The 57,671-nt window shown below is 32.7% G+C and carries 45 protein-coding genes and 1 tRNA gene (2 of these 46 running past the window's edge); 16 read left to right on the top strand and 30 right to left on the bottom strand.

Annotation, left to right across the window (positions count from 1 at the left end):
* The 3 genes in view from GOY07_RS02190 to GOY07_RS02180 are tightly spaced (each overlapping or abutting the next) and all read left to right on the top strand, a layout consistent with a single transcriptional unit that may run on beyond the window.
* Positions 1 to 537 carry the 3' end of a lipoprotein-releasing ABC transporter permease subunit gene (locus GOY07_RS02190; protein ID WP_175837887.1) on the top strand. 693 nt of this gene lie to the left of the window's left edge, so the window shows 537 of its 1,230 coding nt (coding positions 694–1,230); its start codon lies off the left edge, out of view; its stop codon occupies positions 535 to 537.
* Entirely contained in the window at positions 530 to 1,264 is a 735-nt protein-coding gene (locus GOY07_RS02185; RefSeq protein WP_175837885.1) for a hypothetical protein, read from the top strand. Before GOY07_RS02190 ends, GOY07_RS02185 begins: the two co-directional genes overlap by 8 nt.
* A complete protein-coding gene (locus GOY07_RS02180; RefSeq protein ID WP_175837883.1) occupies positions 1,261 to 2,478 on the top strand; it encodes a heme biosynthesis protein HemY in 1,218 nt (405 codons plus the stop codon). Before GOY07_RS02185 ends, GOY07_RS02180 begins: the two co-directional genes overlap by 4 nt.
* Positions 2,479 to 2,756: 278 nt before the next feature.
* Here the strand turns inward: GOY07_RS02180 and GOY07_RS02175 are convergent, their stop codons facing one another.
* On the bottom strand, positions 2,757 to 4,112 hold the full coding sequence (locus GOY07_RS02175) for a phosphomannomutase/phosphoglucomutase (RefSeq protein WP_175837881.1): 1,356 nt from the start codon (positions 4,110 to 4,112) through the stop codon (positions 2,757 to 2,759).
* Positions 4,113 to 4,504: 392 nt separating this feature from the next.
* Between GOY07_RS02175 and GOY07_RS02170 the strand changes: the two genes are divergently transcribed.
* Complete coding sequence (locus GOY07_RS02170) at positions 4,505 to 5,068, top strand: TRP75-related protein (protein ID WP_175837879.1); 564 nt, start codon at positions 4,505 to 4,507, stop codon at positions 5,066 to 5,068.
* A gap of 3 nt (positions 5,069 to 5,071) precedes the next feature.
* The gene (gene ispG, locus GOY07_RS02165) at positions 5,072 to 6,361 is read left to right on the top strand and encodes a flavodoxin-dependent (E)-4-hydroxy-3-methylbut-2-enyl-diphosphate synthase (protein WP_175837877.1); all 1,290 of its coding nucleotides are present in this window, start codon (positions 5,072 to 5,074) and stop codon (positions 6,359 to 6,361) included.
* A 223-nt stretch (positions 6,362 to 6,584) separates the two neighbouring features.
* On the opposite strand, the gene GOY07_RS02160 is transcribed toward ispG, so the two are convergent.
* The 5 genes from GOY07_RS02160 to GOY07_RS02140 form a co-directional block, all read right to left on the bottom strand.
* Positions 6,585 to 8,072: a Mur ligase family protein gene (locus GOY07_RS02160; protein ID WP_175837875.1), complete on the bottom strand. Its 1,488-nt coding sequence runs from the start codon at positions 8,070 to 8,072 to the stop codon at positions 6,585 to 6,587.
* A gap of 11 nt (positions 8,073 to 8,083) precedes the next feature.
* Positions 8,084 to 9,289: a cystathionine beta-lyase gene (metC, locus tag GOY07_RS02155; protein WP_175837874.1), complete on the bottom strand. Its 1,206-nt coding sequence runs from the start codon at positions 9,287 to 9,289 to the stop codon at positions 8,084 to 8,086.
* Positions 9,264 to 9,575 (bottom strand): BolA family protein, encoded by a 312-nt coding sequence (locus tag GOY07_RS02150; protein ID WP_175837872.1) that lies wholly within the window; start codon positions 9,573 to 9,575, stop codon positions 9,264 to 9,266. Before GOY07_RS02150 ends, metC begins: the two co-directional genes overlap by 26 nt.
* Positions 9,576 to 9,649: 74 nt before the next feature.
* Positions 9,650 to 11,557: a molecular chaperone DnaK gene (gene dnaK, locus GOY07_RS02145; RefSeq protein ID WP_175837870.1), complete on the bottom strand. Its 1,908-nt coding sequence runs from the start codon at positions 11,555 to 11,557 to the stop codon at positions 9,650 to 9,652.
* A gap of 90 nt (positions 11,558 to 11,647) precedes the next feature.
* Complete coding sequence (locus GOY07_RS02140; RefSeq protein ID WP_175837869.1) at positions 11,648 to 13,420, bottom strand: Rne/Rng family ribonuclease; 1,773 nt, start codon at positions 13,418 to 13,420, stop codon at positions 11,648 to 11,650.
* 162 nt (positions 13,421 to 13,582) lie between these two features.
* Between GOY07_RS02140 and rpmG the strand changes: the two genes are divergently transcribed.
* Together rpmG and GOY07_RS02130 are read left to right on the top strand one after the other, a co-directional pair.
* Positions 13,583 to 13,783 (top strand): 50S ribosomal protein L33, encoded by a 201-nt coding sequence (gene rpmG, locus GOY07_RS02135; RefSeq protein WP_175837867.1) that lies wholly within the window; start codon positions 13,583 to 13,585, stop codon positions 13,781 to 13,783.
* 25 nt (positions 13,784 to 13,808) lie between these two features.
* On the top strand, positions 13,809 to 14,084 hold the full coding sequence (locus GOY07_RS02130; RefSeq protein WP_175837865.1) for a helix-turn-helix domain-containing protein: 276 nt from the start codon (positions 13,809 to 13,811) through the stop codon (positions 14,082 to 14,084).
* Between the two features lie 353 nt (positions 14,085 to 14,437).
* Here the strand turns inward: GOY07_RS02130 and GOY07_RS02125 are convergent.
* The 10 genes from GOY07_RS02125 to clpB all read right to left on the bottom strand — a co-directional run bounded on the left by GOY07_RS02125 (position 14,438) and on the right by clpB (position 30,617).
* Positions 14,438 to 14,513 (bottom strand) — tRNA-Met (locus tag GOY07_RS02125).
* Positions 14,513 to 15,808 (bottom strand): adenylosuccinate lyase, encoded by a 1,296-nt coding sequence (gene purB, locus GOY07_RS02120; protein ID WP_175837864.1) that lies wholly within the window; start codon positions 15,806 to 15,808, stop codon positions 14,513 to 14,515. The genes GOY07_RS02125 and purB overlap by 1 nt, the downstream gene beginning before the upstream one ends.
* A gap of 189 nt (positions 15,809 to 15,997) precedes the next feature.
* Positions 15,998 to 16,477, bottom strand: a complete 480-nt coding sequence (gene rplI / locus GOY07_RS02115) for a 50S ribosomal protein L9 (protein ID WP_175837862.1) — start codon at positions 16,475 to 16,477, stop codon at positions 15,998 to 16,000.
* Positions 16,478 to 16,484: 7 nt separating this feature from the next.
* The gene (gene rpsR / locus GOY07_RS02110; RefSeq protein ID WP_175837860.1) at positions 16,485 to 16,760 is read right to left on the bottom strand and encodes a 30S ribosomal protein S18; all 276 of its coding nucleotides are present in this window, start codon (positions 16,758 to 16,760) and stop codon (positions 16,485 to 16,487) included.
* Positions 16,760 to 17,542, bottom strand: coding sequence for a 30S ribosomal protein S6 (rpsF, locus tag GOY07_RS04660; protein WP_175837858.1), 783 nt, complete (start codon positions 17,540 to 17,542; stop codon positions 16,760 to 16,762). The genes rpsR and rpsF overlap by 1 nt, the downstream gene beginning before the upstream one ends.
* Before the next feature lie 48 nt (positions 17,543 to 17,590).
* Complete coding sequence (gene dnaE / locus GOY07_RS02100) at positions 17,591 to 20,932, bottom strand: DNA polymerase III subunit alpha (RefSeq protein WP_175837856.1); 3,342 nt, start codon at positions 20,930 to 20,932, stop codon at positions 17,591 to 17,593.
* Between the two features lie 700 nt (positions 20,933 to 21,632).
* Positions 21,633 to 23,021, bottom strand: coding sequence for a PleD family two-component system response regulator (locus tag GOY07_RS02095; protein ID WP_175837854.1), 1,389 nt, complete (start codon positions 23,019 to 23,021; stop codon positions 21,633 to 21,635).
* A complete protein-coding gene (gene tatB / locus GOY07_RS02090) occupies positions 22,993 to 23,289 on the bottom strand; it encodes a Sec-independent protein translocase subunit TatB (protein ID WP_175837852.1) in 297 nt (98 codons plus the stop codon). Before tatB ends, GOY07_RS02095 begins: the two co-directional genes overlap by 29 nt.
* A gap of 5 nt (positions 23,290 to 23,294) precedes the next feature.
* Positions 23,295 to 28,028, bottom strand: coding sequence for an NAD-glutamate dehydrogenase (locus GOY07_RS02085; protein WP_175837850.1), 4,734 nt, complete (start codon positions 28,026 to 28,028; stop codon positions 23,295 to 23,297).
* A 27-nt stretch (positions 28,029 to 28,055) separates the two neighbouring features.
* Positions 28,056 to 30,617 carry an ATP-dependent chaperone ClpB gene (clpB, locus tag GOY07_RS02080; protein ID WP_175837848.1) on the bottom strand — a complete coding sequence of 854 codons (2,562 nt, stop codon included), beginning with the start codon at positions 30,615 to 30,617 and terminating at the stop codon, positions 28,056 to 28,058.
* A gap of 400 nt (positions 30,618 to 31,017) precedes the next feature.
* Between clpB and GOY07_RS02075 the strand changes: the two genes are divergently transcribed.
* Together GOY07_RS02075 and dxr are read left to right on the top strand one after the other, a co-directional pair.
* On the top strand, positions 31,018 to 31,515 hold the full coding sequence (locus GOY07_RS02075; protein ID WP_175837846.1) for a hypothetical protein: 498 nt from the start codon (positions 31,018 to 31,020) through the stop codon (positions 31,513 to 31,515).
* Positions 31,516 to 31,608: 93 nt separating this feature from the next.
* Complete coding sequence (dxr, locus tag GOY07_RS02070) at positions 31,609 to 32,778, top strand: 1-deoxy-D-xylulose-5-phosphate reductoisomerase (protein ID WP_175837844.1); 1,170 nt, start codon at positions 31,609 to 31,611, stop codon at positions 32,776 to 32,778.
* Positions 32,779 to 33,703: 925 nt separating this feature from the next.
* Here dxr and GOY07_RS02065 read toward each other — a convergent pair.
* The 6 genes from GOY07_RS02065 to GOY07_RS02040 form a co-directional block, all read right to left on the bottom strand.
* The gene (locus GOY07_RS02065) at positions 33,704 to 34,810 is read right to left on the bottom strand and encodes a D-alanyl-D-alanine carboxypeptidase family protein (protein ID WP_175838516.1); all 1,107 of its coding nucleotides are present in this window, start codon (positions 34,808 to 34,810) and stop codon (positions 33,704 to 33,706) included.
* 154 nt (positions 34,811 to 34,964) lie between these two features.
* The gene (gene holA, locus GOY07_RS02060) at positions 34,965 to 35,984 is read right to left on the bottom strand and encodes a DNA polymerase III subunit delta (RefSeq protein ID WP_175837842.1); all 1,020 of its coding nucleotides are present in this window, start codon (positions 35,982 to 35,984) and stop codon (positions 34,965 to 34,967) included.
* Between the two features lie 5 nt (positions 35,985 to 35,989).
* Positions 35,990 to 36,187, bottom strand: coding sequence for a hypothetical protein (locus GOY07_RS02055; RefSeq protein ID WP_175837840.1), 198 nt, complete (start codon positions 36,185 to 36,187; stop codon positions 35,990 to 35,992).
* Between the two features lie 130 nt (positions 36,188 to 36,317).
* On the bottom strand, positions 36,318 to 37,127 hold the full coding sequence (locus GOY07_RS02050; protein WP_175837838.1) for a metal ABC transporter permease: 810 nt from the start codon (positions 37,125 to 37,127) through the stop codon (positions 36,318 to 36,320).
* 1 nt (position 37,128) lies between these two features.
* Positions 37,129 to 37,494, bottom strand: coding sequence for an Mth938-like domain-containing protein (locus GOY07_RS02045; protein WP_175837836.1), 366 nt, complete (start codon positions 37,492 to 37,494; stop codon positions 37,129 to 37,131).
* A gap of 4 nt (positions 37,495 to 37,498) precedes the next feature.
* Positions 37,499 to 38,365 carry a 4-(cytidine 5'-diphospho)-2-C-methyl-D-erythritol kinase gene (locus tag GOY07_RS02040; protein ID WP_175837835.1) on the bottom strand — a complete coding sequence of 289 codons (867 nt, stop codon included), beginning with the start codon at positions 38,363 to 38,365 and terminating at the stop codon, positions 37,499 to 37,501.
* An 80-nt stretch (positions 38,366 to 38,445) separates the two neighbouring features.
* On the opposite strand from GOY07_RS02040, the gene GOY07_RS02035 reads away from it, so the two are divergent.
* From GOY07_RS02035 to GOY07_RS02020, 3 genes are all read left to right on the top strand, one after another.
* The gene (locus GOY07_RS02035; RefSeq protein ID WP_175837833.1) at positions 38,446 to 41,724 is read left to right on the top strand and encodes a UvrD-helicase domain-containing protein; all 3,279 of its coding nucleotides are present in this window, start codon (positions 38,446 to 38,448) and stop codon (positions 41,722 to 41,724) included.
* A 494-nt stretch (positions 41,725 to 42,218) separates the two neighbouring features.
* Positions 42,219 to 43,148 carry a class II fructose-bisphosphatase gene (gene glpX / locus GOY07_RS02025; RefSeq protein ID WP_175837831.1) on the top strand — a complete coding sequence of 310 codons (930 nt, stop codon included), beginning with the start codon at positions 42,219 to 42,221 and terminating at the stop codon, positions 43,146 to 43,148.
* 93 nt (positions 43,149 to 43,241) lie between these two features.
* Positions 43,242 to 44,309 (top strand): hypothetical protein, encoded by a 1,068-nt coding sequence (locus tag GOY07_RS02020; protein ID WP_175837829.1) that lies wholly within the window; start codon positions 43,242 to 43,244, stop codon positions 44,307 to 44,309.
* On the opposite strand, the gene ychF is transcribed toward GOY07_RS02020, so the two are convergent.
* On the bottom strand, positions 44,299 to 45,384 hold the full coding sequence (gene ychF / locus GOY07_RS02015) for a redox-regulated ATPase YchF (protein ID WP_175837827.1): 1,086 nt from the start codon (positions 45,382 to 45,384) through the stop codon (positions 44,299 to 44,301). The genes GOY07_RS02020 and ychF overlap by 11 nt on opposite strands.
* 791 nt (positions 45,385 to 46,175) lie before the next feature.
* Here ychF and GOY07_RS02010 point away from each other — a divergent pair.
* On the top strand, positions 46,176 to 47,351 hold the full coding sequence (locus GOY07_RS02010) for a CCA tRNA nucleotidyltransferase (protein WP_175838514.1): 1,176 nt from the start codon (positions 46,176 to 46,178) through the stop codon (positions 47,349 to 47,351).
* Positions 47,352 to 47,706: 355 nt separating this feature from the next.
* Here GOY07_RS02010 and pstB read toward each other — a convergent pair whose 3' ends face one another.
* The 3 genes from pstB to GOY07_RS04655 form a co-directional block, all read right to left on the bottom strand.
* Positions 47,707 to 48,465 carry a phosphate ABC transporter ATP-binding protein PstB gene (gene pstB, locus GOY07_RS02005; protein ID WP_175837825.1) on the bottom strand — a complete coding sequence of 253 codons (759 nt, stop codon included), beginning with the start codon at positions 48,463 to 48,465 and terminating at the stop codon, positions 47,707 to 47,709.
* Positions 48,462 to 49,256, bottom strand: coding sequence for a 4-hydroxy-tetrahydrodipicolinate reductase (dapB, locus tag GOY07_RS02000; RefSeq protein WP_175837824.1), 795 nt, complete (start codon positions 49,254 to 49,256; stop codon positions 48,462 to 48,464). The genes pstB and dapB overlap by 4 nt, the downstream gene beginning before the upstream one ends.
* 984 nt (positions 49,257 to 50,240) lie before the next feature.
* A complete protein-coding gene (locus GOY07_RS04655) occupies positions 50,241 to 50,363 on the bottom strand; it encodes a hypothetical protein (protein WP_369800436.1) in 123 nt (40 codons plus the stop codon).
* A gap of 625 nt (positions 50,364 to 50,988) precedes the next feature.
* Between GOY07_RS04655 and GOY07_RS01995 the strand changes: the two genes are divergently transcribed.
* Genes GOY07_RS01995 through GOY07_RS04525 form a run of 3 tightly spaced genes read left to right on the top strand, consistent with a single transcriptional unit; the run spans position 50,989 to position 51,545 of the window.
* Positions 50,989 to 51,180: a hypothetical protein gene (locus tag GOY07_RS01995; RefSeq protein WP_175837822.1), complete on the top strand. Its 192-nt coding sequence runs from the start codon at positions 50,989 to 50,991 to the stop codon at positions 51,178 to 51,180.
* A 46-nt stretch (positions 51,181 to 51,226) separates the two neighbouring features.
* The gene (locus tag GOY07_RS01990) at positions 51,227 to 51,415 is read left to right on the top strand and encodes a hypothetical protein (RefSeq protein WP_175837820.1); all 189 of its coding nucleotides are present in this window, start codon (positions 51,227 to 51,229) and stop codon (positions 51,413 to 51,415) included.
* A 1-nt stretch (position 51,416) separates the two neighbouring features.
* Positions 51,417 to 51,545, top strand: a complete 129-nt coding sequence (locus GOY07_RS04525) for a hypothetical protein (RefSeq protein WP_256359462.1) — start codon at positions 51,417 to 51,419, stop codon at positions 51,543 to 51,545.
* A 257-nt stretch (positions 51,546 to 51,802) separates the two neighbouring features.
* Here GOY07_RS04525 and tatC read toward each other — a convergent pair whose 3' ends face one another.
* From tatC to GOY07_RS01965, 4 genes are all read right to left on the bottom strand, one after another.
* The gene (tatC, locus tag GOY07_RS01980; RefSeq protein WP_175837816.1) at positions 51,803 to 52,570 is read right to left on the bottom strand and encodes a twin-arginine translocase subunit TatC; all 768 of its coding nucleotides are present in this window, start codon (positions 52,568 to 52,570) and stop codon (positions 51,803 to 51,805) included.
* On the bottom strand, positions 52,567 to 53,553 hold the full coding sequence (gene gap, locus GOY07_RS01975) for a type I glyceraldehyde-3-phosphate dehydrogenase (protein WP_175837814.1): 987 nt from the start codon (positions 53,551 to 53,553) through the stop codon (positions 52,567 to 52,569). The genes tatC and gap overlap by 4 nt, the downstream gene beginning before the upstream one ends.
* A gap of 250 nt (positions 53,554 to 53,803) precedes the next feature.
* A complete protein-coding gene (locus tag GOY07_RS04650) occupies positions 53,804 to 53,962 on the bottom strand; it encodes a transposase (RefSeq protein ID WP_175837813.1) in 159 nt (52 codons plus the stop codon).
* A gap of 793 nt (positions 53,963 to 54,755) precedes the next feature.
* Positions 54,756 to 57,671 carry the 3' portion of a YhdP family protein gene (locus tag GOY07_RS01965; RefSeq protein ID WP_175837811.1) on the bottom strand. It continues 36 nt past the right edge of the window, so 2,916 of the gene's 2,952 nt are visible here — the last part of the coding sequence; its start codon lies beyond the right edge, outside the window — the gene reads right to left on this strand; it ends in the stop codon at positions 54,756 to 54,758.

Below are 57,671 nucleotides of genomic sequence, written 5' to 3'. Positions count from 1 at the left end.
GATAGGATAGCAAATACTATAGAAAAAGAAACAGGAATGGAAGCTAAAAGTTGGCAATTGCAACAAAGCCACTATTTTAATGCTTTGAAAACTGAAAGGAATGTGATGTTTTTAATTCTTACTTTGATTATAATTGTGGCGGCATTCAATATTGCCTCGAATTTAATGATGATAGTGCGAGAAAAAAAATCTGCGATTGCAATTATGCGCACATTTGGTGCAACAAGTGGAAGCATTATGCGCATATTTTGCATTTGTGGGTTACTAATTGGTTTTACAGGGACTTGTCTTGGTTGTATTATAGGTGTTGTTTTTTCCCTTAATATTGAAAATATCAGAGTATTTTTAGAAAGTATTACTAACGTCAAGCTACTCGATCCTGTGATATACTTTTTTTCAAGTTTACCAGTAATATTAGTCCCTCAAGACGTAGTAAATATTTCCGCACTTACATTATTCTTATCATTTCTAGCAGCAGTTGCTCCTGCATTACAGGCAGCTATGCAAGATCCTGCGGAGATATTACGTTATGAATAATACTCAGCAAAAATGCATAGGCTGGTTCTTAATTATATTATTATTTACTAGTTATATTACAATAAATAACATAGTTTTTTTTAAAGTAAATCAACAAGAGGGTGAGAATAAAATAAAGGTCTTGACGGAGAGCATAAATGAGCTTAGGATGTTGCTTGAAGTTAATCAATCAAGAATAGAAAAAAAAATATTTGATTTTAAAAGAAGTTTATTCGCTCAATGTGAGCAAATAGGTAATGGTAGTGCAAGATATAAGAATCTTGCAAAATTACTGTTGCTTGTAGTGAAGATGAAGAATTCTTTGTTGCAAGGAGCAAAATTTGATAACCATATAAATTCAATAAAATCTTTAATATTAGAACTTGATGATCCAGAAATAGAGAATGCAGTAAATGAATTAGAAGGTTTGAAAGAGATAGACACTTTACATGAATTGAGTTTGTCTTTTGAAAAAACTATTGCTAGTATTAACTACAATAAAGGCACATTTTTTCAAAAAATCATTTCGAATTGGGTAAAAATACGAGATAAAAATGACCCATTAAAGGCAAAATTCGTGGAAATTGAGGAGTCAGTAAACAATAATGATTGGCAAAGTGCAGCTGCTGCAGTAAGCAGTTTAACAAACCCAGAATTTAAACTTTTACTTAATAAATTGAATAGCTTTATCTTAGCTTCTAAGAATATTTCAATAATACACCATCACTTATTACAATATATCTCATGATTTATTTTATAGTTTTCACTTTCTCATTCTTATTTGGCATATGCGCCAAGATGAGCGGTGAAACAGTAAAGTTAGAGTTAGGTAATTATACTATAAGTGTTGATCTATATTTCATTATTTTTGCTTGTATAGTTTTATTGTTTTTGTTAATTATTCTTGCACACTTTTTTTCTTTCATTTTGTTAACATTTGCCAATATCAAAAATAGAAAAAGAGATAGACAAGAATTGTTTCTTTTTGAAGCATTTTTTAGCATAGATTTAGATAATATAGAAAATGCTCACAAGCTAGTTAAAAGTCTAAATGAGAAAAATGATAGATTATCTCTAATAAAGATTTTTAACTCAGGTAAAACAGGAAATTATAGCTTCTTCAGTGATGGTTTAACGAATATTGCAAATAAAAATCGTAACTTGGCTCTACTTCTAGCCAACAAGCTGATTGCCCACCTAAAACAGGAAAGAAAAATCTTTCAAAAATTCATAGAGCATTGCTCTAGTTCAGTTAATGAAAAAATTCTATCTATTCCTTTTCAAATAGAACGCTGTACTTTACAAGAAGATTGGATCAATGCAATTTCTAGATTAAAAGAAGCTATTAAGTTTAATATTTTTCTTCCCTTTGATCGTAAAAAGATGCTTGCAGTTTTTTATTGTGCTTTGGCAAAACAGTATAAAAGCAAGGGAAATTTTAAAGAGGCTATGAAGTCTTTATTTAAAGCACAAGATTATTATGCAACTTTTCAACCTATCAATTATTTAAAAGCAGAGTTGTATATTCTTCTTGGGAAGATCAGAAAAGCTTCTGCAGTGCTAGAGGCAGAGTATATAGCAAATCCTACTCCTCAATCAGCTAAAGTTTACATCGGTTTGAATAGTGAAGGTGCTGAAAGGCTATATAACTTACGCCCAGATTATTATTTTAGTTATTGTTTACTTGCTTCGTCCTCAATTAATTCAGGTAAATATGATCTTGCAAGTCAATATCTAAATACTGCTATAAAAAAAGCTAATTACATGTCAATTTATCTCATCATGGTACAGCTCAAAGTTCTGCTACAAGAGCAAGATCAGACAATTCATTGGTTGAATAAGATGAGCTCAGAAGCTTTGCCTGATCCGTGCTGGAAGTGTAAGAATTGTAACAAAGAACTAGAACAGTGGAATTATAAATGCTCAAGCTGCAATGGCTTTAATTATGTGTGTTATAGTTAGGTTGGTGGTGAATTCCTTAGAGTGTAGGTCTATGAAACAGTTTCAACTGCTATACTAATAGTATCATTGGGTCAAATAAACAGATTTTTAGTGACATTGTAGAATTGTTTGATTGTGAGTAAGAAAAAGAAGAGGTAATACAAATTGGACATAAAATCCCCAAATTTTTTAACTTATGCCAACTAATACAATGCCTGATAAGAAAAGTTTCTCTTGTTCTTAAATATCGCAATGTTTTTGCTCAAAACATATATTCATATAATCTAATTTTACTTTTTCTATGGAAGGTTATAATCTAAAGACCTTGCTTTATCAATATAACGGAACAAGATCTTTTTAGTGAGTTCAAAATCTTCTAATGTATCTCCTTCACACCTTGCTGTAATGCAGTTTTGTGTATTTGACACCCTAAGGAGCCACCAGCCTTTATTATCATTACCAGTTACCTTAATACCGTCAAGATCTGAAAATGCAATATTTTGCTGCTCTAGTATTTTCTTTATTAACTCAATTATTTGAAATCTTTTTTCATCTTTAACCATAATCTTCACTTCATGGGTAATATATAGCTTTGGTAAACCCTCAACCATCTGAGATAAGCTTTGGCTTCGTCTAAGTAAAGTGTCAATGGCCTTAATAGCAGAATATAGTCCATCATCAAAACCTAGCTCAGAAAAGAAAAAATGCCCGCTTAATTCACCAGCAAATTTTGCTCCTTCCTCTATCATTTTTTTCTTAACCAGTGAGTGCCCAGTAGCACAGGTAACCACTTGTCCCTCTAACTTATTAACAAAATCATACACTTTCATACTCATTTTTACATTAGCAATAACTTTGCTACGCGGATATTCCTCTAATACTTCACGTACAAAAATCATAAATAAATGATCATTGGAAACAATACTGCCCTTATCATCAATCAAACGCACCCTATCACTATCACCATCAAGTGCAATGCCTAGATCACATTTATCTTGCTTTACAATATCAATAAGTTGAGCAAGATTTTTTTCTTCTACGGGATCTGGGTTATGTGATGGAAATGCTCCATCTATAGAATTATTGATTATGATATGCGTATGACCTGGCAAGAACGTTTCAATATACCTTAAGATTCCACTTGCAGGGCTATTTGCACAATCCCAGGCTATCTTTAATTTTCGTGTAGAATTGTTCTTTAGTGCACTTTTTAATATGTAAATATATTGACTATATATATTTATGTTAATTAAGCTTCCAATTTTTGTGCTGTTTTTAACCTTACTACTTATAATTTCCTGTGTTTCTTGATCTGAGTAAACTTTTTCACTACTGAAAAATTTAAAGCCATTATACCCGCTTGGGTTGTGGGAGGCAGTTATTATAATGCCAAGATCTGCCTGTGTGATTTGAGTTGCAGCACAGAGCATAGGTGAAGAGCATAGTCCAATGCGTATGACATTTGCTCCGGATAGAATCAAGCCCTTAGTTAACTCTTTTTCTATACTTGGTGAATCTATTCTACTATCATAGCCTACACAAACACTAGCTACGGTCTGGCCAAACTTTCTGCCTATTTCGTATCCATCACTAATCTGCAGATCTTTACCTACTATACCCCTAATATCGTATTTTCTTATAATGGTATTATCCATACTATACTGCTCAGAGTAATTACTATACTGTATTACAGACAAGCGCTCAAGTTTCTTTTTTAATTTACTCGTACAATTAGTTAAAGGTTAGAGAGTTTCATTGTAGATAACGGAAGGAAAATAATATTTAAGGAACAGATAGATAATAATAGAAAAGAAGCCATGCAGTTAGTGCTATTTTTGAACAGCCATTTAGTTTTATTTGCAACATAATATGTTATTCTGCACTTAATTTTGATTTCAATGCTCCATTTAAACTTCGCTATTTTACTTACTTCAGTATGGCTTCTCTTCTATTATTGTCTATTCATTATAAAGTTAGTAAAGATTCTGGTTTACTAAAAGTAAGTTAATTGCTATTCTTTAAAAGTAAATATTTACTATAGCACTATATGCTTAGATTTTTTTTTGGAGTTTTATCTACACTGGCGTTTTTGTTTTTCAGCTTTTTTGTTGTGCAAGATGCTGAAGCTAAACCTAAAATAAAGTTTAGTAAAAAATATATACCTCCTGGTAATCCTGGTGGTGTAAACTTTCATGAAGATGAGGATTTTGCTGAGTCATATAAACTATATGAAAAGCGTAGGGAACTCTTGAAGAAAAAAAAGTCACAGGTTCGAACTAATATTAACATAAATAAAGAAACCCTGGCCAAGAAGCTAAAAGAAAAAAAAGAGGATGCTATGGTAAATCAACATGGCATCAATATTGCGCGTTTAAAGGGTGCCGTATTCATAGACCAAGGACCAATTTCTCAACGTAAGGATGAGGAGCAATATGAAAGTGAACAACAAGAAGGAAAAAAAGTCACTTCAACGCAGGAGAGAAAAGTTTCTCCTATAAATGTTACTACAAAAAATACTACATCAAAAAGAATTTGTTCACATGATTCCATTGCCAACTTAAATAACGCTAGTTCAAAGGACTCTGACTTACTTGGAAGTATCGCTGATTAAAATATGTTAAGTAGAGATCTAGTAGATCATAATTTTGGTAATGAAGTATTTGAATTATTACCTTCTCCTAGGCATAAAACTTATGTTGTAAAAGTCGGGCAAGTAAAGATAGGTGGAAATAATCCTATAGTTATACAATCTATGGCACTTGGTGTACACATAGGTTCTGATGATATAAAAAGCAGTGCTAAGCAATATGCAAAAGAAATAATAGAACTAGCACATTCAGGTTCAGAGCTGGTGCGGATTGCTTTAAATTCAGAAGAAGTAGCAAAAGCAGTACCTTATATAGTAGAAGAGATAAATAAAGAAGGCTTTGATGGTAAGATGTTGGTGGGCTGTGGACAGTATGAGCTAGATAAGTTAGTTCGAGATTATCCAGACAACATCAAAATATTAGGTAAGATTAGAATCAATCCAGGCAATATAGGCTTTGGCGATAAACGTGATAAAAAATTTGAAAGGGTTATAGAGTATACAATAATGCACAATATCCCAGTTAGGATTGGGGTGAATTGGGGTAGTCTTGATAAATACCTCTTACAAAAATTGATGGATGAGAACTCTTTATCCAGTAATCCAAAATCTTCTAATGTTATATTGCGCAAGGCACTTGTAATGTCAGCACTTAATAGTGCACAAAAAGCTGAAAAAATTGGCCTCAGTTCAGATAAAATAGTTATTTCGTGTAAAGTCAGTAGAGTACAAGATTTAATTTCAGTTTATACGGCTCTTGCAAAATCTTCCAATTACGCCTTGCATTTAGGTTTAACTGAAGCCGGTATGGGTAGCAAAGGCATAATAAATACCACAGCAGGGCTTACTTACTTATTGCAAAATGGCATTGGAGATACGATACGGGCTTCTTTAACTCAACGTCCTGGCGAATCACGAATCAATGAAGTAACAGTGTGCCAAGAAATACTGCAGTCTATAGGCTTACGTCACTTTAATCCTCAGGTTAATTCGTGTCCTGGTTGTGGACGTACGAATAATGATCGTTTTCGAATATTAACTGAAGAAGTAAATGATTATATAAAAATTCGTATGCCAATATGGAAGAAAAAAGATCCAGGTGTAGAGCACATGAATATCGCTGTCATGGGTTGCATCGTAAACGGGCCTGGAGAAAGTAAACATGCTAATTTGGGAATTAGCTTACATGGATATGGAGAAAAACTAATTTCAGCGGTTTATAAAGATGGAAAGTATTTTAAAACTCTACAGGGTAATAATATCTTTGAAGAATTTAAGGTAATTATCGATGATTATGTAAAAGAGCATTACACATAAAATTTATAATATACAAAAATTGTGCTTAAAGATTTCCATTTTCTTCCCGATGACTCTTCTTTTATCTTATACTAACTCCTACTGTAAGAGGGAACGATTTGCTCCTTTTTATTCGCAACATATATGTTATTCTGCACTTTTTAATGTCCACTTAAACCTGGCTATCCTACTTACTTCAGTTATCGTCTACCAAGGTCTCTCCACTTTTTTCTGGATTACAGCTTCATATTAAAATGTGATTTTTAATAATCTCAACATCACTAAATTCAAAAGTTTTGTTTTCTATAATTTGAAATTTTTCATGTCCCTTTCCTGCAACAAGCAGGATCATATTTTTATCATAGGCAATATTTATACCTTTCTTTATAGCTTTTCTCCTATCCCTTACCTCTAGTGCATCAGAGCAACATAGCAAAATATCGTGACGAATTTTTGCTGGATCTTCATCACGCGGATTATCATCTGTAACTATTACTCTGTCTGCATACACCTTCGCTATTTTACCCATCTCTGCACGTTTTGCCTGATCGCGATTCCCACCACAACCAAAAACCAGAACTATTTTTTTATTGAAATGCCACTTTAAAGATAATAGAGTTTGTTTAAGAGCACTTGGAGTATGTGCGTAATCTACAAATGCAAAAGGTTTTACCTTTTCTATTCTTCCAGGTAAAGAAACGAGTTTATTTATACATATCTTACGATAATCTAACTTAGATGCAATAACTATACCTATTGCACACAGCAAATTATACGCCTGAAACTGCCCTAAAACTGGAAAAAACATACTGTAAACTTCATTACCAATTCTAATTATAAGATGCTGACCATCAAAAGTGGGAATCTGTCTTAATAAAGTAATGTCAGATCCTATTTTTCCATATGCTATAACTTTGTTGCCACGTTTTTTAGCTATCTTGAGTAATGCGTAATATTCATCTATATCCGAATTTAATACTGCCGTTTTTCCTTCTGGCAGTACCTCGTAAAATAACCTTTTCTTAGCTTCGAAATATTTACTTACGTCTTTATGATAATCCAAATGATCTTGTGAGAAATTAGTAAAAGCTGCAGCATTTAATTTTAATCCATGAATTCTATACTGATCAATTCCATGACTCGAAGCCTCTAATGCTAAGTGTTCTATATTTTTGCTATTCACATCACGCAATATGAAATAGAGATCATTTGCATCTGGAGTAGTAAGGCTGTTGTTATTATCTTCCCTTTCATTATTAACACATGTTCCAAGTGTTCCCACAGATGCTGCATTATAACCTGCATTTTGCCAGATTTGACGGCAAAACTCCACCACTGAAGTCTTACCATTTGTACCTGTTACAGCAGTAACATATTTGAGCTGCTTAAATTGATAAAATCTGCTAACTATTTTGCCATATATGGCTAGAGGATTGGGGTAAAAGATACAGATCTCAGCGCCATGTGCTGGAACTGCATTTAAACTCGCTATTATTACTGAAGCTTTTACAATACTTACATATCTTTCACCTTCTTCCGATACACAAACAAAGAGATAACCATCTTTAACTTTCTTCGGGTTACACGTAACACCCTTAACCTCAAGGTTAAAATCAATAGTGCAGTTGTCTAGTATTGTTCCAGTGTGTAACGCTAATTGCTGAACCCCAGTGCTTGACACTTGGATAACAGGAAAACTACCAATATCATGCAGCAATGCTCTCAGTATCATCTCCTACATCATCAGCTTGAAAGCCCAAAACATGACAACCTTGCTAATGCAGCATTCAAATCAGAAATTAAATCTTCAGGATCTTCTAGCCCACAAAATATTCGCACGAAACTTCCACTATAATCTGAATTCATTACAGATCTTAACACAGATTTACGATCTATTGGTAATATCAAACTATCACACCCTCCCCAAGAAGCACCGATATTAAAAATTTTCATATGATCAACCATATAGCTTAGTTCCTCACATGAATATTCTCTATCCAGTACTATACTAAATACGCCGCTTGCTCCTTTGAAGTAACTCTTCCATAATTCATGTTGAGGGTGGGAAGGAAGTGCTGGATATAAGACTTTTTTTACTTTTGAATGCTTTTCTAACCACTTTGCTGCTTTCATTGCTGTACTTTGATGCTTCCTCATGCGTATGTGCAGTGTTCTTAGCCCTCGATGTGCAAGGTAACAGTCGTATGGTTGCACAGTAACTCCATAATTCCTGCAGTTTTTATAGAGCAATTTAAAAACCTCACCTTCAGCAATAATGGCTCCCATTAATAAATCTGAGTGACCGGCTATATACTTCGTAACCCCATACAATGCAACATCAATACCATAATCAAGTGGCCTGAATAACAAAGGAGTAGCCCACGAATTATCGCAAACGGTCAAAATTTTATGCTCCTTAGCAACTTTCACTATATGTTCTATATTTGAAATCTCAAACGTTATAGAACCAGGAGTCTCAATCATTATTAATTCAGTATTACTCTGAATCAAACTAGCTATACCCTGTGTTGGATCATAGAAAGTTACCTCTACTCCTCTTTTCGGTAGCTCATTTTTAGCAAACCTCTTAAGTCGATAATAGCTATTATCTTGAATTAAAATATGCGAACCTGCTCTAGCAAAAGTCAGAATGGTAAAAGTTAGTGCAAACAATCCAGAAGGATAGATTAATGCTTGTCCCCTACCCTCAATTTCAGCAAGTGCATTTGAAAAATAATGAACGGTGGGAGTGCCAACACTACCATAGCTATGGTCTCTTATAACATCATCATTTGCCACATCATATATGCTTTTTCCATTTGCTGCATCTAAGTAGTCTTTGTAAGTAGGAAATAATATAGTAGAAGAATGATAAATTGGTGGATTCATAGAACCTTTATAATCCTCAAACTTTCTTCCTGCCTTAACTAATAATGATTCCTCTTTCACGTTCTGTTTTTTTTAAATTGTATTCGCTTTGTGTATATAAGTGAAGAGAAATTGCATGTATTAGCTCTATCTCATTCTTTAATAACTTATAAATCAACTTGTGCCTTTTGAGGCTATCCATTCCTGTAAAATTGTCAGATATTAGTATTAGCTTGATATGTGAAGGTAGCGTTGAAGATGAAGAAAAATAATGACTTGTATGCTTTACGGACTCATCGACAATATCAATATTAATTACATCTATTGAACCACGTATTTTTTCTTCTATTGTTTTAATGATACCCATTCTGCCATCTAAGTAGTTAATAATAGCTCTTTCTCCCTAGATGCTAGCGTCAAGTGCTGGCACAAAATACACTCTTATTTATTCTCTTCCTTATTATCTATGTCTTGATAATCAGAATCTACTACTTTTTCTTCCTCATTCATTGTTGATGAACTAGCAGAACTTTCTTTTCCCTGTTGTTGCTGAGATTCTTTATACATAGCCTCGCCAAGCTTCATAGATAATTGAGAAAGATTAGTAATTTTCTGTTGTATTGAATTAGTGTCATCAATGTTATCAGATTTACTAGCTGCTTTTAATTCATTAACTGCATTTTCAATAGCAGATTTATCTTCTAATGAAACCTTATCACCATACTCTCTTAGAGACTTTTCCGTAGAATGAATTAAGCTATCTGCTTGGTTCTTCACTTCAATAAATTTCTTACGTTTTTCATCTTCCTGTGCTTTTTCCTCAGCCTCTTTTATCATACGATTTATTTCACTCTCAGATAAGCCACCTGAAGACTGAATACGTATTTTCTGCTCTTTTCCAGTAGCTTTATCTTTTGCAGAAACATGTACTATTCCATTTGCATCTATATCGAATGTCACTTCAATCTGAGGAACTCCATGAGGAGCAGGTGGTATACCCTCCAAACTAAATTGACCAAGCAGCTTATTATCAACTGCCAATTTCCTTTCACCTTGATATACTTTAATTGTTACAGCCGTTTGATTATCTTCTGCAGTTGAAAATACTTGAGATTTTTTAGTAGGAATAGTAGTATTACGTTCAATAAGTGGAGTGAATACCCCTCCTAAAGTTTCAATACCAAGAGAAAGCGGAGTTACATCAAGTAATAACACATCCCTTACATCACCTTGAACAATTCCTGCTTGTATCGCAGCACCGATTGCTACAACTTCATCAGGATTTACTCCTCTATGTGGGTCCTTGCCAAAGAATTCTTTAACTTTTTCTATTACCTTTGGCATACGAGTCATACCACCAACAAGCACTACTTCACCAATTTGATTAGCAGATAAACCAGCATCTTCAAGAGCTTTTTTGCAAGGAGCCATAGTTCTTTCGATTAAATCATTTACTAAACTTTCAAGTTTAGCCCTTGTTAATTTCATATTTAAGTGTTTTGGACCACTTGCATCTGCCGTAATAAATGGCAGATTTATTTCTGTTTCCATTGCACTTGATAATTCAATTTTCGCTTTTTCAGCAGCTTCTTTAATTCTTTGCATAGCCATTGGATCATTTTTTAGATCAATGCCATTAGTTTTTTTAAATTCATCTAGTAAATAACTTACTATTGCATTATCAAAATCTTCACCTCCAAGGTGGGTATCACCATTCGTAGCTTTTACTTCAAAAACTCCATCACCTATTTCAAGTATTGAAACGTCAAATGTACCACCACCAAGGTCATATACCACTATTGTGTGCCCATGCTTCTTATCAAGACCATAAGCAAGTGCCGCAGCAGTTGGCTCATTAACTATTCTAAGCACATTCAACCCAGCAATTTTCCCTGCATCTTTTGTTGCTTGACGTTGAGAATCGTTAAAATATGCTGGCACTGTTATCACAGCATCCTTTACTTCTTCCCCAAGATAAGCTTCTGCTGCCTCTTTTAGATTTTGTAGTATAAAAGCACCAATTTGACTAGGAGAGTATTCTTTACCATCTGTTGTTTTAATCCATGCATCACCATTTTTTGCTGCAAACACCTTATATGGCACATTCAGACCTTTCATTTCATGATCACCATACTGACGACCTATTAATCTCTTAGTAGCAAAAAAAGTATTACTTGCATTAGTAGTTGCTTGTCTTTTTGCTGGAGCACCAATTAATCTCTCTCCTGATGAAGTAAATGCAACTATAGACGGAGTAGTCCTTGCTCCTTCTTTATTTTCTATTATCTTACCTTGTATTGCAACACAAGAATTTGTTGTTCCAAGATCTATACCTATTGCTCTTCCCATAATGAATACTCCCTTAATAAATGTTGTCTGATATAAGAATATATAAGTATAGGACTCGTCGATTACAAGTCCCTTTTATAGGATTTCCAGTTAGCTATTAGTATTCAAAATACGTGAAAGCCACCTAGTTAACCAAAAACTGCCTTGTAATTTCTCTGAATCAGAGACTCTTTCGTTGCTGCTACTTTCAAGCTTGTAACCAGAGTTTTGTAATGGCTTGTAATCACCCCAATTAACGTCATCCCCTCGTTTCAAAACGAACGTATCTACACTTAAATTGCTATCAGCATTAACATTTAATTTGATATTAAACTCTTTTTCGATTGTAGATACTGTACTGCGTTTATTATTAAAAATATGTGCTATAATTGTACCATGCGCTACTAAATCAAATGATCTATTTCGATTTCTACTAGCAATGTATTGCAAATCTCTCAATATTGATGCAACAATCACCTCATTTGACTTCACCTTTCCAACCCCTTTACAGTGCAAACACTCTGTAGTATTAATTTCTTGTATACTTGGTTTTATTCTTTGCCTTGAAAACACCATTAAACCAAAGTCATTTATGTAACTAAATTGAACTCTAGCTTTATCATCCTTAAATGCTTGCCTAATAGCAGACTCAACAGCTCTACAATACTGATACCTTAACATGTCAATAAAATCTACCACTATCAACCCAGATAAGCCTCTTAAATTTACCTGTCTTGATATTTCAGGCACTGCTTCCATATTAGTTCTATAAGCTGTCTCTTCTATACTATCTTCCCCTGTCATCTTCCCTGAATTTACATCTATTGAAACAAATGCCTCAGTTAAAGTTATTATCAAAGATCCACCAGACGGCAATTTTACTCTATTGCTGTATAATTCAGAAATTTGCTCTTCGACTCCGTAATAAGTAAAGATTGGAATAAAACCCCTATACAACCTGTAACGTAACTTACTACCTTTTAATGCATTTTTAGCATATTGTCTTACTGTTTCAAAAGCTTCCTTTCCAGATACTATAACCTCCATATCATTGCTACAAAAATCACGAATAGACCTCATAATTAGGTCTGCTTCATTATAAATCAATGATGGAACACTTACAGAGGAAGCACTTTTTTGAATATTCTGCCATAATGAAGATAAATAATTATAATCCTGCTCAATTTCTTTTTTACTCTTCCCAGAGCCAATGGTTCTTATTATTAAACCAGACCTTTTTGGCAACTCTATTGAATTTAATATATCCTTTAACTGCTTTCTGACACTAACATCTTCAATTCTGCGGGAAATTCCACCTTTACTCACGGAATTAGGCATGAAAACACAGTATCTACCTACTAAAGTTATATATGTTGTAAATGAAGCTCCTTTATTACCTCGTTCTTCCTTAGTTAACTGAACCAATAATCTTTGATTTACTGAAATAACATCTTGCAACTTGTATCTCTTATATAGAGACACCTCTCTTGCAAAACCATTACCTGATTCGTTAACATTCTTATTAATTACTAAATCTGAAGAAATATTTGTTGATACACTGACACTTTCCTCTGCACAATCATCATTCGAGCAACCTTCAAAGAAAGCCTCTTTTTCCTTTTCTGGAATATTGAAGTAGTCTGGAGATATCTCAGAAAAAGATAAAAAACCTTGCTTGTTTTTTCCATATTCAATAAATACAGCTTGCAAGGAAGGCTCTATGCGTTTTACACAAGCAACATATATATTACCTCTTAATTGTCTTTTTTCTTTAAATTCTTGCTCAAATTCTACAACTCTATTGTCAGCTGATAAAGCAACTCTTACTTCATCAGAACAGATAGAATTTTCTATTAATAGTAATCTCTTACCACCATTTATCACTTATCTACCGTTTACTTTGCACTCCAAAATTAACTTTATGTTACTCAATGTACTGTCGATTGTCAAGAATTTTGCAACTTACATTGTTCTAAGGCACAAAATGATTGACTTTTAGCACTTTGTATAATAAACTCATAAAGGATTTATATTACTATATTAAATATGGCAAAAAAAAATGCTTCTTTGCTTGTAAAGTTAATTAGCAGCGCAATAAAAATAACAAGCACAGGCGAAGAAAAATCAACAGGCTACTTTTACATAAAAAAGCGTAATCCAAAAAAGCTTACTAGGAAACTGGAGTTTAGAAAGTATGACCCAGTAGTCAGAAGGCATGTACTGTTTAAAGAAGAAAGGCTAAAGTAATTTTTTTATCAAGGAAGTTGTTACTATGCAAAATTTACAATTAAATTATCCTATAACAATAGAGTTAGATGATATAAAAGATACGAAACTGAAATTAATAAAGATTGTTGCACAGCTAATAAATAAGAGATATAGAACACAGAAAAAAGCAGCAATTGCTCTAAAGATTGACCAGCCCAAAGTATCTCAAATTAATAAGTCAAAAATTGAAGGATTCTCTTTAGAATACTTGCTCAACTTATTAGTTGCATTGGATCAAGACATAAACATGAAAATAAAACATAATCCTCAATCTATGTAACATAACATACAATAAGGTCATGTTATTCAATTGCAAGTGAGAATAAGAAAACCAATTATATTAGCTTTATTATGTACAATATTCTATTTTATATACAACTAAACCTCTTAATAGAATTAAGCTCGCTAATTTCATTTTAGACTATGTTCTAACGTCTTTTCAAGAAAAATAACTCTTGTTCAGGATACTCACTAATAATAGCCTTATTAATTTTTTAAACTTTCCCCATTTACCTCATACAGATAACAGGCAGGAAACTCATTTGCAATTTCTTTAATTTAATGGAGTGTAACTAACCTAGTACCATGGAAGCAGTTTTTGCTGGCTTTGTAGTATATTAAAATTAATATAATTGGTGGCTGAGGAGGGAATTGAACCCACGACCAAGAGATTATGATCCTCCTGCTCTACCAACTGAGCTACTCAGCCTAGTCAAAGACCTTTTTGTATATATAATCCACATATTTCGTATAATATTTTAAATCAAATAAAGATTCAAGTTCTTCAGAGTTAATGATTTCAAGTAAAGACCTGTCTTGTTTCAATTCGAATAAAAAATCACTGTTGTCCTTTTTTTTTACTTTCATTGCATTACCCTGAACAATTTTATACGCCTCTTCCCTTGCTAAACCACTATTTACTAATTCAAGTAATACACGCTGTGAGAAAATTAAACCTTTTGAAGAATTTAAGTTCTTTGCAAGATTTTCTTTATTAATCACCAATTTGTCTATCAAATCCGTTAATCGCACTAAAGCAAAATCCATTATTATGCAAGCACCAGGAGCAATATATCTTTCCACAGATGAATGTGATATATCTCGTTCATGCCACAATGCAACATTTTCTAACGCAGGAAATACGTAACTACGTATTAAACGTGAGAGTCCAGTTAAATTCTCGCTTAAAATAGGATTGCACTTATGTGGCATAGCAGAGCTTCCTTTCTGTCCAGTAGAAAAATATTCAGAAATTTCCCCAATCTCAGTTCTTTGCAAGTGACGAATTTCAACAGCAACATTTTCTATTGAGCTTGCAATTACTCCCAAAATTGAAAAGAACATGGCATGTCTATCACGAGGAATTATTTGAGACGATACGGTCTCTGGTATGAGTTCCATCCCTTTTGCCACATATTCCTCAACAAACGGATCAATATTTGCAAAATTACCTACCGCACCTGATACTTTGCAAATTGAAACTTCTTTTTGTGCATTAACTAATCTTTGATAACCACGTTTAAATTCTGCATAAAATCTAGTAAATTTTAACCCAAGCGTTGTTGGCTCTGCATGCATTCCGTGACTGCGCCCAACACATACAGTAACTTTATAGTCCTCAGCTTTTTTTTTTAACACTATAAGTAAATTTTTTAGATTCTCAAGTAGAATATTACATGACTCTTTTAGCTGTACAGCAAAGCATGTGTCTAATACATCAGAGCTTGTCATCCCGTAGTGGAGGTAACGTACATCAACTCCCACTTTTTCAGCGATATAAGTTAAAAATGCTATAACATCGTGTTTTACAGTAGATTCAATCTCGTTAATACGTTCAACATCAAATTTAATAGGACAAGAAAGCTTTTGAGCAACATTACTTGGAATTACCCCTAACTTTGCTTGAGCCTCACATGCTAACCTTTCTATTTTGAGCCATATGTTGAATTTATTATTTTCCTCCCAGATAGCAGATATCTCTTTACGGCTATAACGAGGTATCATAGAATGACCTCCACTTTTTGTTTCTAAGTATACTAACCCACAGTGCTAAATACTGAAATAGCACTAATTTAGCTATGAAAAACATTTTCTCATAGTTATAATAAAAGATTACTTTTGATCAACTTTATTACTATCAGTAGCTGCTCTAACTTCATTCTGTTCCTTCTCTTGTTATTAAATTTTTGGCTTTTACGATTTTACCTGCTTCAACTCATGTGCATCTATTTCTGACCTTACAACATGCACAGCAACTTGTACTACTACTTCACTATGAAGCTCTATATTTACTCGATACTCACCTAAATTTCTTATCTTTACTCCATTAAAAGATATTTTACGGTGATCAACTTCATACTCTTGCGACAAAGATTTTGCAACTTCCCTTGTTGTTACAGAACCAAAAATCTTACCATCTTCAGAAGCTTGCTTTACCAATACCACAAACTTACCAGCAAGAGACGCTGCTAGCTCCCTTGCCAACTTCAATTTTCTTATATTCTCTTCTTCTAAAAAAGAACACTGCTCCTCCAGTTTTGCTATACCTTCCTTAGTAGCTTTTACTGCTTTCCTTTGTGGAAAAAGAAAATTACGTGCGTAACCAGGCTTTACTTTTACAATTTCACCCAATTTACCAAGAGTTCTAATATTTTCTTTCAAAATTACTAACATATACTACCTAAACTTTTTTAGTACAGTAAGGAACAAGAGCCAAAAAACGTGCTCTTATGATTGCTAAGCGCAATTTTCTTTGTTTTTTTGCACATACCCCTGTTAATCTCCTAGGTAATATTCTACCATAGTCAGAGGTAAACCTTGATAATAAATCTGTATTCTTATAGTCTATGTCTTCATCTCTAAAAGTAGCAAGAGGACAAACTTTAGAACGCTTAAACCCAGTTCTATTATTTACAGATACATAAGAATCAGTAAAATTATTTCGCTTCTTTGTCATTATGCGCTTTGTTCCTCAATTTGTTTATTCATCATATAAGACTTACCTTCAAAAAATTTATCGACATGCACAGATAAGTGGCGAACAATGTTCTCATTGAGCTTTATTCTACGCACAAACTCATTCATAATGCTTGAGGTAGAACTTATGCACATCATACAATAATGACCACTTTTCATCTTATTTATTGGGTATGCAAAATCTAATAAACCCCAGTATTCATATTTTATCAACCCTAAAGCTTCAATGTTGTCTAAAAGCATCTCTAATATTTTATCAAATTGGCTTGATCTCGCCATCCCAAAATCTTGTAAAATCCTTTGAAAAGTCTTCATGAGGTACTTTAAAACAGCTTCCTTTAAAGGACTGACCGCATTGCAAATAAATGTATTCTTAGCAATTTGCTTACCACCATCTGTGGGCCTTATAAAATCTTGTACTATTCCTAAACCTTTTAGGTCATTTTTCAATTCTTCGCTAATTTTCAATTTTACTTCTTTCAAATTTGAAAGATCTTCTTCTAGTTCAATCCATAAAATCTTTTCAAAACTTTCCAATAAATTAGAGTAAAAAATTAGATTTTCTTGAATATCTTTAGCATGCATTTCTAAACTTCGTTTTGTAAAATTGTCATTTCCCTTTTCCAAAACACCCTTAATTTGCTGTAACATAATATCTGTTTTAATACTTCTTAACAAAACACCTAGCTCCTGAGCCATTCCTTCTACTTCTTGCTGCAATAACCCCTGTTGCGCTATGAAAGTAAATTCATAAAAATTCACTATACTTTCCTTTAATTTTGATTAAATATTTCATTATATATAACTTTTTCAGATAAGCAAGCCATTTGTATCAATTTCTATGCCTTTAATCCAGCTTAAGTTAGATATTTCATAAACAGCTTGAGGGGTAATTAGATATGTACCAGGCAGCAAGATATTCACTGTATTCTTTTCACAGAGAAGTCTGAGCATTATTTTAGTTTTGCCATTGCCACCTTTTAATACTGAATTTAACTCCATAGCAGCTTTTTGTGAATCAGCACATTCAGTAGTTAAAATTAAACTTTTCATTATAGAGGCAGTCTTTTCTGTAAATTCTGATATATCCATTCCCACTAATCTTGTTGTATTCTCCGAAGTTTTAAGATCAATTATCACAAATGTTCCAGGCGAAAATAAATTCCTTTTCTCCTCTATTACTTCATTATTGTAGAACGCTATTTCAGAAACATTATGAGGATCAGAAAGCGTAAGTATAACAAATCTCCCACGCGCTGAGGTTCTCATACGCATATTTAATATTACACCAGCAGTCTTTGCTGTCTTATTCTTTCCAATAAATCCAATATTTAGCTTCTCAAGAAAAGTTCTAAACTTTTCAAGTGGATGGCTAGTTAAATAAAACCCTAGCGAAAATAACTCATGCTCTAATTTTTCTTCTTCATTAAAATCTTTTACTTCCTTAAGTTTCGGCTTTAGAACATCAAAATTATCAAACAAAACAGCTTGATTTGATTCTCTATCCTGTCTATTTTTATTCGCAAAGTAAATCAGTGTGTCCATTGATTCGTATAGTTGTTTTCTGTTCTTATGCACACTATCACATGCTCCGGACTTAATTAGGCTTTCCAGTGCTCTTTTATTTATTATATAACCTGAATTTTGAATGAACTCCCATATGTCCTTATAAGCGCTTGAACGTGTATTCACTATCCCTTCTGCTATAGAAAAACCAACATTGCGCAGAGCAGCAATACCGTAGCGTATGTGCTTGCCCTCTATTGAGAATTCAGCCTTAGATTTTCTTATGTCAGGCAAAAGAATAGAAACACCACTAAATTTCGCAGCATGATAAAACAAATTCAATTTATCTCTATCATCGATATTCAGATTCATTAAGGCCGTAAAAAATTCTAACGGATAATTAGCTTTAAGATAAGCCGTTTGATAAGATATAACTGCATATGCGGCTGCGTGAGACTTGTTAAACCCATAACCAGCAAATTTTGCAACAAGGTCAAAAATATAACTTGCCCTATCATAATCAACGCCATTTTTTGTTGCCCCTTGAATAAAAAGTTCACGTTGTTTATCCATCTCTGCTTTAATTTTCTTACCCATAGCACGTCTTAGCAAATCCGCTTCTGCAAGACTATATCCAGAAAGAATGCGTGCTATCTCCATCACCTGTTCTTGATAGATTATCACTCCAAATGTTTCTTTTAATACACTTTCAAGTAATGGATGAATATAATCTGGTTTTTCAAGTCCGTGCTTTCTTGCGATGTAAGTTGGAATATTATCCATAGGTCCTGGACGATAAAGAGAGATTAATGCAATGATATCTTCAATGCAGTCTGGCTTTAGTTTGATTAAAGCTTCCCTCATCCCAGAACTTTCAAGCTGAAATACTCCAATTGAATCACCGTTTGAGAGCATTTCGTAAGTTTTGCAATCATTCAAGGAAATTGAGGAAACGTCAATCTTTTTCCCATTGCGATTAATTAAACGATGAACGTGATCTATTAGCGTTAATGTACTAAGTCCAAGAAAATCAAATTTTATCAGCCCAGCTTTCTCAACATACTTCATGCTGTATTGTGTAATTGGTAGAGCTGAGTTTGGATCGTAGTACACAGGAACGAAATTTTCTAATTTTTGATCACATATCACAATTCCAGCAGCATGAGTTGAAACGTGGCGATATATTCCTTCAAGCTTAAGAGAAATATCAAGAAGCTTTGCAATTACTTCATCACTATCCCGTTCTTTCTGTAAGTTTTGATCAAACTCTATTGCTTGTGATAAAGTTATAGGATTTACTGGATTAAATGGAATCATTTTAGATATTTTATCCACTTGAGTGTAAGGCATTTGTAATACCCTTCCAACATCACGCAACACGGCCTTTGCTTGTAACTTACCAAAAGTAATTATTTGAGCAACATAACCATATTTCTTTTGAACATAACCAATAACTAAGTCCCTTTTTTCCTGGCAGAAATCAATATCAAAGTCAGGCATCGATATACGATCTGGATTTAAAAATCTTTCAAAGATCAGGCCAAATTTTATTGGGTCTAAGTCTGTAATCTGCAATGCCCAAGCAACAATTGATCCAGCACCTGAACCCCTTCCTGGACCAACTGGAACGCTATTTGCCTTACTCCAGCGAATAAAGTCAGAAACTATCAAAAAGTAGCCAGCATAGTTCATTGAAGTTATTACACTTAGTTCATAATTCAGCCGGTCATAGTATTGTTTAAGGTCTATGTCTATTTCATTTGCAATACGAAACCTTAATCCTGCAGTTGCTTGCTCCTTTAATTCTTCATTCTCAGTTTTATTTTCTCGACAAGGAAATTTAGGCAAAATAGGCTGCCTGCTTCTTGGCATGTAAGAGCACCGCTTAGCTATTACTAAAGTATTATGAATTGCTTCAGGAATATCACTAAACAGCTTTTCCATTTCCTCCACAGACTTAAAATAATGCTCAGTAGTTAGCTTATTTCTGTTATTTTCCAGAGCATAACTCCCTTCCGATATACACGTTAATATATTATAAGCTTCATAGTCAGACCTATTTAGAAAAAATACATCGTTTGTTGCAACAAGTGGTATATTATGCTGGTAAGCAAAGTTTATCAAGGTTTCTTCAAGCTCCAATTCTTTATTTGACCCGTGACGCTGCAGTTCAATATATAAGTGACCATTGAACGCTGAAAGCAGTTTTTCAACTGTTTCTTTATCTTGCTTTAATAACAGCTGAGCTAATATTCCATCACATCCACCAGCTAAAGTGATCAGACCTGTGCTTAAATTTAATAGCTCACCAAAATCAACATAAGGAATATCGCTGTTATTTTGACGCTTTCTGAAAGAATCACTTACCAAAGTAACTAGATTAGTGTATCCTTGCTCATTTTTTGCAAGCAATAATATAGGTAAATTTTGTTCTGAATGCCTAACTATAATATCACATCCTGTTATTAGCTGTATTCCTTTACTTGCTGCGTATTCTGAAAATTCAAGTGAACCAAATAAATTACCCGAATCAGTAATTGCAACTGCCGGCATTTTGTTCCACAAACAAAGACTTATCAGCTCCTCAATTTTAACCGAACTTTCAAGTAAAGAATAAACACTATGAACACGCAAGTGTATAAACATCAAAAAATTTTAGATCAGCAAGCAATAATAAGGATAACATTAATTTACTCATAAAGATATAACTTCATGGAAACAAAAGCTTATTCTCAAAGTTTGTATTTAATTTTTTATACTATGTATACTTTATATCTTTACAATATTCCTAAACTTTTACTATATAAGCTGAAACGTGCTTATAAAGCGTTCAAGCACTATAGTATGCTAAATATAGCATTAATAACTGAATTTCAGTAGTTAATACCAATTCTCATTGTCAGTGCACCAAATAAGTAATATTGCGCAGACTTTATAGGATTGAGCCCATGTAAGTATGGTGGTAGGTATATAATTTTTAGCACATTTAAACTTTTTGACTTATATCAACTAGCACAATCATGATAAGAAAGGATTTTCGTGTCTTTAAATATTGCAATATTTGTTCAAAAAATATATTCATACAATTAGTGTTAACATTCGGTATAAATAAGCTATAACTCCCTCCATTTCTAGGATTAATTGCACTGTAGAGATAAAAATTTTGTATCTATCCAATTTTACTTTAACCTGTATCCTAACACCATTTTTACACCACTCGTATTCAATTTTTGAATATGTACCAACAGTAATTCATTAAAGAATGATAACTCTATCCATATAATTAATGATATTCTTTAAATGAAACATATTTTTGCTTTTTTTTTCATTATTATCTATCCATTCCTTATAAAGGGATAATTGGTATAACCACCCTATTTCTGCCACTATTTTTTGCTCTATATAAATATTTATCAGCGCGTACTATAAATTTTTTGATACTATCAAGATCTGATTCTTGCATTTCTGCAATCCCAATGCTCACAGTTACATTGTGTGTTATGTTCTTATCCGAAAGTATAAAAGGTTCTGTAGCAATAATTTTACGTATCCTCTCTGCAACAATGTATGCATCTGATATATTGGTATCTGGCATTACAACAACAAATTCCTCACCGCCAAACCTAGCTAACAAATCTGTCACTCTAATGTTTTCAGAAATTCTCTTCTGTATTTGCTTTAAAAGTTCATCTCCGGCACTATGTCCAAAATCGTCATTTACTATCTTAAAATAGTCTATATCTAGTATCATAAGAGATAATCTCCTATTCTTCTCTACAGAGTCTTTGACAATGTTTCTTAAATGCGCGTCAAAATATCTTCTGTTGTAACAGTTAGTGAGTGGATCTTTTATGGACATTTCTGCATTGTTAAATAAGTTCATCCTCAAGGCATCTTGGTATCTTTTGCGTTTCACTTGTAAATTAACTCTTGCTATTAATTCACTTTCATCCAGAGGCACTGTTAGGTAATCATTAGCTCCTACATCAAGTGCTTTTACTAAGTTGTTTTTATTATAATCTTCTGAAAGGATCAGAATTGGTGTATATCGTGTTTCTACTTTGCTACGAAACTCAGAACACAAACGCAGTCCGTCAGTTTTTAAAAATTGCATGTCAGAAATAATTAGATCATAGTTACCCTCAATACCAATCTTCAATGCCTCCATTGGATCATTTAGTATATTAATTGACCTAAAGCGTTGCTTTAGTATATTATATATCTGCTCTGCTTGAAAGATGTCCTCATCTACAACAAGTATGTTGGAATCAAAGATCTGATTAGAATAGTCCATAATACTGCTTCCTGCCACCCCGCCAATCTCAGCATTAGTTTCTCCTCTTAAACGTAGTTCATCTATAATCATCTTTAAGCGTGTGAGAGACTTAATTCTTGCAGATAAGGCAGTTTCATCTATTGGTTTAGTTAGGAAGTCATCTGCACCAGCGTTAATGCCTTGCACTCTATCGTGAGTGTCATGTAGTGCAGTCACCATAATTATTGGAATATGGGTTGTTAAGGGATCGCTCTTTAAGTTCTTACAAACCTTAAAGCCATTTATTTTTGGCATCATGATATCGAGTAATATAATATCAGGCTGTTGCTTTGCCACTAAATTTATTGCTTCTTCACCATCATGAGCTACAATAACCGTATAGTACTCTGCTTTTAGTCGAGCTTCTAAAAGCTTAACATTAGATGGTACGTCATCTACTACCAGAATCCTCGCTGTCATTACCTTTAGGTATATTATCTATGTTATAAGTAGGATAAAGTTTACCATCCTTACCAATTATATAATTTACTTTTTCAGCGTTATATCCCTTATATAACTCTTCAATTCCAGCATCTTTTAACAACTTCCTAGCTTTTGATTTTATGATAATAAGATACCTATAGATATTCTTAATAAGATCAATGAATACAGGTACCTTATTTTTATCAAGAACAATTATACTAACTAAAACTACAAATAGAACTTCTGAAAGACCTATACTAAACATTTTTCTTATAAAGCAAGTACTTTAATTCTTCTAATTATAAATATTAATTTGCTTAAATCAAGTTTAGAAGCAACCATCTCATCTAAAAAACTGTTGTAACGTTCTATGCAATCTTTATCATTGCGGGCCCAAGTTTGAACCTTATCTCCGTAGTTATTAGTGGCTTTTATAACTTTGACAGCTAGATTATAGTGATAATTACTTAAATCGTCTAGTAAATCGTTAATTAAACTACGATCCCAATAAGAGGAATAACTTTTCATCTTAACAGCAATTGTTCTAATCAGGTCAAACCTCAGCAGTGATTTTAACTCAAAGTATATTTTTCCAGCATCAAGGGTAGACAAGGACGTTTGCTCAGCGATAGATATGATATCCAGCGCATAAGCAAGGACGCACAGGTCAGCAGCTTTTTTTGCTAGATTTTTATTTATATTGAGTTCTGCTAAAAAAGAAGATTCACGGTTATAGGTTTTTAATAGGTGTTCGTCTAGAATTTCAGTTAAATTCTGGCCTAAAGTTTCAATTGCATTTTTAAATTTTGTAATATTATCTTGCTCTGCAAAGCTAAGTTTGCCAAGATTTTTTACTAACCAAAATGATACTCTACCGATAAATTTCTGCACATTTCTCACTATTTGCAAGTATGAATTGATATTAATCTTTCCGTCTAATTCATCAATTTCTTGCCATAAGCTATTTAAACTGTACAAGTGATTAACAACAATATAAACATTCACCGCTTCATACACTTTAATTCCAGTACTTTCAACCAGATTATTAATAAATATACATCCCATCCTATTCACTACATCATTTACAATGCAGGTGGAAATGATTTCTCTGTGAAGTTGATGTTTTAATATGGAATCCTTGAACTCCATTACCATCTTTTGTGGAAAGTAATTTAATAAGTAATTGCGGCACAAAAAATCTTTTTCAGGCAAGTCAGAATGTATAATTTCATTTTTTATTGCTGTTCTAGCATAAGACATTAAAACAGAAAGCTGAGGAGAGCTAAAGCCCTCCGCTCCAGTTAACATTCTAGCTATTTCCTCATCTGCAGGAAGAAACTCTACACTTCGATTTAACAGTCCAGATTTTTCCAAATTGAGTAATAACCTATGGTGCTGCTCTAACCTCTCTTTAGCTTGTAAGCACTCAAGAAGTAATGCTTTTGTTTCAATTCTGTTATGGTCTTCAAGTACCTTAGATGCAACTTCATTCACCATGCTAGCCAGTATTTTATTCCTTTTTTCCAAAGAAATATTACCTCCTTTCATAACTGAGACGAATGCAATTTTGATATTAACTTCAAGGTCAGAACATATTACTCCTGCTGAATTGTCAACAAAATCTGCATTGATATATCCACCTCTTTTAGCATATTCTATTCTTCCAAGTTGGGTGCAACCAAGATTGCCACCTTCTATGAACATAGAAGCTCTAATATTCTCTCCGTTCACTCTTAATTCGTCGTTTGCTTTATCACCAACCGTATCGTGGCTTTCACCCTTTGCTTTAACAAACGTGCCAATCCCTCCATTCCATATAAAATCCACTTTTGCTTTCAAAAGATATTGAATTAAATCACTTGGAGATAATGTGTCTTTCGTTATATCAAAGCACTTTTTCATCTCTTGAGAGATATTTACTTGCTTGCTGCTGCGTTCGAATATTCCACCGCCATGAGAAATCAGATCTTTGTTATAGTCCATCCAAGTTGAAAATGGTAACTCAAAAAGGCGTTTACGTTCTGCAAAACTCTTTTCTGCATTAGGGTTTGGATCAACAAAAATATGCATGTGGTTAAATGCACCGATTAAACGTATATTTTTTGAAAGCAGCATACCATTTCCGAACAGGTCGCCAGCCATGTCTCCGATTCCAACAATACTCACACCTTGGTAAATATCCTTATTCATTTTCCAAAAGTGCCTCTGTGCTGCAATCCACGCTCCTCTAGCCGTAATACCCATCTTTTTATGGTCATAACCTGCTGATCCACCAGATGCAAATGCATCACCAAGCCAAAAATTATACTCATAGGCTATTTGGTTAGCATAGTCAGAAAATGAGGCAGTACCTTTATCTGCTGCAACTACTAAATACGGATCATCTTCATCATATCTAACTACGTTTTCTGGTGGAACTATTTTACCATCAACTATGTTATCAGTAATAGCAAGCATGCCTCTAATAAAATCCTTATAGCACTCAATACCTTTCTTCCTTAAGATATTTTTGTCTTTGTACACTTTCTTTATTACAAATCCACCCTTTGCACCAACAGGGACAATGACTGCATTTTTTGTCATCTGAGCCTTCATGAGGCTTAAAACTTCAGTACGAAAATCTTCTGTCCTATCTGACCATCTTAGACCTCCACGTGCTAATTTTCCCCCTCTTAAATGTATTCCTTCAAAAAGGTTTGAATAAACATACAATTCACGATATGGACACGGATCTGGCAGACCATTTATTTTACTTGAATCAAATTTTATAGATAAGCGGGATTTATCATCTTGATAGTAACTGGTCCTTAAAATAGCCATTATCAAGTTAAATATTGAGCGCAAGACGTAATCATGCGAAACGTTGCTAATCTCTTTTAAGAATTCCTCGATTTTTTCTCTAAAAATGTTTGTAGTTTCTATTCTATCAATATCTATACTAGGATCAAATCTTACATGAAATAACTGTGTCAAATACTTTATTATTTTTGGATATTCTGAGACTACTTTTTGAATGTATTCTGGGTTGTAGTTAAATGACGTCTGCTTCAGGTAAGCACTTAGCGCCCTAACTAAAAGCACTTCTTTCCATTCCAGACCAGCAATAATAATTAAGCTATTGAAATAATCATTTTTAATTTCCTTTCTAAACACTTTTGCAAGCGTTATTTCAAATTGTTCCTTAAGAGTAATGTTATCTATCAATTCGTCAACTCTTGACAATACAAAATGGTGTATCCATATACCACCATTGATTTCTATATAATAACCATTATGCGATAGAATTTTTGCTCCTAGATTCTTAGTGATTCTTAATATCTTTGACAATTCAAGGCCTCCATTGCCTGGAGTGTAAACTTTTAACTGATAATTGAGATTATCGTGAGTAAGCCTTAAATCGACTTCGCTAACTCCCTTCTTCCTTACTGTCTCTAATTTCTTCATGTCATAATATGCATCATGAGGTTCAAAGCTCTCTTGATAACTTATCGGAAATGCCTTGCAATAACGGACGAATATATCTTCAACAGTGCTAAGAGTGTTATACAAATTATCTATAAAACGGTCTTCCCATTTTTCTGTAATGTTTCTTAACTTGTTTTCGATACGCAAAACTTCATCGTCAAAAACATGAGCATCCTTAACCTTTAGTACTACGTGCAACTTCATTAAATCATATTCATTGATAATGTGATTGTTATAAATATCTGAATTTGCTGCGTTTATTTCATCTTTTAATATATCACGTATCTTGAACATTAACCTTGAGCTTGCATAACGCATCGGTATCAGCACTATGCAACTAATAAAGTCCCTTGCTTTTCTTAAAAACAATTTTACTCTTGGCCTAATTGCAAGAGACATAATTGAAATACAAATCTTAAATAACTCATCCTCATTTGATTGAAATAGCTCATCACAAGAGAATGCTTGTAAAATAGAAATTAAAGCTTTATTATTGTGACCACCAGGCAAAAATCCTGCTCTCTTTTCTATTATTTTAACTTTATCTCTTATCAACGGAATAGTTCGAATGTCTTGAACTTCTGCTACAGAAGTGAATAACCCGAAAAAATGCCGTTCCTTTACCACATCACCTTGGTTGTTAGATTCTTTTACACCTATACAATTCATGTATGTACGCTTATGAACTATTGAAGTTAAGTCTGATCTCAATATGTATAAAGGATATAAGCCTTCAGAGGAGATCGATGAATTCCGATACTCTTGACTTGTTTTCATTAAACCAAGATTTCCTTCATCATTGGGAACTAGCTTTCCATCCTTGTCTGCAATAAGTTCTTGATAACCTAAAAATACAAAGTTATTATTTTTTAGCCAAGCCAAAAAATCTCCGCCTGATGTCATCTTAGTGTAGGGTACTAATTGGATCTCAGTGTCAACTACTCGGGCAATGGAAAGAGGATCTTTTGCCTCATCAAGTCTCTTAAGCATTAATGGCCAGTCTTTTACAACACAATTGACTGCCTCTAGTGTTTTTTGCAACGACTTTTTTAATATATCAACAAAACTATTACTTATACCTTTAATAATTACATATATCACTGATTCCTTGATACCATTATCCTCTTCTAAATTACAAATTTCGTTAATCATGCCACTTTTTCTTTGTATATTAATTATACTATTACTATAGTAGCATATGGGTAAGTTATGCGACTTGATGGTAGCAATAACAGAATCAACCAAGAAAGGCATATCGTTATTTATTACCTTAATTGTAGTAAAATTACCTTCTATTCCTGGTATGTCACTTGCATTACTTACCATCAATTTGCTTTCTTCTTTTTCTTTTTTGGAAATGAAGCTATATGCATCTTCTACAATGTATAAAAGAAATTTATCATTAATCTTTAAATCACTATTATAAACAAAATTATAAAAATATTTGATAAACTCTTTAACTTTTGCCTTTTCTTTCTGGTTTTCTTGATTAACCAACTTTAATAAAGACTCAGTGTCAACACTGTAATCCACACACATCTTTTTTAACTAAAATATATAATAAACCTAAACCTTTTTAACTAAGATTTCATTATTAAAAGCGTACACTATTAATCTATCACCTTCTGCTACTTCTCCCGATAAAATCAACTTAGCTAAGTTATTTTGAATACATTCTTGTATTACCCTTTTTAGTGGTCTTGCCCCATATTCATAGTCATAGCCAACTTGTGCTATTAATTCTTTAGCTTCCTGTGATAAACTTATACTTAGTTTGCGCTTAACAATTATTTTTTGTAGATAAAGAAATTGAATATCTATGATTTTGTAAATGTCTTCCTTGGTTAAACTATGAAATATAATAATTTCATCAAGCCTGTTCAAAAACTCAGGACGAAATGTTGACTTAACTATTTGCATCACTTCACTCTTTGTAGAGTCGACAACTCCTTTGAGCATTATTTCAGCACCAAGGTTAGAAGTTAAAATTAGTATAGTATTGCGGAAATCAATTAGCTTGCCATGGCTATCGGTAAGCCTGCCTTCATCTAAAATCTGCAATAATAGATTAAATATATCTGAACTTGCTTTCTCTATTTCATCAAACAATATTACTTGATATGGCCTTCTTCTTACTGCTTCAGTTAATCTTCCACCTTGCTCATAGCCAACATATCCTGGAGGTGCACCAATTAACTTTGAAACGGAATGTTTTTCCATGTATTCTGACATATCAAAGCGCAGAAGTGCTGATTGATCATCAAACAGAAATTCAGCAAGGGCTTTCGCAAGTTCAGTTTTTCCAACTCCAGTTGGGCCTAAAAATAAAAATGAACCGAAAGGTCGATTAGTATCCTGAACACCAGAACGGGAGCGCCTAACTGCATTACTTATTGCTTCTATTGCATCCTTTTGCCCTATCACCCTTTTCCCTATTTCATTTTCCATGCTAAGGAGTTTTTCTCTTTCACTATGCATCATATTATCAACTGGAATTCCTGTCCACCTTGAAACAATATTTGCAATATCATCTTCGGTAACTTCTTTCTTTAAGAAACTATCAGTAACTTCTTCCTGATTTATTAATTTATTTTCAAGTTGAGGAATCACACCATACATCAGTTCTCCTGCTCTTTCTAAATTTCCACTACGCTGGACTAATTCCAGCTCTTTTCTTGCATTATCTAATTTCTCAGCTGTTTCTTGTATTCTAGCTATTTTATTCTTTTCTATTTGCCATTTACTGTTTAATTCAGCAAATTTACTATTTAGGTTTTCGATTTCTTCATTTATCTTCTTTAGGCGCTGCTTAGAATTCTCATCACGTTCTTTTTTCAAAGCTTCTGACTCAATTTTTAGCTGTACAATCTTCCTTTCAAGTTCATCAATAATCTCAGGTTTGCTATCCATTTCAATTCTCACCCTGCTCGCTGCTTCATCAATCAAGTCGATCGCCTTATCAGGTAAAAATCTATCTGTTATGTACCTATCAGATAACGTTGCAGCAGCAATTATTGCACCATCCGTAATTCTGATACCATGATGCACTTCATATCTTTCTTTCAAACCCCTTAGTATAGAGATAGTATCAGTTTCAGTTGGTTGAGAAATAAACACAGGCTGGAAACGCCTTGCAAGCGCAGGATCTTTTTCTATATGTTCACGATACTCATCTAAAGTTGTGGCTCCTATACAGCGAATTTCTCCGCGTGCAAGAGCAGGCTTCAGCAGATTTGAAGCGTCCATTGCACCACTTGTCGCTCCTGCCCCAACTAAAGTATGAAGCTCATCTATAAACAAGATAACTTTTCCCTCTGCTTTTGAAAGCTCATTAATAACAGCCTTTAACCTTTCTTCGAACTCTCCTCTAAATTTTGTTCCAGCAATTAATGCACCAAGATCTAAGGATAAAACTTTTGCGTCACGTAAACCAAGCGGCACGTCATTTGCAACAATTCTATTTGCAAGACCTTCAACTATTGCAGTTTTTCCAACACCAGGTTCACCTATTAGTACTGGGTTATTCTTTGTTCGTCTCAGTGATACTTGCATGGTTCTCCTAATCTCTTCATCACGACCAATTACGGGATCAAGCTTGCCTTGCATAGCAAGACCTGTAACATCTTTTGTGTATTTCTTCGCCGCATTTAATTTTTCCTCACTGTTAGGCGAATCTGCACTATTACCTTTTCTCATTTCTGCAATAACTGAACTCAATTTTTGTAGTGTGACACCATTTTCTGTCAGAATTTTACCTACAGTATCATTTTTTTGTGCAGTCAATCCCTGCAGTAAACGTTCAACGGTGACAAATAAATCTTTGTTCCTCTTAGCCAGATCAATTGAATCTTCAAAGACTTTTGCTACTTCTCTTGAGAGTTGAAGACCACTACTTCCTGGACCTTCAATTACTGGAATTTTTTTTATTACGTTACTCACAGCTTCAGAAATACTTTGCATATCTCCACCGCAAGCACTTATTAAATCCTGAATTAAACCTGATTCATCCTCAAGCATCACTTTTAGTAAATGCTCAGGCATAAAAACCTGATGCCCTGCTCCCAATGCTTTCATTTGGGCACTTTGAATTAGGCTTTTTGCTTTTTCGGTAAATTTATTTAAGTCCATAATATAAGCTTAACTCTAATTTTTTGCTATATATAGCAATTGTTTCCTTGATTTTAAACTAGAAGTTGTTTGCTGCTAGGTAAAATTTTATGATTATTGTTCTCAACACATGCAACTAACATCTTAGACTTACATGCATAATTACCATTTTTCACCATAAAATTGCAAGAAATTAAGGTTAACACTATATGCTATAATCAAAACTCGTCAAGTATTTTTTATGTTAAAATTTGCCAAGTTATTTTTTTGCTTGATATTGACTATGTAAAGACTATATACGCTACAAGCACCCAATAAACACCATTTTTCTACATATTTAAAACATAGTTATTCAAGAGCCCTATTGATATTTAGCGATATTTGTAGTAAAATGATAATCTAGGATTTAGAATAAAAATTTATGACTGAAGCCCAGGGTCCAAACATTGCGGAGTGGCAAGCTCAACAACGATACCAGGAGCATCAAGTAGAAAAGAGCGGTTTTGGTCTTGGTTATAGTGATTCTGTTGCAACAATTGTAGATGGAATGAAGTGGCTATTCAACTTTCATGAAGGTGCAATTTCTGCTTACAGCAATGTGCTTGAAAGTTTGGTAAGCGGCAATCTTGCAACGTTATTTGGAAAATCAGGCAATATGTTTGGTATAAAGTTTTTTGAGAATTTTGCAGAACATTTTTCAGGTAGCAATGGAGAAGATATGCTATCAGAAGGAATGGGTATAGCCAATAGTGAAGAAGGGCTTCATCAAGATGATTTTCCACATGCTAGTAATCAAATTGCTAATAATGCCAATGGCTTGCATGACATACATGATGCAGGTAATTACCATGGTCAGTCTTTTTCACCTAGCCCTTCACCACTCGTTGATGATGGCCATGAACATAAACTTAGTGATTAGATGAATTTTATTTTATGAGTTATTGAATAATTGCAAATATTTGAGAAGTGGCGCTTCTCCTAAATTAATTATAATTAACATGAGTTTATTTTAGTGAAAAAAATTTCAGTTTTAGGATCGACAGGAAACATTGGAAAAAAGACCGTAGATTTACTCTTGAAGAGGAATGAAGAATATCAAGTAGAAGCACTCAGTACCTATTCAAATTTTGCTCTACTGGCATATCAAGCAAAGCTGCTAAATGCAAGGTATGTTGCTATCTCTAATGAAAGGTTTTACAAAGATTTAAAAGAAAGCCTATTTGGTACAGGCATCAAAGTAGAAGTTGGTGCTGATGGTCTAGCAAATATTGCTTCTCTGCCAGTTGATCTCTCAGTTATTGCAGTAGTTGGCATTGCAGGCCTTGAGCCAATCATGTGCGTCATAGAGAGTGGTACTAAAGTCATTGCATTAGCAAATAAAGAAAGTATTGTTTGTGGTGGAAAATTATTACTTAAGAAAACTGAAGAAAAAAACGTACAGATAATTCCTATTGACTCTGAACACAACGCAATTTTTCAAGTTTTGCAGAATAGCAATAGATGTGTAGAAAAAATTATACTTACTGCTTCTGGTGGTTCATTTTTAAATTATAGCCTTGAACAATTAAAAGATGTTACGGTAGGCCAAACACTTAGTCACCCTATTTGGAATATGGGAAAGAAAATCTCAGTTGATAGTGCAACTATGATGAATAAAGCACTGGAAATGATAGAAGCATATAACTTATTTAATATTAGCCCAAACAAAATTGAAGCAATAGTACATCCTGAATCTATAATACATGGGATTGTAGCTTATAAAGATGGTTTCAACTTTGCTGTGCTCGCAGAAGCTGATATGACAATTCCCATTTCATATGCTCTGTCTTGGCCAGAAAGTTCGGCCTTGAGTTATAAATTGGATTTAACAAAGCAAAAACTAACCTTTCAAGAGCTGGATTATAGGCGCTTTCCTGCGCTAAAGCTTAGCATGGAAGTGTTAAATTCCTCTTCTCCACACATAAATAGTATAGTGCTTAATGCTGCAAATGAGGTAGCTGTTGATAAATTTTTAAAATCAAGAATTTCCTTTTTGGAAATAACAAAAGTAGTAGAGTCAACAGTAGAGAATTTTGTCAATTACACTGACATTAACTCGCTACCTGATATAATAAACATTGATCTTGAAAGTCGCGCTATTGCTAAAGAAATTATCAAAAATAAAGTTCTTAAGTTATCATAGTAGCCGATAGAAATAAGAAATTTATTTAACAAATCTTGCCAGCCTTCTTTAACCATAACATTAAGGCCTTTTACCTAACATAAGCTTAAGCTTTAATTGTTAAAGCATGAGATAGTAAAAACGCAAATTTTGAGAACAGGTAGTGAATAATTAGCTAACAGTAGTTCTTTTGCTTCTCTCTTACTTAATAAATTTCTTAAAACTTATAGCTGAAACAATTTATATTAATTACCACTATATAAGAAACGGATAGAGAATATATGAAAAAGAAATCACGTAGCAAAAATATGTGCATTTCAAAAACAACATTAACTACATGGATTAAAGAGAAGTAAAATTGTTTACTTCTCTCAATGTCGTAAAAAAACTAGATTGAATTAAAGTCAATTTGGATAAGTTGAAGTATGGATATAAGAAAATCTTAGTATTACCATTAAAAAAAATAGAATTAAGAATTCTAGAAAAAATTTAGCTTAAATGTCAGTAAATCTACAGTAATACGAAAATGAAGTTTTTGTATATTGCGTCAAGGCCAATTCACAGTGAACAAGATATAAAGTAGATAAGAAAAGTGCAAAAAACATGAATGAAATTATTGGGTAAGCATCATGAATAAGAGTTATTTTTCTTTAATGAATTGCGTTTTATCATACATTCGAAAATTAGACATAAATAGTTTGAAAAAGGTGTTAGAACATAGGTTAAAGTAAAATTAAGTAGAAAAAAAATTTTATCTTTACAGTACAATTAATTCTAGAAATGAAAAAAATTCTAGCTTATTTGCACCGAATATTAATACTAACTGAGAGACTTTGGTATCTAATTTACACTCTTATCCCACTACTTCTTTACATGAGGTGTTTCTAGCAATAAATTTTCTTAAGTGTATTAAAATTGGTATTTTTGGTGCAGGTGATATTTAAACTTAAAACAACATTCTAAAAAACTTTTCTATGTAGTTTAATTCCTCTACGTCATTTACTGCATAAAGTGGTGTAATTTGCTGCTCTACACCTGGTATTTCTATAAAAATTTTACCTACTTCTTGCCCTTTTTTAATGGGTGCAGGTATTATATCTTTATGTTCAACACGCACCTTAATTTTATCACGAAGATTGCGGTTATAAGTTATGGTAACGTCGTGTGCAACTGTAACAGATACTTTTCTCTCCTTTCCGTATAGGACATTTATTTCTTCAATTACACTGTTCTTAGCAAATATTTTCTTAGTATTAAAATGATTAAAGGAATACTGTATCAGTCTTTTTGCTTCTTCTATTCGCTCTTTTTCAGAGTTTAAGCCATTTACAACAACAAAAATTCTCCTATCATTTCGTTTCGCAGAAACTACAATACCGTAACCACCAGTATTTGTGTAACCAGTCTTTAAGCCATCAACTCCAATATCATGGAAAAGTAAAAGGTTTTTATTTTTTTGTACAATATCGTTATATGTTAGATATTGTTCAGAGAATAAATCGTAATATTCAGGAAAATCAGTAAAAATCCTTTTTGCTAGTACTACTAAATCCTTTGCACTCATAAAATGATCCTCATCTGGCCATCCGCTTGAATTAACAAAGTAACTGTTGCTTAGGTTTAAGTTTTGTGCAATTTCGTTCATTTCAATTACAAAATCCTCTTCTGATCCGGCAATGCCCTCAGCTAGTGTTATGCAAGCATCATTACCTGAAACCGTTACAATTCCTTCAAGCAGTTCTTTCACCGAAACAGATTGACCTTCCTTTAAAAACATAGAAGAGCCTTTTCTCTCCCACGCTTTTCTACTTACTTGAAATTTGTCTTTTATATCTATTATTCCAGCTTTTAAATAAGCAAATGCTACATATAAAGTCATTAGCTTGCTCATTGAAGATGGAGCCATCTTTTCGTCAGAATTATGTTCAAAAATGAATAAGCCTGAGGCTAAATCTAAAACTGCTGCTTGCTTTGCTTTAGTTCTAAATTGATATGAATATGAAGAAAAAGGAAGTACAAAAATTAACAGCAGGATTACCAACTTGCCTAATATGTTCATAACTTCAAATGTATTGTGCACTAATTAATAGTATAATTTTACATACATATTTCAATGAAATTAAGATAAAACTTTTATATGTATGATATAATAGATTTTATATGATAGATTCATGATAACCGTCATTCCACTACCCAGCTAGCAGAATCTATGACGAGATACCACATATTTCAGTGTCAGCCATTTGCAATGCATGTTGAAAAATCATTTTATGATCTAAATCAGTTTTTTTACAGGCAACCTCTACGCCTATCAAGCTTTCTAAGATCTTCTTAAGCTCTGAAAGTTGAAAAATTTTCAAATGGGATTTAAAGCTTTGCAATTGCTTAAAGAATAATGGAGGATTCAGCTGATTGATCGCAGCCTGTTCATTCATCCCACCTTGTATTAACAACAAGACATTTTCAAGGCGTAGAAAATAATTTGACATAATACGAATTAGTCCTATAGGTGAGAAATTTTTCTGTAATATCAATGCATCTGAGATTTTGATAAAATTTGCCACATCTTTGCTTGCTATAGCAGAACACAGATTATCAAGTGTAACATAATCATTGCTGGAAGTTGAAAGGCACAACTCTATATCAGCTGGTTTAAGATCTTTTCTCTCACCTAAATATAAAATTAATTTCTCAAGTTCTGAATATATAGACATACTGGTATAATTGAAGTAGGACTGTAAGTAGTAAATTATCTCATTTTTATATTTTATGTTGTTTTGTTTCAAGTAGCTTGATATTATGCCATAAAGATTATTACTGTTATCCTTATAACAAGAAATTACACCAAAAGTTTTTGAGCTTTTTACATAACTTTTAATTGTGGAATTACACAAAAGATCAGTTGCTATCATCATTATATAGTGATCACTTGTATTATAATCTAATACACTTTCTAATTCTTTAGATATATTTCCAGTTACATTTATTAGTTTGATTAATTTTTTACTAGTAAACATTGAAATGTTTACTAATTCAGAAAGTAATAGACTAGGCGACTTATTCACCATTGCAAAATCCATCACCTGAACTGAATATTCACTCAAACTAGTTACTATTTCTTGCGCAAAGAAATCAACTCTGCTGTTATCACTTCCATGAAGCAACACACCACTTAAAGTATCAGGTTTTTCTAAAAATTTCTTAATATTAGACGGCGCAATCCTCATGTACTCTATATAATATCATTGTCATGTATATGAATAGCTAACTCATTTTGCTGTATATGACCTAAAGATCCTGAATTTTCTTGTACATCACTCCCCGTATCCTGTGTGTCATTTAATACATCTATCTCTCTGAGAATATACTTACGGTAAAACTTTTTCATAGGTTGAAATAAGTATTTTAAAAAAAATCCTTCATCTGCCATATTATTACTCCATAAAATTAAAAACTTATCACTACCATATTAAGGATAATATAGCAAAAACTATTTCATCCTAAAGTAGCTGTATCACATAACTAATGCATTACAAATGCATTCATACTTGAAAATGAAATCAAGCCAACTTATTTAACATCAACCTTATAAAATAAGCAATAATTAAATATGTAGCTGCAATAAGTATAATTGCCGGTCCTGTCAATAAGTCAAAACTTGCAGATAATATGAGGCCTGATATTCCAGAGATCAAAGAAAAAACTGTTGCAATAATAATCATTTGCATTGGAGTTTTTGAAACAAGCCTTGCAGATGCTGCTGGTATCAACAAAAACGCAGCAATAAGTAGTATCCCTATTAATTGGGCAGACACTGCTGTAAATATAGCAAGAGTAATTAAAAATTCTAGCCTAACCAAATTTACATTAATTTTTTCAACTATTGCTAAATCTTGGTTAATTGAAATTATTAACCAGTAACGCCATCTAAATATTAATATCATAGCAACTACTATTGAGGTTAAAGAAATTAATACTATATCACTCTGTTCTAGTGTTAATATGTCTCCAAATAGCGAGCTAATAATGCTACTATTACTTGATGGGAGAAAGGACATCAATATTAAACTTGATGATAAAACTACATTAGTAACAATATTCAATATCGTATCAACAGAATATAGCCTATTAAAATTAAGGGAAAGTAGTATAGCAAATGCAATTGCAATAAGCATAATGCTTATTGATGGACTAATCTTAAAGATTAAAGCCAATGCAATGCCAAGCAACGAAGAATGAGATAAGCTATCACCCAAATATGATAATCTTTGCCATATCATAAATGATCCTAAGGCACCTGTTACTAGGCTAATTATTACTATCGCAATTAGACTATTGATGAAAAAATCCTGCGTAAATATTACTAACATACTATATTATCTTTAGATAAGTAACAACAAACCTGTCTTCGGATATTAAAACATTATAAGTTCTGCATGCTGCGTCAGTTGTCATAAATTCAAAATTTAAACCTTTTTGTTCCATAAGGTAGGACTTCACTGAAGAATGTGGTACATTTCGTGTTTTGCCAGTACCTATCAACAAAACTTCTATTTCCTCTGTTAAAAAAAAATTAAAGTGTTCCTTACTATTTATATCACTTTCTTTTAACTTAATCACCATTTCAGGAAAAACTATAATTGAGCCATGATATTCTTGATTATTTACTAAAAATTTCCCTTCACTGTAACCATTTATGAAGTTTTTTCTCTTAGAAATTAAAGGAATTATATCCATAAAATTAAACTATTAATTGAGTGTCACATACCCACCATTCTGGCTGCTTTTCTCTGAGATTAGTTGCGGCAGTTTTTGCATTTTTTTCACTATCAAATATTCCAAAGCATGTTACACCACTACCTGACATGCGAGAAAGTATGGAACCTTCTTGCGACTCTAATGCTAATATCACATCTTTAATTTCAGGGACAAGACTTATTGCTATTTCTTGAAGATCGTTTTCTGTCTCTTTAAGGAGTTTTAATAAATCTTTCTCAGTATCACCTCTCCACTTAATTGGCTTAGAAAAGTTCCCTTCATATTTAGAAAATACCTCTGGCGTGCTCAAAAACTTTTTTTTCGGTTTTGCAAGTACTATATTTGTAGGTAGGGAGAATTTTTTAATATAGCATATTTTTTCACCAATACCCCTAACCAAAACTGGCTTACTATCTATACTTGCAGGAACATCAGCACCAACACTTAAAGCTATTTCATTTAGGATTGTTCTGTCAATTTTCCATAATTTTCCTAGCGTACGTATCACAGCTCCAGCATCTGAAGAACCACTACCCAAACCTGCAGCAGTCGGTATGTTTTTTACAACCTTTACAGTAACTTTAGTACGTACAGGAGCATGTCTAAGTAATAGATCAACTGCTCTCATTATGGTATTGTACTTATTGTTTATTTTTAGTTCAGAATTTACAAATTCAACTATAGTATTATCATACCTAAAATTCTTTTCACCTACTTTTATTTCTAAGAAATTGGAAAGATTAGCGAAGACAAATAAACCTTCAATCAAGTGATACCCTGTTTCTTTTTTTTCTATAACATGCAAAAAAAGGTTGATCTTTGCAGGAGCTTTTACACAAAAACTTTTCATTTATATATCTTCACTAACACCTTATTATACTATATGTATAATGCTATTTTAGTCAACTTTTTAAGGTTTTCATACTTCTGATGAGATCAGATACCATAAATCCTAATTTCTCTGCATGGGTAAATGCATCAGCTGGCACAGGCAAAACAAAAATCTTAATAGATAGAGTATTGAGACTTTTATTAGAAAATAAAAGGAATATTTTCTGTTTAACATTTACCAATGCTGCAGCAAATGAGATGGAAAGTCGCATTCACAGTATGCTTAGTAAGTGGGCAATTTGTTCTGATAGCGAACTAATCGCGTCTCTAGAACAGTTAGATCCCTCTTTACTATCGCTCCACCACTACACGTCATCTCAGCCTTATTTGCCATCCCAGTGCTCAACACTGGAATCTAAATTACTGCAGACAAAAAATAGTGAAGTATTAAATCATTATTTAATCCAAGCAAGAAGGATTTTCTCTGAATTGGAAAATTTTGGCTTAACTATACAGACTATACATGCCTTTTGTTATAAATTAATTTCTAGCTTCCCTGTAGAAGCTGGCATTGTCCCAAATTGTGCGCTGAGCGAATGCAAGGGATTACACTCCATTGTATTTGATAAATTACTTCACAATAAAGATATACAAGATAGCATAAACTTTATTGCAGCTGAAGTTGATGAAAACGAGTTACGCGATTTACTTTATACTTTATGCATAAAAAGGTCGGTATCAATAAATGATCTAGAATATATTAAAGGTAAATTGAGTGCTCCAGATGAAATCCGTAGTCTGCGGAGTGAAGTGACTAAGCAAATAGAAAGATTAGCTGAAATATTAAGTAAAGGCAGTAAACGAGATCAGAGCTACAGCAAGATGCTTGATTTTACATCTTCCTCTGTCATTCAAACAGAAAACCTAGTCAAAGTATTTTTAAAATCAGAATCCCACGAAAGAAAAAGTATATCATCCATTATAACAAAGAGTACTTTGGAGAAATTTCCGGGTGCAAAGCAAATAATAGAAAATATTCAGAATGCAGTATTTACTCATATAAGAAACATAAACTCTTATCAAATCTTCAAAAGAACTAGTAGTTTACTAGATATATTTAAAGTATATATTAATTTATATAATAGTGAAAAGCTAAAGAATGCACTGCTTGACTATAATGATATAATTGATTTAGCAACAAATCTTCTCAGCAACCCAGATTATAAATATCGGGTATTGTTTAACTTAGATCAAAAAATAGATCACATTCTTGTTGATGAGGCACAGGATAATAGCACCAGTCAATGGAAAATTATAGCAAGTCTTTGTGATAAATTTTTTGTCTGTAATGACGAAAAACGAACCTTATTTGTTGTTGGCGATATAAAACAATCCATTTACAGATTTCAGGGGGCAAATCCTCATCTATTCAACCACATGCAACAATACTTTCACATAAAAAATGGTGATAGAGATTGGATATCATATCAGCTTGAAAAATCATTTCGCTCAACTCCAGAAATTTTAACACTTGTGGATAGATTATTTAATAATTTCCGTGAAGAAATATCTTTTGTTAACAGTGAAATAAAACATGTTCCATACAGAGAAAACGATCAAGGATATATTGAAATCTGGCCGTTGTTACCAAAGTGCAAAGAGGAAGAACAACAAGCTTTACAAATTCATTTGATGCACAAGAAAGATTACATAATAATAGATCGATTGCTTGCTCAGGCAATAGCTCACAAAATCCATAACTGGTTAAATGAGGGACGAATTTTAGTCGCTAAAGATCGCCATATAGAACCAAGAGACATTATGATCCTAGTACGACAGCAAAATGTACTAGTTGATTATGTAACAAGCGAACTTAAAAAAGCAAACATACCAGTTGTAAGACTCGGCTATTTTAGAATTATGGACTACATAGCTGTGCAGGACTTGATAGCTTTGACTGAATTTTTACTTCTTCCAACAAATGATTTAGCTCTTGCAAATGTTTTAAAATCGCCATTATTTAATTTCACTGAAGATGATTTATTTAACATTGCATATGATCGTAAAGAACAATCTTTATGGGAAAGACTTCAGAATTATTCTAAAAATATCTATAACGAATTAAACGATCTCATTAACTTGTCTCACATGGAATCACCTCTTGCGTTATTTACACATATACTTTGCACAAGTAAGAAGAAATTTGCTGCAAGATTAGGTCCTGAATGCTTCGAGGTCCTAGACGAATTTATGAACCTTGTGTTGCAATTTGAAAACCCATCTCTTCAAGCGTTTGCTCAGTGGATCAAAGAAAATAATCCAGAGGTTAAGAATGATATGCAATCAGAACGCAATGCTGTACAAATAATGACAATTCACAAATCAAAAGGCCTGCAAGCTCCCATAGTATTTTTGATTGATACAAATACAGTGCCAAAAAACAATGAAAGCATTATTTTTGACGCAATGGGAGCACCATTTTTGTGTAGAAAGAACAACAACTCTTATTGTGATCAAGCAAAAAGAGAAAAAAAGCTGGAGGACTATAGTGAGTATTTGCGCTTGTTATACGTGGCGCTCACACGTGCTGAAGATGAGTTATACATTTTAGGTAAAGAGCCAGTACAAAAAGGGTCTTGGTATGACCTAATCACTAAATATGGAGAGCCATATGAGAAGAAATATGCAGATTTACACCAAACATTTAAAGAAAAGGTTGAAGTACTATGTATAAATGCAAACTATCCTTATATCCGTAAAAAACGTGATTATTCTAACGTCCCTGTTGTTTTCCCCACACCAAATTTATTAACGTCGTTCCAGCATCTTCCTCCTCTATCATCCCAGAGTTTCAACACTGTGATTCATCCTTTTTCTTCATTAGATCTAAATATCATGCACCTGACCGACAAAAAAAGAGGCACCTGGATAACAAACGGTTACACAAGAGGCTCAATAATTCATAGCATATTACAGTATATGCCTAAAATAGAGAAAGACAGGAGAAAAAATTGGATAAGAAAATATCTTGAAAATATAAACACCAGAGAAGACAAGGATGAAATTTACAGAAAAATATTAGCCTTCAATGTAAAATATGATTACCTGTTTGACTTAGATGGCAAATCAGAAATTACACTAAGTGGAACAATCAATGGAGAACCAATATTAGTACGACTGGATAGGCTATGCATAACGCAGGATAGAGCAATCATAATTGACTATAAATCACACCGTAAAGTTTCCGCTTCCTCATTAAATGAAGTAAAAAAGCAGATGTTAATTTACAAAACCTTAGTACAAGAGGTATGCCCAAACAAGCAGGTAGAGTGCATAGTTATTTGGATGGAAGATTTAACTATTCAATCTAACTTTTAATGGAACTTGACTGCAAGAGAATGTTATTTAGTCTTACTAATTGGTATACGTACTACAATCATTATTAATTTTTCTTCTTTTAAAAGACACTAGTTATATCTAGGGTTATATCATACTTCAACTTTATTCAAATTGACTCTGATTCAAGAGAGTTTTTCTACAACGTTAAAAAGAACAAATAATTTTTCCTTTTCTTCAAAGTTTTTAAATATTTTATCCATACAGTTAGTGCTGTTCTTGATATGCTTTTTGCTGCAATTATAGTATCTAATTTCTTTGCAATATATGCGTTATTTCGCACTTTCTTCAGAATTTCTTTTGCTGATTCATAACTTTTTCCTTCAATAATTCTGATTACAATGCTATTTAAACCTCGCTATTTTGCTTATTTCAGCACACAGTGAAAATTGATGTAACTTCTTTACAATTAGTCAAAATATCTTGCAGTTTTAAATGGTATAATATACAATAAATACTTGGTTCTCGATAAAATAATGAAAGATCTAGCATTTAAATTAGTTAAAGTAACTGAAGCTGCAGCACTTGCAGCATATAAGTTAGTGGGTTTAGGTGATGAAAAAAAAGCCGATCAGGTTGCAGTTGATGCAATGCGGACAGTGCTAAATTCGATGGAAATAAATGGTACAATTGTAATTGGTGAAGGTGAGAGAGATAAAGCACCGATGCTATATATTGAAGAAAAGGTTGGCACTGGAAACGGTCCTGAGATTGATATCGCTGTTGATCCACTTGAAGGCACTACAATTTGTGCTAACTATAAACAAGGTGCAATGTCCGTCCTTGCCGTAACAAAAAAAGGTAATTTTTTATATATGCCAGATGTTTATATGGAGAAGATAGCGGTAGGAAAAAATCTTCCAACAGGTATAGTTTCACTTAAAAATAGTGTTGAAGAGAATTTGAATAATCTGGCCAAGGCAAAAAAATGTAAAGTAAATGATCTTACAGTAACTATACTTAAACGTGAGAGGCACAATAAGTTAATAGCAAGAATCAGGAAGTTAGGAGCAAAAGTTAAGTTGATAGACGATGGTGATATTACCGCTGTAATTTCATTAATTAATGGCAGCCACGATATATATATCGGCATAGGAGGAGCACCAGAAGGAGTGCTTGCAGCTACAGCATTAAGTTCAATAGGAGGACAAATGGAGGGGAGATTAATACTTGATACAGACCAGTCAAAAGAAAAAGCAACAAGAAATTTGAATATCTATGATCCAGAAAAAATCTACTCTGTAAAAGATATGGTAAAAGGTGAGTCAGTGTTTATTGCAACTGGAGTAACAAACGGAGAGCTTGTAAATGGAGTTAAATTTAATTATGACACCTGCTCAATTAGTTCTTTAATAATGTTACATAATAAGGTGATAAAATTGCAAACAACACACAATTTATGCTAATCTCCTTAAATTTTAACATATCTAAATTTTAGCTTTACAATGCACTAGCATTAAAACATACTAGCTTTATTTATAATTGAAAAGGGGTACAAGATGGGGTCACTTGAATGGGTTAGGGAATTAAAATCTTCTTCAGGAAATACAAATAGCAACATTGCTTCACAAGAGAAATTGATCATACAAGGAATTCTTCAAGACGAGCATAAATTTGATAATAATCCTGAGGTACAAAGCGTACTGTCAGACTTTGATAACTTAGATTTCTCAAATGGACCATTTAATTATCCTTTATATAGCATGAATTATAATGAAGGTAAAGAGGCAAATCCATTTGATAAAATAGCAAAGTACTATGGAAGAAATAAGAACGTTTTCCTTTTTATTGCTATGCTACGGGACAAGTGGCAGTCAGAAAAGATAATCGACATAGTAAGTAAGAAGTGTGATGTTCAAGCTCAAGAAAAGTTTATAGAAAGGATGAACATATATTTGAATAGAGTTAATAAAGGAGAACTTGATGCAAAAGAATTTTTAAATAGTGATTTAGCTGCTTTCTTTAATGGATATCACACAGCGTGCCAAGGACACAATTGTAATATCTATAAAAATCTTAATATTAACATTACTGAACCTGAACAGACTTTAGAAATTAGTCATCTTTTCACTAAAAAAACTAAAAAAATGGAAAGAAGTAAAAGCGAGCTAAAAAGAGTAAAAATATACAGCAATGGCAAAAGAATAGTGACAATTAAGAAAAATGAGAAACAGCAGAGAAATTACTTTTTTGCAGAACTTGCAATATGTGATATTGAAATTAGTTGGGGCACAGAAGATAAATCTGGAAAAGATCTTAACTGTGTTGCCGTTTTAAATATAAATTCTGGTCAAATTAATATTGGAAAGCTAACTATTGATGGTAAAAATGTTGAACTAAAGGACATTTTAGAACTAGCTAAGCAAAACGAAGCTATGCTTATAAAAGGTAAAGCTTTACATGAAGTTCTAAGAAAATGTCTAGTTCAGCAAACATTATATGAGGAAAAGAAGGATACACAGCCACATGAGAATATCGTTATCAGTACACCTAACTCTACTATTGATAAGAAAATAACTGTAGAAAAAGGAATTTCTTTCCTTCAGCAAGGAACTATTACACATTAAACCTAAAGTGTATTATATCACCGTCTTGTACGATATAATCTTTGCCTTCAAAGCGAATTTTACCTGCGTCTTTACAAGCAGATTCGCCTTCATACTTTACATAGTCTGCAAAACTTATCGTTTTTGCTTTTATAAAGCCCTTTTCAAAATCAGTGTGAATTACACCTGCCGCTTTATCAGCAGTCGATCCTATTTTTATTGGCCACGCTCGTGCTTCCTCTGGTCCCACAGTAAAAAAGTTTATCATGCTCAGCATTTCATACATAATATGTGCTACTCCATTAAGTCCTGATTCTTGCAGGCCAAATTCTGACAAAAAACTCTGTTTTTCTTCCTCACTCTTAAGATTTGCAATATCTGACTCAAGTTTTGCCGAGATACAACAAAATTTACTTTTGCTCGCTCTTGCCATTTTTTCCACCCTTCTAGATAGTTCATTGCCCGTTATAATGTTTGTATCTTCAACATTACAGACGTACATAACAGGCTTTGTTGTCAGCAATTGGAATGACTTCATTTCATCACATTCTAAACTTCTTGCAGGTTTACCAAGTTTCAAAATAGCTAAAACCTCCTGCATCAAATCAAGTTGTCTTTTTAATTCTTTGTTACCATGCTTTGCCTTCTTTTCCAATTGAGGTAGCCTTTTTTCTATGCTATCAATATCAGACAAAATCAATTCCATTTCTACCACCTCAGCATCTGATATTGGATCTACTTCATTATGCACATGGTTAATATCATCATCTATAAAGCACCTAAGCAGATGAACGATAGCATCAACTTTTCTGATATGACTTAAAAATTTATTACCGAGCCCTTCACCTTTGCTTGCACCCTTTACCAGACCCGCAATATCTACGACTTCTAGTTGATTGTAGATTATCTTTTCTGAACTGGCAATCTCCGCAATTTGTTTCAAACGCTGATCTTTTATTGGCACTCTGCCAATATTTGGCTCTATTGTACAAAAAGGATAATTTGCAGTTCCAGCTGCACTTGATTGTGTAAGCGCGTTAAATAAAGTTGACTTTCCTATGTTTGGTAATCCAATTATACCACAGTTAAAGCTCATGTTTACCATATAAAACTATAACTATTGCATAATTTAAGAATTTTTGCTATATTTAATTAGCTATTTATTATCAATTTCATTGATATAGTAATGTGTAGTTTGAATTAAAGTGATAAATTATGATTACAAGCTTATTTAAGTATCATCCATTACCATGGGAATTCCCATGTAGAATAAGCAATTAGTAATGGTAGTTATTCTTTAACTTATTCAGATAAAGCATGAAATAATAGAATGTAATTAAAGTTACCGTAGAGCAATTGCGAAAAGCTGCAAAGAATTTGCACAGAAAATCCACCAGAATAGTTTAGAAATACAATTGTAAGCAGCCACAATAATAGGTGGTAATATTTGCGTTGAAACTGCAGACAATTATGTAAAAAACATCTTGGATAATAGTAGATGGGTGCTCCTAAAATTGAAAATAGAACACTTTGTAAAAAGTATAGCCTTATTAGTTTTTCAGAGGCAGTACATCAATAGGTAATCCATACTATAACGATCAATCTTACCATACACATAATAAACAAAGGTAATACCTATTTTTAACCATATGCTTGACAGAAATAATAAAAGTTCAGCAAAGTAAGAGCAAAAAAATTTTGCAGCATATGAAACGCTCTAAAGAACAGAACTATTTGAGCTTACCAAAGTATGGTATGATGAAAAGAGACAAGGATAGAAATATTTCATCAATAACAGACTTTAAAAACCTTGTTAGCTTCGTATATTCCTATATAGGACTTTTTTGCAAAATTTTATGTAATATAGCACAATATATACCAATCCAAATGCAAGTTGATCATGAAACTAGTTTAATCATTAATGCAATAGAGAAATTTGGTGGTGAGGTAAGGCTTGTTGGTGGATGTGTGAGAGATTCAATTCTGCAGCGCAAAGTTCACGACATTGACTTAGCTACCAATTTACTGCCAGATCAAGCAATTGAAGCATTAAAACTTCATAATATAAAAGCTATTCCAATCGGCTTAAAACATGGAACTATCGCTGCAGTTTTAAACCAAAGGTCCTTTGAAATCACAACACTAAGGTATGATGTTAAATGTAATGGTAGGCATGCAAAAGTAGAATTTACCAATAATTGGCAAGCTGATGCTTCAAGACGCGACTTTACATTCAACGCCCTATATGCAGATAAGTACGGTCACATATATGACTACTTTGGTGGTACTCAGGACTTAAAAGCGCGAAGATTAGATTTTATAGGCAACGCTGAGGATAGAATTAAAGAAGACTATCTACGCATTTTAAGAGCGTTCCGTTTTCATGCAAAAATATGCATTGGAGATTTGAGTGATAAAATATTGAATGTATGCAAAAAGCACGCGCACAAGATTTATAACCTTTCAGGAGAGAGAATAAGAGATGAAATGTTTAAGTTGCTGGAGTGTGATGCTCCGGTTTCAACGCTTAAGAGCATGCAAAAATCTAATATTTTACAAAAAATTATTCCAAAAGAAGTAAAATGCGAAACCCTATCTTCGGCATCTCTTTTTGGCACTGATGCATTAGTAAAATTAGCGTTACTTCTTAGAACCACTAAAAAAAATGACAGACAGAGTCTTGGAGAATACGTTAGTAAATTTCTACGCCTCTCAAACAAGCAAAAGAAAAAGCTATTATTTTTACTATCTAACAGTATCAAAACAGAGCTTCCAGAAAAAGAACAAAAAAAATATATATCTTTACTTGGTAAGGAATTATACTGCGATTTAGTAAAAGTCTGTGGTGTTGAATCCGGAACAAATATCGATGAGTATATTTCATTTGCTCAGGCATTTAATATTCTGAAATTTCCTTTATCTGGTAATGATTTGATAAATATAGGTCATCAGCCAGGAAAAAATTTAGGTAAGAACTTGAAATTACTAAAACAACATTGGGAAGATAGTTCCTATACTTTAACAAAAAAGGAGCTGATGCTTTATGCTAAAAATTTACTCTAACTTTTACCTGTCACAATTTTTATTACCCATGTATTACTACTCTTATATTATAAATAAGATAAAGTTAGACAGGAAGAGTTTAAAAAAACTAATGAGATTATTGATAAATATCCTGTGAACAAGAGTTGTTTTTTTGTGAATCGCAGTTAACATATATTTGAAAGTTAGATACCACGTAATAAAGTCTATAATACAATTGCTTTACTTGAGAATGCTTTATGTAAATTTATTGCTTCTCTTTCTCACTCCGTAATTAAACAATTTTACAATGTCACTTATTTGGCCTGATAACAAAAAGTGTTGTACCAGTGTGTATTTTTTCTTTTTGTTACTTGGATAATGAAAATGATAAATCTTAATGATCCAGGATATACTCTTTTGTTAAAGAAGATCTAGCATTTTCAAATATCTCTTGAACATTTCCGGATTCAATAATTTTACCGTTACAAAAGAAAATTATGCTATCAGATAACTTTTTAGCTTGTTTCATTGAATGAGTCACCATAATTATGGTGAATCTCAATTTCAGCTCTTGTATAAGATTTTCGATTGCATTAGTTGCCACTGGATCAAGTGCAGAGCATGGTTCATCCATCAACAAAATAGTTGGCTTCACTGCAATTGCACGAGAAATGCATAGCCTTTGTTGCTGGCCACCAGATAAATCTAGTGCACTATCTTGCAATCTATCTTTTAACTCTTCCCATAAACCAACCTTAGTTAAACTATTCTCCACTATTTCATCTAATTTTTGTTTATTTTTTACCATGCCATGCAATTTTGGCCCATAAGCAACATTGTCATATATTGATTTTGGAAAAGGATTTGGCTTTTGAAATACCATACCAACTTTTGCTCTAAGTAGCACAACATCCATATTGCGTGAATATATATCACCTAGTCCGTCAATATCTAATTTGCCAGCAACTTTACACCCTGGTACATAATCATTCATATGATTAAAACAGCGCAAGAATGTCGATTTACCACATCCAGATGGCCCGATAAAAGTAGTAACTTTTTTCTTACAAATATCCAAATTTATATCAAATAAAACTTGCTTAGGACCATACCAGAGATTTAAATTTTTAACAGAAGCGTGTGTATTATTCATATCACATCCTGCATTGAATAGAGCCCTGGGGTTTCTTTTTTATTTTCGTACAGCCATATTGCTGCTCGAACAGCCCCTTTAGCAAATGTTGTGCGATCAATTGCTTTGTGATTTAATTCTATTCGTTCATCAGAATTGATAAACATTACACTATGATCTCCTATTACCCCACCTCCACGAGATACTGCGAAACCTATCTTTCCTTTTTCTCTTATGTTTGACTTATTATGTAAATGTTGGTGTAATTGAAAATCAATTTTTAGAGCGTTGGCAATTGCTTTGCCAAATTCTATAGCTGTTCCAGATGGTGAATCTTTTTTAAAGTTATGATGTATCTCCCAAATTTCAACATCATATTCATGATTCAAAAACTCAGCAGCTTTTTTTACCAATTTTAGCAGCACATTAACTCCAACACTCATGTTTGCCGACCATAATATCGGAATTTTAGCGGCATACTTTTTTAAATTGATACTTTCTACTCCAGTTGTACCACTAACCAGCGGTGTTTTAAATTTCACAGCCGCCTTAAGGTAGGCTAACATACATTCTTTAGTTGTAAAATCTATTACAACGTCAGATGACTCAAATACATCACTAATAGAACTTGTAACTTTGATTCCTAAATTGGAACTGTGGCCTATAATTGATCCAATATCTGTACCTATATACTTACTACCCAAACGGGCAACAGCGCCTGCTATTTCAACTTTGGTATTTGTAATTAATTCATTAAGTATCTTTTTACCCATTTTACCTGAGCAGCCCATTACTCCAATTCTGATTTTCATAAAGCTTATATTAGGCTTTTTTTGAAGCTTTGTCATTTTTATAAGATATAAAATTTTCTTATTGAGCTACATACCAAATTGCTTTGCCTTTTCTAGGCTAAATGATGTGATTCTTCTTTACAAGATTGGATACGTGCTTTTTTAAAATTTCTATTTTGTGTTTTAATAATTTTTTCTAAATCCTGTACTGTAAAACGTTCATGTTTGCTAAGTAAAGCTAATTTTCATGTAATACCCTTTACTCGAGGTGAGATCTTTACTTTTATAGCGATCTTAAAAAGAACATGAGCCATAGGCTAAAGTCATAGCTTCTAGTTTTAAAAAGATTGTTAAGTGCGACGCAAAGATATCTCTAATTAATAGAGAGTGTAATAGTTTATCTTTTAATGCTGGCTAGTCTAATGAGCAAAGTTCTTACATTTTCAAAAATGATACTTAAGGCTATCTCCAAATTCATCAAACTCCTTAATATAACTAGGAAATTTCTTATATTCTCTCATGTACCTCTGATCTCTAGTAAAAATTGTAAAAGCTAAATATGAAATTAATCTATAATGCTCTCCGTAAATAGTATATTTTCAAAGTTTTAAAGTGCTTTCCCGCATACATAGGCATATACAGCTATTTCTTATTCATCTCGAGGCGAAATGAGTGTGCATCAAGTTTGGGATAACAATCGCTCAACTTCACGATCTGATAGTTTTGCCACTTCAATACGAGTAGAAGAACCAATCTTTCAATTATTGCTCGTCTTGAGCATTTATAAACATTTTCTGGAGCTTTAATTACTAAGTAATCACCATACTCCTTACGGTGTACTGTAGACTTACTGACATTTAAGCTAAATTTTCCTGGATTCTTATTTTTATTTCTTTAATTGTAATATTAGGATTTTCTTGTATTGATACTTCAACTTGCTCAAATTGACTTTGATTCAATTTAGTTTTTCCCGATTTCAAGGGGTAGTAAACAATTTTACTTCCTTTAAAATTTTAGGTGCTTTATCCATGCGGTTAGTGCTGTTCTTGAAATGCAACATATTTTTGCTACAGCTACTGTACTGTGCTTTTTTGCTGTAATCACAGCACTTAGGTTTTTGTAATACACGCATTATTTTGTATTTTCTTTAGCATCTCTTTTGCTGATTTCACCAGACTTTTTTTATCCAATAATTTTGATCTTAACATCATTTAAACTTCACTACTTTACTTACTTCAGTATGGCTTTTTTCCATTATTATCTATCCATTCTTTGTATAGTAGGAATTGGTATTACCAAGAGATAGAACCTATAACTCTATTATTTTAGTTATTATGCAATTTTATTGTGTCTGTTCCAATATAAACACCTCCTTCTTATTTGAGAGTGTGATTTCTATTAATAGAATGCTGTGATATCTTGATATCGTGTCCATTTTTTTGACTTTTTTACTGAGATATATGATACTCAAGTTTAAGTTTTTATTAAGGTAATCTATGTCAGAGTCAAAAGAGGAACAATGGAATTTGTATACTCAGTTAGAGGAAGCAATAAAAAAATTGTTAGGATTTTGTTGGTCTTTTTAAAGGATAATTTACTGGTAATTTTTATTACTCGAGGTACAACTATAGAGTTCAAAAATTGAAAAAAAGAAATTAAAGCCCTGCATGACTATGCTCTTATTATTAATAATCAGGAAGGCTTGGTAGCTATTTTAAATATGATAAGAGGAAAAGGTATATCATTTTAAGAAGTGTTATGTACTAGGAATATAACTATAAATTTTCCAAATATTGTAAAATATGATGATATGCCTCCTAAAGAAAAGCAAGTTATGAAAATGTTTGGTGCATATAAAGAAAGTGGTAATTTAAGAAAGTTTTTTGTTAAGATATTTAGCAAAACTAAAAAAATGTGGAATCTGTTTTCGGTTTTAATGAAGTAAATTCAAAGATACTGTTGCTGTTATAGAGGAAGATGATCTTGAAGAAATGAAAGGCTCTTTAAAAGAAACTTGGCATTGCGATGATCCAAGCCAAATTCTTCAGCTTAAAACTAGGATGGCAGTTGATAGAGCAATAATAATTGGTAGTGTTTGTAGTGTTATAGCTGCACTGGCAGTTAGCAGTGAATGTTCTCTCTGCCTTAGATGCTCAATTATCAATGTTAGCTATAGTTAATATGGCTGTAGCTGCTGTTTTGACAGTTGAATTTACTGCTGGTGGTAATATGTATACAATATCAAAACTTAGTAACAAACTCGATAGAGTCTCATACGCAGCACTACCTCCTGCATCTGCTGCTCAATAGAGCATATATTTTATTAAAAAAACAAGTAGAAAAAAAAGAAAAGGCAGCCTTTTTAAGCATATGGTTAAGTTACTCGGCAGTATTGTAAATAACCCAGTCGATAACTCAGTGGAATACATAGTTTTATACATTATCAGTACTTTATGATTTACATATAGAGAAAAATTTACATTCTCTCCTGCTGAGCAGCTATGTTTTTATATTTTTCATAATATTTATATTATATAATTTTTATAGATGCAAATATACAAAGCTTTTTATCTATTAGAATCTTTTGCTTTCTTCTCAATATATCTACATATTAGAATGGATAATTCGTATAGAATTAACATTGGTACAGCAAGCCCTACTTGGCTTAACACATCAGGGGGAGTTAAGATTGCAGCAATAATGAAAATTGCCACTATCGAGATTCTACGCTTATTCGATAAACTTTGCGTAGTAAGTAATCCAATCCTAACCATTAATGTAAGTATGACTGGAATTTGAAATGCAGTTCCAAATGCAAACATAAATTGGAGAACTAGGTCTAGATATTCGCTAACCGACGGCATAAACTCTATCGGTATGCCAAAAGATTTACCACTATGTTCGAAAGCAATAAAAAACTTCCAGGCTAGTGGGAATATGTGGTAATAGACTACAGCAGCTCCTGTTATAAACAAAATAGGTGTTGCAATTAAGTATGGCAATAACACCGCCCTTTCTCTTTTGTATAATCCTGGTGCTAAAAACATATAAAATTGCCATGCAAATACAGGAAAAGAAAACAAAAATGCGCTCATTATTGCAACCCTTAGATATACAAAGAATGCTTCTGTTAGGTCTGTATAGATTAGAGAAAAGTCATTGCTATCCTTTGTAATTTCTATTAAGGGTGTAAGTAAAAAATAATATATATTTTCTTTAAAATAGTAGCAAAACCCAAAGATAATAAGAAAAAATAGAAAACAAAAAATAACCCTTTTCCTGAGTTCTGCAAGGTGTTCATAAAAGGAAGCATATTTATTAAGGTCTCTATTCATATTCTATTACAGCACAATAATGCTATATCCAGCATCCTTAGAGAAAAAGCCCATTCGTTATCGTACCAAGCTGCAACTCTACAGATATCATCTGTAACATATGTGCCAGCTAAATCCACAATTGCACTATGAGAGTCATGCACGAAGTCTATTGAGACTAAAGGTTCCTCACATATGGAAAGCACGTCATTTGCGGAGTTTTTGAACATTTCGTTTATTTCTTTAGTTGTTACTTTCTTATTAGTGGTGAATTTAAGGTCAACCATAGAGACGTTAGCAACTGGAACTCTAATGGCAGTACTGCCTAGCTTCCCCTTTAATTCAGGAATGACAGAACCTATTGCTTTTGCTGCTCCAGTTGTAGTTGGAACCATAGATAATCCACAGGCCCTTGCCCTGCGCAAGTCTCTATGGTTGCCATCAAGAACATTTTGGTCATTCGTGTAGGCATGTACAGTAGTCATAAAGCCGCTTTTAATACCTAAATTGTAGTGTAGAACCTTTACAACAGGAGCAAGACAATTTGTGGTACAAGAACCTGCTGATATTACTTTATGCTCTTTTTTGAGCATATTATTATTTACACCATAAACTATAGTTACATCAGCACCTGAAACTGGAGCAGAGACAATAACTTTTCCTGCGTTATGCTTTGCTGCTTCTACGCGCTTATTGAATACACCAGTGCACTCAAGCACCACATCAACGTCCCAAGGAACATTTTCAGGGCTACGCTCTCTATATAAAGAAAATTTTCTGTCATTTATAGAAATCCAATTTTTAGACTCGTTAAAACTAATATCACCATTAAATTTACCGTGAACAGAATCATACTTAATCAAATGTGCATGTTGCTCAGCGCTGAGTGATCCATTCACAGCTATAACTTCTATTTGTTCGCTATATTTTTCTATTTCATGGGTAGCACGCAATACACTTCTTCCTATTCTACCAAGACCATTAATTCCTACACGAGTCTTCATTTCTTCACCTAAAAAATCTAATTATAGAAAATGTTATTCAATTTTGCATTCTATTCTTTTGTTTTTAATTAGTAATTAACTAGACCAAAATAGGTAGGCTTTTTTCAACTCTTTCCTTTGTTGTATTCTTTTTTTTATATTACCATACTAGCATGTGACGCATAGCTGTACGAGCATTGTAATTTTAGTCTGCAAAACGGTATCATTCCAGCGAGTGACGCTTGGTAAAGTTTGTCATATCACGATTCATTCACGATATCTCCACACCATGCTCAAAAACAGCAATTGTGTTATATACTTTATTACATAAAATGTTCTGTTTTATATACAACCAAAGTCTTTCAATAGGATTGAGTTCTGGTGAATATGGTAGTAAATATATAATCTTAATATTCTTAGGTACTTTCAAATTTTTTAACCTATACTAACTAGCACAATTCATAACAAGAAAGACTTCTCATATTCTTAAATATTGTAACATTTACTCAGGAAATATACTCATGTAATCAGTATTGACATTAGGTACAAATAACTAGAACTCCTTTCATTGTAGAAATAAAAATCTTTTCACCTAATTTTACTTTAATTTATGTTCTAACACCTTTTTAAAACTATCCATGTCTACCTTTCAAAGGTATGACAAACCGCAATTCATCAAAGAATGATGACTCTCTTATTCATGATTCTTACCCAATAGTCTCATTCATGTTTTTTGCACTCTTCCTGTTTACCTTCATCTTATTCATTATGAATTGGCCTTGACATAATATACAAAAACTTCATCTTTTGCGTATTCTAATTTTTTTAGTAGTAATATTAAGATTACCTTGTATCCATACTTCAATTTGTACAAATTAACTCTAATCAATTCTTCTAAATTTTAGGTACTTTATCATGTAGTTAATGTTGTCCTTTTGAGATGAAACACATTTTTGATTTCAACGCCATTAAAATCTCCTATTTTACTCACTTCACCATGGCTTCTTTTTCATTATTGTCTTATCAGTATTTAAACTTAACTTTAAATGATAAATGAGCTACTATGCAGTGAATAACTGTTGTACCATTCCTAATATTGTTTTATACCTTCAGCAAACATAGAAAAGCAATAAAGGATACTTAAATAATCAGATAAAAAATCGAGATAATCATCTTGAAACTCCTGTATTTTTGATCTTGCAGAGAAGTAACTTACTTTTTGGTTATACTGAGCTAAACTTCTTCTTCATGCCACCTTTCAAACTGCTAGTAATAGCTTCGTTAGCCTTGGTCATAGCGCGATCAAATACTCCTAACAACTCCTTGAATAAGCTTGGAGTTAGCGAAGAGATAAAATTAATAAATACATTACTATTCTTATCATTTCCACTTGCTCTGTAGTCTATTGAAATAGTTCCCCTACTTTTCCCGCCAGTTAGAAGTTTCCCAACTATAGGAATTTTTGACAGAGACTTATTAATCGAATATGCCGGTATTACTTGTCCTTCAACCTGAAATTTATAATCCCTAGTATCAAGCTTACCGCTAGTACTAATACCCAACTCTGCTCCTTCAAGCCAAGATTCTTCAATTTCAACAGTACCATCCTTATATGAAAAAGGCGCATTACACTTATAAAAGTACACACCTTCATTCTTTATCGTATTCACAATCCCAGGGAGTGAAGACATTGATAATAAAGTAGTGAGTAGTGGAGCATCTTTAATATAGAAATTACTAATAGATAACATACCATAATGTTCCCCACTTTCCCTTTGAGGAGATAGGTAAAAGGATAATTTACCATTTTTAACTGATTTACTAATGCCTAAAGAACGCAAAAACATACCTGAATTATCTGCATATATTTCCAGTCCTATTCCACTGTACTTTACTAATATGTTACTGTCATCTTTTAGAAACCGCCCTGTAAATTGGCTACCATTACAATTACCTTTAGTACAAGTTATATTCAATCTAGCATCTTTTATAACAATACCTTCTTCCATAATTACATTGTTAACATTTATACTAACTTCTACATTAGCACTAAATCTACTATCATTTTTGCCAAATAAATCTAAAATATCACTTAAGTTGATTTTTTCACCACAAATATTTATGGTATTTTTTTCCTTACCTGACTTGATTTCTACACTAAGATCATTATCGGGTAGCTTAAAGCTACTAGAATTTAAGTACAAATTCCCATTTTCTACTCTTCCACTAAATTTTATATCTAAATCACTCCCCATAACATCCAAATTATTTATTAACAACTTATCAGTACCTTTTAACTTCACAGAGAACGAAATTTTATTGTGATCTTCAAAACGATTTTTCCACCCTAAACAACTTGAACGCGATTCAAGCTCTGATAAATCTACATTACCATTAATATATCCAGTCTTATCTTGATTTATCACTGACCCTATATTTGCATTGAAGTAACCACCATCAAAACTAAGTATTTGAGCAGGTAAATCCCCGGTTAAATTCCAGGTAAAACTTTCATTTTTGTTGCTACTTTTTAGATCAAATAGCAGCTGTGTATTATTCACTATACCACTACCACTCAAATCTATAAAATCACTGCCAAAATCAAGCTTAATATCATACTTACCAAGACTTGCATCATAGACAACTAGATTATCAATTTCAGAATGAAATTTGGCAGAAAAGTTTACTTTTTTACCACCAGTATTTATATTAAAGACGCGAAAACTGAATACAGATCTTGCTGCTCCCCCTATTTTACTCTCTTCAACCTTAATCACATCATTCAGCTTAAATTTTATAGGCTCATACAACCCATAAGCATCACTTACAGCTTGGCCATTAATGGTTAAAACTGAATCTTTCTTATCAAGAGAATCCATTTCAATATCACCACCATTAATAGTGAAATTCTGAAATTTAGCGCTATTCACATTAACTTTGAGATTGTTACTCTTAAGAATTAAGTTACCGCTTAATTCCCTTACTTGTTCAAAATCTTCATCAAATTTTACGCTGCCATTTTCTATATCAGCAACTACTACAATATCTGACAGACCATTATCAATTAAGTCATTAACTTTACCATTAAAGCTTACAACTGCATTTAAAATGTCTCCATCGATATTATGGCAATACCATCTTTTAAATTCATTATTAATTATGTCATCTGGCACATAAGTGCATAAATCTTTTGCGGCAAATTTACTAATATCAACTCTAAACAAAGCATGATTTGTATTAAAGTTCATCTTGCCAATCAAAGAGAGATACGTACCATTTAGGTTAAAATAGAAGTCCTTTACATCAATGACCCCATCACTATATGATAAATTTACATTCACATTAGTTATAGTTAAGTTTTTATCATCACGATTTTCTGTATTTAAAATATATATATTTCCATCTATAATCTCATTCTTTCCATTAATTTTCATCGAGAAGTTTCCCTTGAACCCTATATTTTTGCCCAAATTGTAATTTTTAATTAACGTGAAAAACTCGCTAAATAGCCCCAATTTTAGGTTATAAAATGTCCCGTACACATTTAACAAATCGTTGCGATTTTTTATCGCAATAGACAAATCACTCAAAAATCCTTTTTCGTCTTTTATATGAACACAAATATCTAAAACACTAAAATCTTCCCTTTTCCCTATATATAATTTATCAATAAAGAATTTGCCTTCCACGCTTCTATTGATTTTAATGTTAGTCACTTCAATCTTTGAACCTGCATTTAAATCAAAAAAGAATTCCCTTAATGCTTTCAAAGAATTTCTCAAATCAAAATCAATCATTTTAAAGTCAGATTTCTCCTGATCGATATACGCATACACATTATCAGCTAGAACTTGAGAAAACTTTACATTAGCCCTAAACAGGGAACTTAACTTTAAATACACAAAAAATTTAGGAATTTCTATAGTAAAACCAGAATTTACTATTTTCAAATTTGTAATAACCAAATAAGGATCTTTGCCGTCTTTCTGTAAAATAACTAAAGTACTCTTCATATTAACATCCGAGTTGGCAAATATTTTCGATATCTTATTCTTTACGTAAAAATTGATACAACTAACATTGATTTCTAAAGGACTTTTACCTTTAAAAAAAACAAAGAAGCAGAATATCAACAACAA

The sequence above is a fragment of the Wolbachia endosymbiont of Litomosoides sigmodontis genome (assembly GCF_013365435.1).
In the GTDB taxonomy this organism is placed as follows: Bacteria; Pseudomonadota; Alphaproteobacteria; order Rickettsiales; family Anaplasmataceae; genus Wolbachia.
Note: the sequence above shows the minus strand (reverse complement) of the source record. Positions and strands in the feature narration are given on the sequence as shown.

Excerpts from the sequence above, each read along its gene's own strand:
- GOY07_RS02185 (WP_175837885.1), top strand. The coding sequence starts at position 530 with ATGAATAATACTCAGCAAAAATGCATAGGCTGGTTCTTAATTATATTA.
- GOY07_RS02180 (WP_175837883.1), top strand. The coding sequence starts at position 1,261 with ATGATTTATTTTATAGTTTTCACTTTCTCATTCTTATTTGGCATATGC.
- GOY07_RS02175 (WP_175837881.1), bottom strand. The coding sequence starts at position 4,112 with ATGGATAATACCATTATAAGAAAATACGATATTAGGGGTATAGTAGGT.
- GOY07_RS02170 (WP_175837879.1), top strand. The coding sequence starts at position 4,505 with ATGCTTAGATTTTTTTTTGGAGTTTTATCTACACTGGCGTTTTTGTTT.
- ispG (WP_175837877.1), top strand. The coding sequence starts at position 5,072 with ATGTTAAGTAGAGATCTAGTAGATCATAATTTTGGTAATGAAGTATTT.
- GOY07_RS02160 (WP_175837875.1), bottom strand. The coding sequence starts at position 8,072 with ATGATACTGAGAGCATTGCTGCATGATATTGGTAGTTTTCCTGTTATC.
- GOY07_RS02150 (WP_175837872.1), bottom strand. The coding sequence starts at position 9,575 with ATGGGTATCATTAAAACAATAGAAGAAAAAATACGTGGTTCAATAGAT.
- dnaK (WP_175837870.1), bottom strand. The coding sequence starts at position 11,557 with ATGGGAAGAGCAATAGGTATAGATCTTGGAACAACAAATTCTTGTGTT.
- rpmG (WP_175837867.1), top strand. The coding sequence starts at position 13,583 with ATGGCAAAAAAAAATGCTTCTTTGCTTGTAAAGTTAATTAGCAGCGCA.
- GOY07_RS02130 (WP_175837865.1), top strand. The coding sequence starts at position 13,809 with ATGCAAAATTTACAATTAAATTATCCTATAACAATAGAGTTAGATGAT.
- purB (WP_175837864.1), bottom strand. The coding sequence starts at position 15,808 with ATGATACCTCGTTATAGCCGTAAAGAGATATCTGCTATCTGGGAGGAA.
- rplI (WP_175837862.1), bottom strand. The coding sequence starts at position 16,477 with ATGTTAGTAATTTTGAAAGAAAATATTAGAACTCTTGGTAAATTGGGT.
- rpsR (WP_175837860.1), bottom strand. The coding sequence starts at position 16,760 with ATGACAAAGAAGCGAAATAATTTTACTGATTCTTATGTATCTGTAAAT.
- dnaE (WP_175837856.1), bottom strand. The coding sequence starts at position 20,932 with ATGTTTATACACTTGCGTGTTCATAGTGTTTATTCTTTACTTGAAAGT.
- GOY07_RS02095 (WP_175837854.1), bottom strand. The coding sequence starts at position 23,021 with ATGACAGCGAGGATTCTGGTAGTAGATGACGTACCATCTAATGTTAAG.
- tatB (WP_175837852.1), bottom strand. The coding sequence starts at position 23,289 with ATGTTTAGTATAGGTCTTTCAGAAGTTCTATTTGTAGTTTTAGTTAGT.
- GOY07_RS02085 (WP_175837850.1), bottom strand. The coding sequence starts at position 28,028 with ATGTGTGTGGATTACAGTGTTGACACTGAGTCTTTATTAAAGTTGGTT.
- clpB (WP_175837848.1), bottom strand. The coding sequence starts at position 30,617 with ATGGACTTAAATAAATTTACCGAAAAAGCAAAAAGCCTAATTCAAAGT.
- GOY07_RS02075 (WP_175837846.1), top strand. The coding sequence starts at position 31,018 with ATGACTGAAGCCCAGGGTCCAAACATTGCGGAGTGGCAAGCTCAACAA.
- holA (WP_175837842.1), bottom strand. The coding sequence starts at position 35,984 with ATGAGGATTGCGCCGTCTAATATTAAGAAATTTTTAGAAAAACCTGAT.
- GOY07_RS02055 (WP_175837840.1), bottom strand. The coding sequence starts at position 36,187 with ATGGCAGATGAAGGATTTTTTTTAAAATACTTATTTCAACCTATGAAA.
- GOY07_RS02050 (WP_175837838.1), bottom strand. The coding sequence starts at position 37,127 with ATGTTAGTAATATTTACGCAGGATTTTTTCATCAATAGTCTAATTGCG.
- GOY07_RS02045 (WP_175837836.1), bottom strand. The coding sequence starts at position 37,494 with ATGGATATAATTCCTTTAATTTCTAAGAGAAAAAACTTCATAAATGGT.
- GOY07_RS02040 (WP_175837835.1), bottom strand. The coding sequence starts at position 38,365 with ATGAAAAGTTTTTGTGTAAAAGCTCCTGCAAAGATCAACCTTTTTTTG.
- GOY07_RS02035 (WP_175837833.1), top strand. The coding sequence starts at position 38,446 with ATGAGATCAGATACCATAAATCCTAATTTCTCTGCATGGGTAAATGCA.
- glpX (WP_175837831.1), top strand. The coding sequence starts at position 42,219 with ATGAAAGATCTAGCATTTAAATTAGTTAAAGTAACTGAAGCTGCAGCA.
- GOY07_RS02020 (WP_175837829.1), top strand. The coding sequence starts at position 43,242 with ATGGGGTCACTTGAATGGGTTAGGGAATTAAAATCTTCTTCAGGAAAT.
- ychF (WP_175837827.1), bottom strand. The coding sequence starts at position 45,384 with ATGAGCTTTAACTGTGGTATAATTGGATTACCAAACATAGGAAAGTCA.
- GOY07_RS02010 (WP_175838514.1), top strand. The coding sequence starts at position 46,176 with ATGCAAGTTGATCATGAAACTAGTTTAATCATTAATGCAATAGAGAAA.
- pstB (WP_175837825.1), bottom strand. The coding sequence starts at position 48,465 with ATGAATAATACACACGCTTCTGTTAAAAATTTAAATCTCTGGTATGGT.
- dapB (WP_175837824.1), bottom strand. The coding sequence starts at position 49,256 with ATGAAAATCAGAATTGGAGTAATGGGCTGCTCAGGTAAAATGGGTAAA.
- GOY07_RS01990 (WP_175837820.1), top strand. The coding sequence starts at position 51,227 with ATGAAAGGCTCTTTAAAAGAAACTTGGCATTGCGATGATCCAAGCCAA.
- GOY07_RS04525 (WP_256359462.1), top strand. The coding sequence starts at position 51,417 with ATGGCTGTAGCTGCTGTTTTGACAGTTGAATTTACTGCTGGTGGTAAT.
- tatC (WP_175837816.1), bottom strand. The coding sequence starts at position 52,570 with ATGAATAGAGACCTTAATAAATATGCTTCCTTTTATGAACACCTTGCA.
- gap (WP_175837814.1), bottom strand. The coding sequence starts at position 53,553 with ATGAAGACTCGTGTAGGAATTAATGGTCTTGGTAGAATAGGAAGAAGT.